The sequence below is a fragment of the Phaeodactylibacter sp. genome, from assembly GCF_040219495.1.
GTDB lineage: Bacteria > Bacteroidota > Bacteroidia > Chitinophagales > Saprospiraceae > Phaeodactylibacter.
In genome coordinates this window covers 1-52,177 of sequence record NZ_JAVJSK010000098.1, presented here as the reverse complement: position 1 = coordinate 52,177, position 52,177 = coordinate 1, and the positions used below count along the sequence as shown (strand labels likewise).

Below are 52,177 nucleotides of genomic sequence, written 5' to 3'. Positions count from 1 at the left end.
AGTCGAAAACTAACAATTTTTTGGTTAGACGAGGCACGAAAACCGGAGTTTAGCCTTAGCTAAATGAGGATTTTCGGGACGAAGTATAAGCAAAAAAGTGTAGTTTGCAGGCCGATTACTAAAGTCCCAACACGCTCTAAGGGCGACAGGAATCCCTGCCGCCCTCATCTTCAATCCAATAATTGAGGTTATGGTTATCGCTGAATCATAAACTGCCCTGTTTTCCGGTCACTACCCGAACGGACTTCGTAAAGGTAGAGTCCATTTGGCCATTGATCTACACGGATGCCCTTTTCTGTTTCCAGGAAAGGATAAACAGCGAGGCGCTGCCCATTAGAATTGTAAATGACAATCAGGGCGGATGAGTTTTGTTCTTCCGTTTTTTCGAATCTGATGACCTGGGAGGCTGGATTGGGAGCTACCTTAACCTTACCCGTATACAAGTGAGTCTGCTCTGTTGCGGCAAGTAGGTTTTCCAGGAAGTCAACATTCACCCGGTGCACGGTCTTATTGGTGATTATCGGTGCATTGAAGTCAAAGAAGATGGCAGCCTGGTTGTGGATAGCTGTGCCAGGTTGCGTATTGGTTTTTAAGTCTATACCAAATTTCACAAATCCATGTGAAGCCGGCTCATTTACGTTGCTGTCGGGCAGCATGATGTGATCGAACTCAAAAAGGAGGGTGCCGTCTTGCCCCAGCCGCCAGGTGTAGGGGTGGCTACTTGCTCCCGGAGTTACGGTAGCAGGGTCCAGCCATGCTGACAACGTATCCCGGATCGCAACATAGAATGCCGTATCCGTACCGGTGTTTTGGAAGCGGATCAGGTACTCTAAGGGTGTAGCCGGTTCAATGAAACGCTCCGGGCCTGCGCCGGTGGGAAAGCCTTGCTTATCATTCGGATCATAGGCGCCGATATTTGCCCGGCATTCCAAATCTGAGAAACCGCCATCGCCATACAAAGGGAAGCTGTTGAAAAAGCCCAGCGAAATGACCTGGTTGTCGCTGACACAGCCTTCCAGCGTAGAGCTAATCAGTTCTCCCGGGGCAAAGCCGGGTCTGCGGGGCGCCTGCAGCCGGTAGGTGGCACCGGTGGCAGGGCGGAGGATTTCGATAGAATCTCCCTCTTCCAGCTCAAAGGGTTGGGTAAGGAACATGACGTCGTCTTCAATGACGATATAGGTAGCACTGTTACCCATGTCCGCGTCGCCAATATTGCGAAGGGTAAAGAGGACGGAGTCGCCATCGCAACGGCTGTCCGCTTCAATGAGCGGGGCAGGGGGCGTGGGCACACAAAGGGTATCAGGAAAAATGAGCGCTTCCACACAATGAGTCTGCCCGAGCTGTGTTTCATCACAATCCAGATGTGCCGTAAACCGGAATTGCCCGCAGGTATTCGGGGGAAGATTGCCTAGCTCAAACCGGTAGGTCTGATCCCCGGTTTCTGAGTATGGAAGCTCAGCCGACTCTAATGTAAGGTGTTCGTCCAGTTGAATTTCCACAGCGGCGTTGTTAGCCACAGCAGTGCCTTCATTGCAATAGCGGACCGAATAGGTGTTGGGGAAACAGCGCCTGAGGAATGGGACTGAAACGTCCACCGACATTAGAGGGCAATCCACCAGGGTTTGCACTGGGAAGTTGACCTCTGTCTCCTCGTAAAAACCTTCCAGGACGGTGTCTACTGTGGCTTGGCAGGGGACCCAAAGGGCATTGGGGGGCGTAATCGAAACCGTATAACTGCCGGTGTCTACAGTCATGGAATAGAAGCCGTTGGAGTCAGTGGTCGCATAGTAATCGGTAAGACCATCAGAAGCAGTGATATTCCAGCCTGACAGCGGCATGGCGGTGGAGTCGAAAGCGCAGTCCGCATCCTCGTCATGTTGTACAGTGCCTTGCAAAGTATGCGAATATATGCTGCCTAAGCTGTCCAGCTTGATGGCGTAGGCTTGCCAGTCCTTTAGACCTACAGCCACATAACCGGCATCCATTCCAGCTGTAATTGCGGAAAGACGGGTTTCAGAAATGCCAACTGGCGAATCTATATAATTCCAGTTTTCAACTCCATTTTCATTAAGACTAAGTACAAACCCTCCAAGAAAGAGCGGATACCAAATAATTTCATCCAGTCCTCCTGTGACGAGATAGTTTCCAGAAGAAGTCTTTTCAATATCAGTAGCAGGTGCATAACAATCCTGCTCCCATATTTCTACACCCTGGGGGGTTACTTTTTTAATAAACCCAGGAGATATATAATCACCGGGCGATCCTCCACAAAATATATAGTTTCCATCCGTAGTTTCTTCTACGGCAAAGGCAAAATATTCCTCCTCTTCTTCATTGCCATAAACGGTCTGCAATACCTCCAAACCGGTTTCGTCGAAACGGGTCAAGTGTGCCACCTGTGGGCCGGACTCCAGATTGAACGTTCCGGTTGCAATATACCCCCCGTCGCTCAATTGCGCGATATCCGCCAGGTAATGATGAAATTCATTGTTGTATTGAATAGGGCGGGGGTACGTTCGTTCCCAAACCACGTTGCCCTGCTGATCGATTTTATGCAAATGCACCAGTAGTGTATCGCCCACCCGGGTCTCACTACCGGTGATGAAGTGCCCATCAGCTGTGGGCGTAAAGGCTGTGGATAGGGTGGACAGCGTATCGTTAACAAAGTAACGTTCCATCCATTGCACCTCCCCCTGCATATTGAGTCGCATCACCCCGTGCTGAGGTGGAAGTTGAGAAGTGCCCAGGAACCGTCCGCTGATGTAAATGGCACTGTCTCCCAGAATGTGCAAATTGCCGGCGATACCATGGGCTTCCGTTTCCGCTCCGAAGGACTTTGACCATTGAGTATTACCGTAGGCATCGATTTTCCAAAGGGCCAGCTGAGCTCCGGAAAAGACCCGCCCGTAGAGCAGATAGCCACCGTCTGCTGTGGTCTGTACATCACGGAGTAGGCTGTAGGAAACGTTGCCGGTAGTGTCTTCCAGACTGAAGGTCTTCCGCCAGCCTTGTGCATATAAAAGTTGAGCAGAGCATATCAGACCAAGAAGAAAAAGTAATATGAAACGCCGCATAGCTTTCTTTTTTTACAAAGATTGGGGTTAACGGACCGGAATACAAATACAAAAAATGCCATTTATCAAAGGCAAATGTTTAAATTTAAGCCTAGTTACCCTTATTTAAGGGGAAGCAATAATTTTTTATCAAATACATATAAATTAATTTAACTTGAAAGGAAGCCGGCTCCTCACGATATTGGAGCAATTAAATAAAAAAGAAGTGACAGCCTTTGATAAGATGGTCCGCTCTCCGTTGTTCAATCAGCGTCAGGATGTGGTTGCATTTTGGGCGTTTTTGGAGGAGCGGCTGTACTGGATAGGAGAAATACCAACCAAAGAAGCTGCTTCCCATCATCTTTTTCCGAGCCAGCCTTATGATGCACAGCGGATCCGCTATCTGATGAGCTGGCTCATGAAGCTGGTGGAACAATACCTGGCTATCGCACCGCACCTTTTCCCATCTGTTCAGCAGCAAATAGAGATTTCTTCCGCCTACCGGGAAAAGCGGTTGCCCAAACACTTTCAGCAAACGATCCGAAAAGCCCGACAGGGCATTGATGCACAACCGCTCCGTCACGTGGAATATTACCAATGGCAATATCAGGTGCAATGGGAGAACTACTTGTTTTCGGCTAACCAAAAGCGGGTGAGCAGCCTTAATCTGCAGGAAGTATCAGATACGACAGACATCGCTTTTATTGCGCAAAAGTTGCGGCAGACCTGCTTTCTGCTGAGCCATCAGGCGGTCTATAAAGCGGAGTACGACTTCGGGCTGCTGCAGGAGGTGTTGGCTTACGCTAAACAGCGGGACTTGCTCAGCCTCCCTGCCATCGGCGTATACTACCACTGCTATTACGCGTTGTCGCCCGATGGTACAGAAAAGGACTTTCAGGCGTTTAAAGATCAGTTGCTTAGGCATTGGGCAAGGTTCCCGGAATCGGAAACTAAAGACTTGCTGTTGCTGGGGCTGAACTATTGCATCCGTAAGTTCAACGCCGGTGGTCTGGAATTTGCCCGGGAAGGGCTGGATCTTTACCGGAAGGGGCTGTCCTCCGGAGTACTGCTTTCTGATGGTTTCCTATCGCGTTTCACCTACCGGAATGCGGTGGCGCTGGCGGTTTCTATTGGAGCCCTGGATTGGGCAGAAGCTTTTATTGAAAATTACAAAAAGCATTTGCCCGGGGAGCATCAGGAAAGTATGTATAGCTTCAGCCGGGCGAGATTGGCTTACGAAAAAGAACATTACGGAGAAGTCCTGCAACTATTGCAGCGTGCCAATTACAAAGATCTGCTGCTCAACCTAGCCGCCAAATCGCTCCTTCAAAAAACGCTGTACGTCACCGGGGCATGGGAAGCACTGGAGTCTCAACTCGATGCGATGACCTCCTTTCTGGCCCGCAAGGATATTTTAACCTACCACCGTAACAACTACCACAACTTTGCTGCCCTTCTAAAGAAAATCCTGGTATTAAACCCGCACGTCCCCTCGGCCAAAAAAGCGCTCAAGGTTAGGATCGAGCAAACCCAGCCGCTTACCGAAAAACAATGGTTGCTGGAGCAATTGGGCAAGGTTTAGAGCATGTTCGAAGGTGATTTGCAACGTAAAGGTGCTCCAAACAAGCTGACCGGTACCTTCAGCACTGCAATACCTGCATAGTCCTTGAATTTCAGCTTCTTGAAAAAGGGATCCAAAGGCTTTATTGCTTAATAAACCGATAAACTGTATTCGGATTAACCACATACCCGATAACAGAGGACGGGAAAGTGACCTCGCCGTTGACCAGGCAACCGCTTTTTTCGGACACGACCGTCCAGGTGTTACCGCCATCCTGTGTCTCCAGTGACTGCACACCACTCAGGTAGTTGATACCGGTCTCCGGCTCCTGATCGATGACACTGCGTAGGAAGAAGCCCTGATTTTCATCTGCAAAATGCATAATACCACCACCGCCTTGAACGGGCAGCGGGATTTGATCCCAGTTTTGACCACCATCAGTGGTTTTGAATGCTGTGGTCTCCCCAATGGCAAAGCCTGTTTCAGGTGTAACAAAATAAAACACTTCTATGCTATTGACAGGGGCAGAACGCTCCGTCCAGGTCTCCCCCCGGTCGTCAGAGAAGTAGAAACGGCGGTTCATAGGGATGAAAATGCGGTTGTTGGCTCGCTGGAAACGCGGGAACCCGAAATCTTCCGGAAGGTCCTCTACAGACCAGGTCGCTCCGCCGTCCTCGGTACGGGCAATGCTGTAATCGCTGTCGGTATCCGCATCATCAGGCAGCACCAGCGCCAGCCCAAGCAGCGGGTTGTAGAACTCCAGGTCCATAAACCGGCGAATGTCTGAATGATATTGCCTGGACCAGGTTACGCCGGCATCCGCAGTAGAAAGGAAGACGGCCCCGGAGTCGCGCTCTTCGCTAAACTGCGGGAGAATATCTGAGCCTCCCGCAAACCCCTGATCTTCTGCGAAGAAGTCGACCGAGAGCAGGGACTGCTCGGTCAGGGGCTCTGACTGCTGCCCGGTCAGTTGCACTTCCCATACGGTACCATTACCGCTTATTCGGATCAGGGTGCCGAGTTCGCCAGCCGCATAACCAATATCGGTAGTGGTAAAGTCTACATTATTAAGCTGTGGCAGGAAGTTGGTTGAAATATTGGGCAGTATGACCTGCAGGGCCCAGTTGTCAAGGAACGCCTCCGGTTTGCACTCCGCAATATCAAAGTTGAACCCGTCATCATCGCAAGCGCTAAACAGCAGGATGGCTGCCAGGCTTAGTAGCAGTATGTTCTTTATCGTATGCCCTTTCATTGCTCTGTTTTTGGAAAGCGAAGTTATTACTTTCTTCCAGATTGAGCAATTTTCTGATAATCTCAACTATTTAGGCTATCTTTGTGTCTTTATTCATCTCCCGAGGGCAATTAAGTGCCCAGAGATGGGGAGCGCGCTCCAACATAAGCCTACTCCCACCTTTATTAACAGACCTATTCTTAGTAGGCATTCAATCAATTCGATGACTTTTCAAGATCTCGGGATTATTGATCCCATTCTCAAAGCACTTCGTGCTCAGGGCTACGAACAGCCCACACCCATCCAACAGCAAGCAATTCCTAAACTTCTTAAAGGCAAAGACCTGCTGGGCTGCGCACAGACCGGCACCGGTAAGACGGCTGCTTTTTCTATTCCTATCCTGCAGCAAATGCACCTGGATCAGGACTGGGACCGCCGCCGCCGTGAAATCAAATGCCTGATTGTCGCACCCACCCGGGAGCTGGCTATCCAAATCGACGAGAGCATTTCCGCCTACGGGCAATTCCTGGACCTGCGTAATACCGTTATTTTTGGCGGGGTAAAGCAAGGGGCCCAAACCCGTGCACTCAAAAAGGGTATTGATATCCTTACCGCAACCCCCGGCCGCCTGCTCGACCTTATGGGGCAGGGCTATATTTCCCTGAAGCATGTACAGTTCGCCGTGTTGGACGAAGCCGATCACATGCTGGACATGGGCTTTATACACGATATCAAGAAAGTGGTCAAGCAGCTTCCCGCTAAACGGCAATCCTTGTTTTTTTCTGCAACGATGTCACCGGAAATCCTTAAGCTTTCCAGTGGAATCCTCGGGCATCCGGAACGCATTACCATCAAACCGGAACAGGCTACTGCCGATCGGGTTGAGCAGAATGTTTATTTCGTGACTAAAAATGACAAGCGGAAGCTTCTCGTCCACCTGCTGAAAGAAAACGAAGTAGACTCCGCATTGGTCTTTTCGCGGACCAAGCACGGTGCCAACCGCATTGCTAAACAACTCGATAAAGCAGGGTTTAATGCCGCTGCCATACATGGCAATAAATCACAGGGGGCCCGCCAAAAATCCTTGCAGCAGTTTAAAGATGGCAGTTTAAAGGTGCTTGTGGCTACAGATATTGCCGCCCGTGGCATTGATGTGGATGAGCTGTCCTATGTCGTCAATTTTGACCTGCCCAATGTGCCGGAAACCTACGTACACCGTATCGGGCGTACGGGCCGGGCGGATGCAAGTGGCATAGCGCTGTCCTTCTGTGATACTGAAGAACGGGCTTACCTTAAGGATATTCAAAAACTGATCGGGCAGCAAATCCCGGTTGTGAAGGAACACCCTTTCCCCGATGATGGGACTACCGAAGCGCCCAGAGAACAGTCCCGCCAAAGGTCGGGCAATGGGGGAAATAACCGCAATAGCCGGAACAACAACAACCGGCGTAGAAGGTCTTAGCGTATGTTGAGATTTCGCCTTTGGAGCGAATGCCACCAAAATTTTGTTTTGATTTTGGCGCGAAGATGGCGCATAGCCTGAGCTACGTGACTGAGAAGCAACGAAGAGCAAGATGAAATTTGGCAAGAGCAGCCCCGAAGTGTGAAGTCCCAACATACTCTTAAAGAGGATACTGCTTTGGCAAATTCCGCAGGAAAGGAGTGAGGATAGGAAATGCGAAAAGCAGAGCTTATCAGGATCTTACTCTCATGGATCACGGAATTTGTCAAAGCCCTGTTTTCAACGGACAGGTTGAAGCGTTCAAGGCCAAAAAGTCCCGAAAGCTGGAATTCTGATATAAATCATTGCCTCTTTCCGTATCTGTGCTTAGCTTGTCTATTCACCAAATGGACTGTCTATGAAAGCCCTCATCTGGTACGACTCCTTTTTTGGTAATACCCAGCAAGTCGCTGAAGCTATAGCGGATGCCGTCCGCCCCTACGTCCGCATCGTGGAATTGCAGCGCGTCCAAAGTGCAAAACCGGAAGATGTAGCCCGCGCTGATGTCCTCATCATCGGTTCGCCTACCCGGGGCTTTCAACCTTCTCCGGATACCAAAGCTTTATTGCGCCAACTCCCCCGGCATGCACTCAGAGGCATGTGGGTCGCCGCGTTTGATACGCGTATTGACCTGCATACCATTGAATCCAGTGTCTTCCGATGGATAGCCAAAACCGGTGGGTATGCTGCCAGTACGATTCACAAAAGCTTACTGCGCCACGACGGGCGGTCTGTGGTTGCACCCGATGGCTTCTGCGTAACAGACAAAGAAGGCCCCTTAATGAAGGGCGAGTTGCAGCGAGCCTGGCAGTGGGGCAATACCATCGGGCAAACGGTCGGCGAAGAAATAGTGGTGGTATAGGTATTATTGCCTGAGCATTCTAAACCGTATCGGTCCGCCATCCAGGGTGAATTTCTCGCTGAGCGTTTGATAGCCTGATTTTCGGGCACTGATGGAGTGGTTCAGCCGCTGCATATCTGACGGGATCATGACTTCAAATTGCCCAAACTCATCTGTGGTATCTCTTTCGGTGAGAATGAGCAGGCTGACGCCCGGCAGGGGCTCTGTACCGTCCTCATTCAGAATCTGTCCGGATACCTTCGCAAGGCTGCCATCGGGAATGGCTTCAAGGGTTGTGCTTTTGCCGTTCAGGGAGACTGCGCCCTCGGTGAGTTTCCAGTACGGTGCATTGAGCCGGACGCGGAGCCTTTTGCCCCGCAGCGTGCCTGGCAGGGATTTGAAATCTGCCAATCCATCAGCGTCAATAGACGTGCTTTCCCACTTGTTTTCTATGAATAATTGTACGGTGCCTTTGTCCAGTTTAGGATAAAGCCCGGCTCCGGTTACTCTGGGCTTCAGGCTAATGGTGAACTCGAAGGGGCCGCAGCCATCATTCATCACCGCTCGGGCAGGGTTGATCAGGTAAATCATTGCAAAAACAGCAGCAGCGCTCCCTGCTTTTACGCCCTGCATGTCAAATTGCAACAGCCCGGGCAGCTTAATGGCGGCTAGGCCGCCTCCTATCGCCATCAGCAACCTGAATACGGTGGATTGGGCAGCGGTAGGGCAGGGGATGAACGCGCCAACCACCACGGCGGTGCCGATGAGTAATACCAACCCGGCTATCCACGGAAGATTGGGCAGCAGGCTTCCCGGGGCTGAAGCGGTTTGAGGTGGGGTATGCGGGGTTGCTCCGGCTATCCCTGAAGCCTTCTGAGGCGCAGTTTTGACCGCGTTCTCTGTAGGCGCTTTGGGTAAATCTTTGATCAGCTCCAGCAGCGATTGTTGGATTTGGTTGAGCTGCAGCTGATAGCTGTCGGCATCAATCACACCTGCATTGTACCGTTTCTTGAGCCCATTGAAGCGGCCCGCCTGATGAATGACATCTTTTTGGTAGTAGGCATCACCAGACTGCTCAGCCAGTTCCGTCAGTTCATCGACTACGCGTTCGAGCTCGCCTTCAATCAGCCATTTGCGGAGTTCTTTTTGTGTTGCCATAGGGGTTCAGTGTTTGGAGCAAGATACTGAAGATTTTTGAACCCCAGGCTACAGCGGCTACCATTCGCCCCCAGCGCCACCGCCGCCGGTCAGGCCGCCTCCGAAACCGCCGAAGCCGCCCCAGTCACCACCACCGCCGCCGCCAGACCAGCCGCCACCGCCACCGCCACCACCTCCTCCAATCCAGGGGAAGGGGAAGATCATCCAGCCGCCGCCGCGCCGGCCACGCCGTCTGCGGTCCATATCGTAACGGCCGCCCCGGTAATAGCCACCGTCATCATCATCATCGTCACCACCGCCCATTCGGCTGAGCACCACAATGAGGATGATAATGAAAAGGATCACCAATACTGCCGGGATGCCACCTTCGGCCTCCTGTTTGCCATTAGAAGCTTGCGGGGTATCATTGGTATATTCGCCCTGCGCCAGTTCCATAATGGCACTTGTTGCCCGGTCCAGGCCCCGGTAGTAGCGCTCCTGCCGGAAGTTAGGGGTGATGATCTGATCAATAATACGCTTAGCCAGTGCATCCGGGAGAAAACCTTCGGCTCCATAGCCCGTCATGATGCGTACCTTGCGGTCATCACGGGCTACGTAAATTAATGCGCCGTTGCTTTTTTCGCGGCTGCCGCCAATGCCCCAGGCTTCGTAGTACTCCAGTGCCCGGTTGAAAGGGTCTCCGCCTTCAAGGGAAGGTTCGGTCACAATGACAATCTGTGTGGAGGTCTGCCGGGCATAAGCTGCCAGCTTTCGGGTCAGCTGATCATCTTCCTGCCGGGACAAGAGGTTGGCGTAGTCGTTAACCACTTCATTGGTAGGGGCCGGAACAGGTTGTTGGGCCCCGAGTGGCAGCACCATTAAAGTAAAAAGTGCAAAAAGCCAGTTGTGTAATCTCAAGGTTTCTTTTTTAACTGTAGGAAATATCATCGGGCAGCTCATTTTCGTCATCGGATTGGTAAGGGAAAAAGGCTTTCAATTTGGCTCCGACCTGTTGTATAGCTGCGCAAACCCCATCGGCATACTGGCCGCTCTTGAAATGTGCGAGCATAATATCCCGTTCTTCTGCCCAGAAATTTTCCGGCACCTTTTCGTTGATGCCTTTGTCGCCCAGAATAGCGAATTTGCGCTGCTCCGGTGCGATGAAAATCAGCACCCCGTTTCGGGCATCCGTTTTGTGCATGCCGAGCTTCACGAAAGTCTTTTGGGCACCCTCAAGGGCTTCCATTTTCAAGTCGTCCTCCAGATGCACCCGGATTTCTCCTGAGGTGTTAAGCTCGGCTTCCTTAATAGCGGCAATAATGCGGTCTTCTTCTTCGGGTTGGAAAAAGCGGATCATGCGGTATAATTGAGCCGGGCAGCTGAGTTGAGCTGCCCGGTTTTAGATGGAATCTAGAATTCTACTTTCGGGGCATTCTGTGCACTCGCCTCGGCCTCAAACTGCGCTCTCTGGTCAAAACCAAAGAGGCCTGCAAAGAGGCTGGCCGGGAAACGGCGCACCTTTTTATTGTACCCCGTAACCACATCATTAAAGCGGTCGCGCTCTACTTTGATGCGGTTTTCGGTACCTTCCAGCTGAGCCTGCAATTCCCGGAAATTTTGGTTGGCTTGCAGCTGAGGATAGCGCTCGGATACCACTAGCAAGCGGCCCAGCGACTGGGACAAAGCACCCTGCGCCTGCTGGAACTCCTGAAGCTTTTCCGCGCTCAGGTTGGAAGGGTCGATATTGACGCTCGTGGCCCGGGAACGCGCCTGCGTAACCTCGGTAAGGGTGCTCTTCTCAAATTCAGCGACGCCTTTCACCGTATTCACGAGGTTAGGGATCAAGTCGGCACGGCGCTGATAAGCACTCTGTACCTTAGACCAGGCATTTTCTACATCCTCATCCATCTCGACGAAGCCATTGTAGCTGTTGCAACCACTTACAAAAAGAACCAGCCCCAGGCCGATCAGGACAATAGGAAGAATTAATGATCTCATTGGTGTTATGAATTTTTATAGCTTAAAGTTGAATGAAAATCTAGCTTGGTTCCAGTCTGTTCGCCCGGTCTGCTTCATTGTTAGACGAACGATTGACCGCAAAGTTATAATGGCCCCTGAAAGGCCCTGAGCAGTGCCTCGGCAGCCTGAAACGAAGACTGCTGTCCGTTCATGACTGCTGCCTCCACATCTTTGAGCTGTTCGCGCACGGCTTCATGATTGAAAAACAACCGCCGGAGCTCCTGGTTTATGGTTTCGTGCAGCCAATAGCGGGCCTGTGCCTGCCGGTTGTGCCCAAAGTACCCATTGGCCTGGGTTTGCTCCTGATAAGCCAAGATATCTTTCCAGATTTCCGGGATGCCCATACCGGTGGTGGCAGAGCAGATTTCCACACGGGTTGCCCACTCACTTTCTTTGGGCGGAAAAAGGTGCATGGCATTGCGGTAGGACTGTTTGGCCTGCCTGGCCAGCGGCAGGCGTTCTCCGTCGGCTTTGTTGACAACAGCCAGGTCGGCCATTTCCACAATACCCCGTTTGATGCCCTGCAGTTCATCGCCGGCGCCCGGTAGCAGCAGCAACAGAAAGAAGTCGGTCATGGAATGTACGGCCGTCTCAGACTGTCCTACGCCGACCGTTTCTATGAGGACGGTATCGTACCCGGCGGCTTCGCAAAGAATAATGGCTTCCCGCGTTTTACGGGCTACGCCTCCCAGTGATTCTCCTGCCGGTGAAGGGCGGATGAAGGCGTGCTCCTTATGCGACAACTGCTCCATGCGGGTTTTGTCGCCCAGGATACTGCCATGCGTCATCTGACTCGTGGGGTCTACCGCCAGCACGGCGAGCTTACGCCCTTCCTGCAGAATATGCTGCCCAAAAGCCTCGATGAAAGTACTTTTTCCGACACCGGGCGTCCCGGTTACCCCAATGCGTACTGACCGCCCGCTTTGCGGCAGGCAGGCTTCAATGATTTGTTGTGCCAGGGCCTGATGCTCCTGCCGGGTGCTTTCAATGAGGGTGATCGCCTTGGCGAGTGCCACCCGGTTGCCTTTTTGAATGCCGGTGGTATAGTCTTCCAGCCCCCAGCGCTTTTTTCGGATGCGCTTGAGGTTGGGGTTGAGGCTGCCAGGGGAAACGATTCCCTTTTGCTTGTGCCGGCCAGTGGGGCTTTGATCATCAGGCATGAATCGAAAGGTATTGGTGATTGGCTAACAAAGGCTAACATAATGAATTGAAGGGGTTCTTGCACACCTTTATCCGGCTAAAATAGCTTCCCAACGTTTCCATCACACTTGTTAAAGTTTTCGAGGGCTTGATATTAAGAAATTAACAATTCTTTCAGTGGTTTGATTATCAGTTGATTATCTGGCTTGATTAACTTAACGGTTTTTCTTCTGTGCTGCGCTTTACGTTAAACTCTCCTAAAGCTGTCGCGGCAGCCGGTTGGGCTATTGCCCCGCCAGATTATTCTCTGCTTCTTTGTGCTGTACCGATTAAAAACAAAAGACTTGATGCTGCGGGGCAGGCTTTGGCTAAAGAAAAAATCGCTAGCCTATCTAAACACGACACTTATTAATCTATTATCGCTTAGCCTGAGCTAAGGGACTAAAAAAAGGCATAGCGTGGAAAGGATCAGTGCCATTTTAACCCTGCAATGATCCCTGACGCATCAAGTCTAAACTACACACCTGAAAACCCAAACCCTGTTTTGTAAAGCTGTGAAAACCATTTTGACCCCAATTGGCAAGAAGGGGAGCCGCTGTGGTTCCCCTTTTATGTTCCAAAAGACGCCGCCCCTGCAGCAACTATCGCACTTATTCCTTAACGGGTAATTGCCGGTAGCGCTCCATTCGCTGTGGGGGCTTTTAATCTACTTCAGCAATCACTTCCACACTCCAGGCTTCCGGCTTTCCGCCAAATAGCACCTTCGTTTGTGCCCATGTCCGCTTAAATAGGTCCGAATGCCGGTAACGGTCGAGTGCAGCCTCGTCTTCCCAGTAGCTATAGGTGAAGAAAACTTCCGGCTGATTTTTGTTGCACCAAAGCTCCAGGTGGTGGCAGCCGGGAAAGGACCGGATCAGTGCCTTGCTATTCTCAAAAATGGCCCGGAAGTCATCGGTCTTTTCAGGTTGGAAAGTCAGTTTGACGATGCGTTTGATCATGAGCGGAATTCGATTTGTACGGTGTCTTCTACATGGATCCCCAACAAACTGCTCGCCTTGCCCATGTTAATGGCAATTTCCAGCAGATTAGAGGAATTGAACAGGCATAGCGGCTCTCCAATGTCTACTTCGTGGTAATACTGGCACAGATTTTTAATCGGGTCATTCCGTTTAAAGTAGAGGGCAAAAGAGCGGCCGCCACCGACCTGCTCGAAAAGCGCCCGGTTGATATTCGTAATGGCGTTGTCGAAGCTGTCGACAAAAATAACAGACCCTCTGATTTGGGACGGCCCAATCACGGGTTGGAGCGTTATGCGCTGCATGACCTCCGTGGCGGTTTCGCCCAGTTCGATGATGGGGCGCCCTTGTGCCAGATGGCCCACCGCCCGGGCATAAACCTGTTCCAGTGAAATGAGCTCCTCTGGCCCGTAAGAGATCAGGTGATACTGATTGGGGGCATCTTCCGGAAAGATGAGCGAAAACAAGCCATTATCCGGTGCAATAAAGTAGTGCCCCCGGTGCGCCGCTGCCAGGAAACGGGGCGTGTTCGAAGGGTAATCGTTCACACTGATGAGGTGGATAGTGCCCTTGGGGAAGCTGGGCCAGGCATTCCGAAACAGGAAAGCGGCTTGCACGATGTTGTAGTTGCCAACCTGATGCGTAAGGTCAATCAGTTGTACCGAGGCGGCCGCAGTCAGCAGCGCGCCCTTCAGTTTGGGAAGGTCGAACCCCTTGTCGCCGAAATCAGTGGTAAGCGTTACAAATGGCATAGGCTTGAAATAGAAGTGAAACGCTAAATTTAAAGGTAATACGCTACTTATCCGAATTTTCCGGCCAGACTCGTGATTTTCTGTGGTGCGGGCAAAAAATTAACGTAAACTTGAAGGCGGAGGCTGCCTAAGGTTGAACTTTTATGGATATATTAGAGTTCTGAAAGCATTAATTCACCAAAAGGGATACCATCATATTGAGTGAGATCATTTTAACTGTGGAAAGCGTCGACCTTGTCGAGCTCTACGGTGAAAATAACAACAAACTGAATCTGCTTCGGGAAGCCTTTCCTGCTGTGACGATTACCTCCCGGGGCAGCAGTGTCAAAATGACGGGCGATAAGAAAGCCACTCAGCAAGCGAAGTCTAAGTTCGAAATGATGGTCCGCCTGTTGCGCGAGCACAAAGAGCTGCCCGTCCAAATGGTTCAGGACCTGATCAACGGCAACAATCCGTTTGAAGCACGCATCAGTAAGATGAACGCGGCCAATAAAGCGATTTTGCACGGTCGCAATGGCCGGCAGATCAAAGCTAAGACGCACAATCAACAGCGGCTCATCGAAGCAAGTGAGTCTAATGATGTAGTGTTTGCCGTCGGGCCGGCTGGTACGGGCAAGACTTATACCGCCGTCGCATTGGCCGTAAAGGCACTGAAGAACCGAATGGTCAAGAAGATCATCTTGACGCGGCCCGCTGTAGAAGCCGGGGAAAGCCTGGGCTTCCTGCCGGGCGACCTCAAGGAAAAAGTGGACCCGTACCTGCGGCCTCTGTACGACGCGCTCGACGATATGCTGCCGGCTGAGAAGTTGCAGCAGTTCATGGCTAACCGCGTTATTGAAATTGCGCCCCTGGCGTTCATGCGCGGGCGTACTCTGGACAACGCTTTTATTATTCTGGATGAAGCTCAAAACTGCTCTACGGCTCAGCTCAAAATGTTCCTGACCCGACTGGGGCCTTCTGCCAAATGCATCATTACCGGAGACTTGTCTCAGGTAGACTTGCCGTTCCATCAGAAATCAGGTCTTCGCCGGTCTATAGAGTTGATTGGTGGGTTGAAAGGCATTGCCACCATCAAACTGGATGCCGAGGACGTGGTGCGCCACCGTTTGGTGAAGGAAATTATCCTCGCTTACGAGCGTTCCGATGAGGAAATGCGCAAGCGCCGGGAAAATGAAGGGAAAAAGAAAGATCACAAAGAAGCACCAAAATCCAAGGCTGCTGCTCAAGATGAATAACTGCATACATCATGAATTACCGAATTCGCATTAATAAAAAGAAGGAGTCGGCATTTCTAAAAATGCTGAGCGCGCTGGAAGCCCTGGGCGTTATCCTGGAATACGAACGCCTGGATAAAGATTCTGGAGGCCATAAGCAAAATAAAGCGGAGGAAGTAGCCGATCAGTACCGGGATTTGGTAGATTGACGGTTCTAAATTCTGAGGTGTTCGGGTTTTTTCTCATTTTGTCGCCCTCATTGATTTATCCTGACTATGACACTAACTTTAAGCAGGCCCGGGGGTAAGCTGACCGGAGAAATAACCCTTGCCGGTTCTAAAAGCATTAGCAACCGGGCATTAATTATTCGAGCGCTGAGCGGCGCGGATTTTCCTATTCACAAACTAGCCAACGCCAAAGACACGGTACTGCTAGAGGCTTTGCTGAAGAGCACAGCCGAAACGCGCAATGCAGGAGCGGCAGGCACGACCTTCCGGTTTCTCACTGCTTACCTCTCCATGCAGCCGGACGAACAACTCCTCACAGGCACAGAACGGATGAAAGAGCGCCCAATCGGCGTTTTGGTTGATGCGCTCCGGCAGTTGGGCGGCAATATCAGCTACCTCGAAAAAGAAGGCTATCCACCCCTGCGTATTGGTCCACCGGATGGTTTTGGGAAAACCGATGCTTTGTCTATCGCTGCTGACACGAGCAGTCAATATATTTCTGCTTTGCTGATGCTGGCCCCGACACTACCCGAAGGGCTGCACCTGCAGCTTGAAGGGCAGATTGTCTCCCGCCCCTACATTGAAATGACGCTTTCCCTCATGGCTTACTTTGGGGTAACGCACCGATGGGAAGGACAAACGATCATTGTGCCGCCGCAGGCTTATCAGGGGAAACCCTTCACCGTTGAGGCTGACTGGTCCGCAGCTTCCTATTATTATGCTATGGCTGCAATTGCCCCCGCTGCGGAGCTTCGCCTGAACGGACTGTTTGAACAAAGCGTGCAGGGCGATGCGGTACTGTCAGAAATGATGACCGATTTTGGGGTGGAAACGCACTTTGATGAGGCAGGCGCCATACTGACCAAGTCAGCGGATACAGAAGTGCCCGCTGAGTTCGCCTGGGATTTTCTGAAATGCCCGGACTTGGCCCAAACCCTGGCGGTTTGCTGTGCGGCTCTCGGTACAAGTGGCACCTTCTGTGGCCTCGAAACCCTGCGCATAAAAGAAACCGACCGGATACTAGCCCTACAGCAAGAGCTGCAAAAAATCAATGCCAATCTGATTGAGCTGCCGCCCACCGGCGAGCGGAAGTACTACCAAACGCAGGGCAAGACACTCTACGCAGATACGCCGACCTTCGACACTTACGAAGACCACCGTATGGCTATGGCTTTTGCGCCCCTGGCACTACAGCATCCCATCAAGATAGAGGAGCCGGATGTGGTCGTCAAATCCTATCCGGATTTCTGGAAAGACCTGGAAAAACTGGGGTTCGAAGTAAAATAAAAACAGCCGGTTGATGTACGCATCAACCGGCTGTTTGCGAAGGGGCAGTAGCGTTTCTGCCGGGAAAATCAGTCTCGTTGATGCTCTGAGCTTGCTCCTATTGCAAACCAAGGACTTATCAACTCAGCAGAAATGCGGGGCAGGTTTAGCCAGAACCACAACTTCTTGATTTTTATAATGAATCCGCTCCAAACATAGCCTAACCCGCTCATCCAAATAGTACGGCTAGTACTTTGTCAAGTTTGAAGACCGGTTTTCAGAGATGAGCAGAAGGAGCATTTTCCTTCTGCTTGGGGGTATACATAAGACTTCTCCGAAGTCGGTCACCCATGGTGTTACGAAGGTTAAAAGGGTGTAACTTCTTTGAAGTCTTGCAGTATATGCGGCCTGTTCTATCCGCGGTTTTGTACTTGACAATCCACTAGCCATCACTACGCATATCAAGGATTGTAATCTCAACCCGCTGATTCCGCCGCCGTCCGTAAGTCGTTTTGTTGGAAGCAATAGGCTTGGTCTTGCCGTAGCCTTTGTACTCAAGTCGTTTGCTGTCGATCCCTTTGTTGATGAGGTACTCTGCCACAGACTTTGCACGGGCTTTGGAAAGGCGCAGGCAGTAGTCGTCCGGTGGCAGGTCATTGGTATGCCCGCCAATCTCGATCGCTACGTCTTTATTGGTCTTCAGGAATTCGAACACCTCATTGAGGACCTTCCGGGAATCATTGCTAATGCTGGAGCTGTCGGCAGGGAAGTAAAGCTTGTCTAGCGTAATGACTTTACCTTTTTCCATTTCAGAACGCTTTACCCCGGCAATAGTGGGCTCGGGTTTAGCAGGTTCTGTTTTTTGAGGCTGTAGCTCTGGCACAGTAGGCTCCGGCTCGGGCTCCGGCTCTGGTGATGTAGTCGGCACGTTGCTGGCGACCGGTTCGGTAGTCAGGTCTTCTTCGGTAGGCTGTTCAACTTCAGGCAGCTCCTGCGGGGCTTCCGGAATATCCTCTGAACAAGGGATAGGCGTGATGGCCGAAGCATTATCTACCAGTACGTTGCCATTGTAAGGGAAGAGGCTTGGCGTATCATAGAAAGCCTCAATCAGAAGATGGGTATAAGCCTGTTTGGGCTCGAACTTAAAATTGTACTGCATCCATTGAGAAGCTTTGACCAGTCCGGTCTCGTCCAGCAGTACAGAGCGGTCACAGTTACTGTTGAAGCCCCCGTAGATACGGAGCTTTACAGGCTGATTGAAATTGGTGCGCTGCTCCGTGGTCCGGCTGATGCTCACGTAGTAAGGCGAGCGGGCCAAATGCATGCTGAATTCGTAGCAGGTACCGGGCTTCATAGGCTGGCTCAGCTTCTGTGTGACAGCTTCATAGGTCTCGTTATCGCGCACCACCATGCCCAGGTAGGTTGAGCCATCTGTAGCCGGATAGGTGACAGCGAAATCGCCGCTTGGTTGCGTATCGGGGGGCGATTCGCCGGCAAACCCACAGTCTTTCCACCCGATTGGCGGGTGGCTGTGGCGGGGAAAGTCTTCAAAGGAAGGGTTGTTGAGATAAATAGCTTCTTGGCTCGTACCCATGACGATAGCACCAAGTAACAGGACTAAGGACAGAAAATGTTGTTTCCTCATGTGATGAATTTTGTCTTAAACTGCCGGGCGAATCCTAAACGTTGCGTGTTTACGGAGTTATTGTAAGCCTGTAAAGGAACTTGTCTAAATGCTATTTTTGATGCCCGAAATCGTTCTTTTGAGCCTGCTTTTCGTTCCGCTTGCCTATCGAGGTATTTGGCACAAAGTGCCGGTACCTTCAAATGATCGTGCCACTGCCAGGTTCAAGTACGTCCCCTTAATTAGGCTCAAAGTACCTGATTTTTGATTATCGCGGCACCACGAAGTAAAGGCGAACCGGATTTTCAGTCAAGTTCAAGGTGAAAATAAGGGAATCTGCTGATTGTTGCACCTAATTTCGAAATATGGCAATATACGCTCTGCCAATAACGCAGAAAAATGGGTTTTTAGCATAAATACCTGTGAAAGTTGCCTGGGTTAGCCGTATCAGGGTGAAAAGGAAACCGGCAGCAATTCCAACAAAGATGCTGCCGGTTGGTAATTTTAGCTAAAAGCATTCAGGCCCGTAACATCATGGCCTGTGATGAGCAGATGGATGTCATGCGTGCCTTCGTAAGTCAGCACGGTCTCCAGGTTCATCATGTGGCGCATTACCGGGTACTCATTGGTGATGCCCATGCCCCCGTGAATCTGACGAGCTTCCCGGGCGACCTCCAGTGCCATATGTACGTTGTTGCGCTTGGCCATGGAAATTTGCGCCGGAGTAACTTTGCCAGCGTTGGCGAGTGTGCCCATGCGCCAAGCCAGTAACTGGGCTTTGGTGATTTCCGTAATCATCTCTGCCAGTTTCTTTTGAGTCAACTGGAACCCACCAATTGGCCGGCCAAATTGCTCCCGCTCCAGGGAGTAGCGCAGGGCGGAGTCGTAGCAGTCCATCGCTGCGCCAATCGCACCCCAGGCAATGCCGAAACGGGCTTTGGACAGGCAGGATAGCGGCCCGCGTAGCCCCCGGATGTCAGGGAATACATTCGCTTTGGGTACGCGCACATCTTCAAATACCAGCTCGCCGGTGATGGACGCCCGCAGCGACCACTTGCCGTGGATTTCCGGGGCAGAAAAGCCAGGCATGCCTTTCTCCACGACCATACCACGGATTTTCCCTTCCTCGTCCTTTGCCCAAACCACAGCGATATCTGCGACCGGTGAATTGGTAATCCACATTTTCGCACCATTAAGGATATAGGCGTCGCCATCGTCCTTGATATTGGTCACCATGCCGCTGGGGTTAGAGCCGTGGTCCGGCTCGGTCAGCCCGAAGCAGCCGATGAACTCGCCACTGCCCAATTTAGGGAGGTATTTGCGCTTTTGTTCCTCGGAGGCGTACTTCCAGATTGGGTACATCACCAGAGAGCCCTGTACAGAAGCCATGGAGCGGATGCCGGAGTCGCCCCGCTCGAGTTCCTGCATGATAAGGCCGTAGGCGATTTCGTCCATACCACCTCCACCGTACTCTGCCGGGATGTTGGGGCCGAACGCGCCTATCTCCGCCAGCCCTTTGTACAAGTGCTGTGGGCATTCTGCCCGTTCAGCATACGCTTCGATGATGGGGCTGACTTCCTGCTTGACCCAGGTGCGTACCGCATCCCGTGCCAGGAGGTGATCCTCTTGAAGCAGCTCATCCAGCATGTAATAATCGTGGCCCTGGAAGCGGTCTTCCCGGGCTTTCTTCTCTATTGTGCCGTTAGGCGCATGTCCATTGCTATGCATAAACTATTTCTTTTATTTGGCTAAGTAGCCTCAAAGGTAATCAATTAGGGGCTTCTGCACCACCATGGTGTACAGTTGCTACGTTTTTTTGACAACTGGGGTTCGCCAGATTGTAAATTAAGGCACCGGCAGCCTATTTTTGACAAAAATGCATCATTATCATGGCAACCATTGCACTTGAAGGAGTACAGTTTTTCGCCCGTCATGGGTACTACGAAGAAGAACAGGTGTTGGGCAATATGTTTGTGCTCGATGTGATCGTTAATGCAGAGATCGGGCTGGCTGCGGAAATGGATGATCTCTATGCAGAGATTGAAGAAGAGGAAATTGAAGAGGACGAGCCTGCCGCAACGACGGTCAACTACGAGTTGCTTTACTTTATTTGCCAGCGGGAGATGAAAACCCCGGTCAGGCTGCTGGAAACGGTGGTCGAACGCATTGCGAACCGTATCGAGGAGTTTGATAATGTCACCGGCTACCTGGTCCGGTTGCGCAAGCTCAGCCCTCCACTGGGCGGCCGGGTCGGTAGTGCATGGGTGATGACCAACAGCGGGGATATGGACCTTTCCTACCTGGAACTGATTGAAAAACTGACCTAAGCAAAACTTAATGTGGGGGTCATGCCGTTACTTTCTGGAATGCAGCATCGTCTCAAACAAAAAAAAAGAACTATGATCCGGACTACTATTGTACGACGCCTTACGGTATTTCTACTTGGCGCCTCTTTGCTTGTAGGGTGTACCACTCAGCAAATTCAGTCTACCCTGGAGACCCTCGCCAACGCTGGTGAAGGCGGGCTGACCAATGAAGAAATCGGCAAGGGCCTGAAGCAAGCCCTGGAGTTTGGCATTTCCGAAGGCGCACAGCGGCTCTCTCAGAAGGATGGCTATTTCAAAAGCCCTTACAAAATATTGCTCCCGGCAGAAGCCCGCGAGGTCACCGACCGGCTTCAAAATATCCCCGGCTTCCGTGAAGTCGAAGCTGTTATTCTGGAAAAGATTAACCGGGGCGCAGAGGATGCTGCCGCTAAAGCGAAGCCCATCTTTGTGGAGGCCATTCGCGGCATGACTTTCCGCGATGCATTGGATATTCTCACCGGTAGCGATAATGCCGCAACGGCTTACCTCAACCGGGTGACCTACTCCAAACTGTACGACGAGTTTAACCCGGTTATCATAAATTCTCTGGACAAGTTCAACGCACGGCAGTATTGGGGTGACGCTATCAATGCCTACAATAAAATCCCGTTTGTGGACAAAGCGGACCCGGATTTGGATGACTATGTGACCCGTCAGGCCCTGTCTGGCTTGTTTGATATGGTGGAAAAGAAAGAGCTGGACATCCGCAAGAACGTCAGTGCCCGTACCACAGACCTGCTCCGCCGGGTATTTGCCCGTCAGGATGGATAAAAAAAACCTGCCACTTCGGGCAGGCTATACTGGTTTGTCAAACCAGTGCTAGATAGATTCGAGTAATGGACATTATGATGTCCCGAAACTAATGGCAGTCCTACCCGTTCGCGGGTAGGCACTGTAAACCAAAACTATTCAAATCTGTAAATCGCGTTGGCACTTGCTGTTGGGACGGGCATCTCTTCAGCATCGAGCCAGTAGACTCGTCCGCCGTTAAGATGCGTCTGCACAGCTGCCAAATCAAGCAAATCACGATTGTCGTTACGCTGGTTTAGCGTTATTTCATTTTTGTCATAGTCAAACTGCCCCATCAGGTGCGCTCCTTTTTTCAGGAAGAGGGTATCCACTTTCTCATAAGCTGCGGCGGGCACGATCTGCTGGGGTGCTGCAGATGCCTGATTGTTGGACATCGCTTCATGGAAGCGCTTGATATCTTCAGCTTGCTGCTGCTCAAAGTGCTGGCTGATAATGCTCCACGCCTTTTCATGCAGCATAGCAGGACCGACTTGTTCGGGGTTGCCACTAATGTTTTCTGAGAACAGGTTGTTGTATTCATTAACCGATTTGTAAATCGGCATCAGATAGTCTACACAGGCAACGACCATGGGTGGCTTTTCGTCGTAGAGCATTTTCATCAGCCCTTTATCGACTTCCCGGAAGTAAGCCTCTATGTCTTTTTTCTTATCATCTTGCCCAATACCTTGACCGTGGTAGATGGCATTTTTACCACCACTGCTGCCCCCACTATGGTGTTGTAAAGCATCAGGAGAATCTGAAAGTACAAAGGCTTCTTCCATACCACCAGTTGGCACAAGGTCTTCTATTTTGACCGGTGTGATACTATATTGGTCACCTTCGAAGAAACGGACTTCATTTTGACTGAGTGCCAGTAAGAAAAACCGGCTGCTACCGCCCAGTACCGGGAGCATAGGGCTGAGGTGGAACTGTTCTCCCCTTGACACATAAGTATCGAAGGTGATGGGCAGGATTTCATAGTGGAAGAAATCATCAGGCCCCACAAAAACAGCTAACCCATCAGAAAGATAAGACCAAAAGCGTTCCTGTTTCAGCAGTTCCCGGGCAGTGTGCAGGTACTTTCCCGCTTCCTGATCGTCCATACCCGCCTTTAGGAGTTGCTCGTGGGCATTTTTTAAGGCATTTTTATACCGGATTTGGTCTTCCTGACTGTGATTTGCCCGATAGGTAGTAATGTAGATAGAAAGCAAATTTGAACCGCTAATATTGGTTAAGTCGTTAAACTGTTTTTCGTCAATCATATGATAGATTTGATGTTGTTGCAATTTCAATGTAGCCTGTAGGTTGAAGCTTGGTATATTAGGTGTACTTTTCCTGTGATTTACGCATTCGTAGAACTATAAGCACGATGAGCATAAGGACCAAAGCGATCCATAGCGAAGGTGTTTCGTACCAGGCAGGATCGTTGGGAGGGGTGAATTTCTGATCGCTGTATGGACTGTCGCTATAGGCAGGAGTCTGTGCGATGAGACTGCTGGCTGAGGACGAGAGTAAGAAAAAAACATACCGCAATCTATAAATTAGTTTTGTCATAAAGTATTTGTAGTGAGTTGTTTATGTATATAACGAGGCTGTGCCGGGCATGTTCGAAACTGAACACCATACTGCAGAATCCGTTGATGAAAGAGAGCAAATAAAACTGATCATGCCCGTTCAATTTCAGGACCTTTCTTCCGAGCATATTAAAGCCTGCTTTTTAAAAGCTTATCAGGCTTACCCGGAGTTGCACGGGCACCGTATAATTGTGCGGCAGCGGAGCATGTCCAAAACGACGATGAATGCCCAACCCCTGCTCAATTGGCGCTTTTTCCGCCGCTCCCGCCGACAGTACATCGTCAACCTTACTGACAATATGCATGTGGAAGACCGGATTTCGATTCACGAGCTCCCGGAAGAGGTATTGGTAGGCTGGTTTGCCCACGAGCTCGGGCATGTGTGCGACTATCTCCACCGGGGGGTATTGAGGATGCTGCAGTTTGGTGTGGGGTACCTGCTGCTACCCAATTATCGGGCAGGAGCCGAGCGCATTGCTGATATCTTTGCAGTAGAGCATGGCTTTGCAGATGCCATTATCGCGACCAAGCAGTATATCCTGAAGCATTCCGGTTTGCCTTCCGCGTACAAACGGCGCATTGAGCTATACTACATGTCCCCCGATGAAGTCGCTATGATTGCCCAGGGGGAGCCTGCAAATGCCTTGACGATTGATCAAATTATCTGACCTTTATTTTCACCTGTTTTCACCCCTTCGCGCCTGTACTGCTGAAGGCGAGCAAGTCGGTCATCTGTTCGGCTTTCAATACACGAGGCATCTTCACTTGGCCGCCTTTTTTCTTGCGTTGTTCCAGCCAGCTGTATACCGTTTTTTCGGGCAAGGCAGTGAGCTTTACCGCTTTAAGCCCTTTGGTCCGGGCTACAGCATAATTCTTGTTCCGTTCCTGAAGGGATTGGTCGAGTATGTCTGCAGCTTCGAGTTCGTCTACGGTGCCGGGTATCGTGACTACCCACTGATGGATAAAATCACCCGTCTCACTTTTCATAGCCGCTACCGCATACTCATTGATGGGGTGGGCGATGGATTCACTTAACTCACCGATTGCCGCATTCATTTTTTCCTCAGAAAGTTGTGAGCCGACTACGTTAAGGAAATACTTGGTCCGGCCTGAAATTCTGAGCTCCAGGCGGTCAAGGTCAGTAAATTTGACGGTGTCGCCGATCATATATCGGTACAGGCCAGCGGGGGTGGAGACGAGCAGCGCATAATCTACCCCTGTTTCCACCTCATGCAAGGTCAGGACTTCGGGCTGCTCCAGAATATTGCCTGTTGCATCGAAGCCGCGTTCGTCAAAGGGGATAAACTCGTAGAAGATGCCTTGCTCGGCAGCGAGGCGCATATCCATAGTACCGGGGCGGGCATTGTAGGCAAAGAAGCCCTCCGAAGCCAGGTAAGTATCCAGGTAAACGAGAGGCCGGGCAAGCAATCGCTCCAGGCTTTTGCGGTAAGGCTCAAAGGCGACTCCACCAGTGGCATAAATGGACAGGCTTGGCCAGATTTCGTGTATGTTTTTCAGGTTGTGGTAGTCGATAATTTCCTGTAGCATCAGTTGTATCCAGGATGGAATGCCTGCTAGCGCACCGACATCCCAGTCCGGCGCAGCTTCTGCGATAGCTCTGACCCGGTCGTCCCAGGTGTCGATTTGTGCAATTTCGAGTCCCGGCCGGTAAAAACCACTGAACCACCCCGGAATATTATTGGTATTGATACCACTGATTTCGCCCTCCAGATGACCGTTGGTGTGGCGTTGGAGTTGGGCAGAACTGCTCAGCATGAGGATTTCTTTCTCAAAAAGCTCGGGTGGCAGATCGAACTGTGCGAGACGTTCAGCCTGCGCTACACCCACGGCTCTGATTGAATCAAGCATGGCTGTGGTGACGGGGATACGCTTGCTTTCTTTGCCGGTGGTGCCCGAGCTCAGCGCAAAGTAGTCGGGCTTACCTGGCCAGGTTATATCTGGTAATTTTTGCTGCTGTTGCCACCACATCTGGTTCATTTGATCGTACTCAAAAACAGGCACAGCTTGCTGATAGGCAGATACAGGATCCTCTGCTTCGAGTATTTGAGAGAAACCATGGTAGAGGCCAAATGCAGTAGACCTGGCAGTTTGAAGCAATTTAAGGAGTTGTTCGCGCTGTTGCGCAGCTGGACTTTCCGAGTTGGAACTGAGGCTGTGTTTAATTGCAATAGCAGATTTGACGATGCTGCCGAGGATAGCCATTCACGTTTGTTTTGGTTCACTGAAGAAACGGCTGTTGGTTGGCTGGTGTTCGTTGCATGAACATTCAGGTAGAAGGCATGATGGGCCAGGAAACTTGGGCAGGGCTTCCTGAACCAAGTAAAAAGAGGATTAGATCCTAACTTACTAAAAGTTCATCTCCCGTTTCTTAAACAACCTTTCTTAAACCGATGTTAAGAAGCTGTTCAGAGATGACTCCTCCGGCTAATTTGATTATTTTTGATGATAAATTCTGATTGCTGTAAATAAAGTGCTGCCCTGCAGTTCTTTTTATTATTGCTTCTTTCCATCGTCATCTCATACAACCATCGTAAAAGCGTAAAAAGTTACCGGCCTGATGAAACAGTACTTTCTCGACCGACAGTTAAAAAAAATAGAGCGGGAAGCCAATGATGAATTCCTGCAAATTCTCTCTTTTGGGGCTCAGTGCTATTCTACCCCTGAACTACAGAATTTGTTAAGGCAGTTGGAGAATAAGGTGCAGTTGCATGCTTACTACAGGCGGATTGTCTTTATCATCGGGGCATCTACTACACTTTGGATTGCCTTTTGCTTTTTATTCCAAAGTTTGGATTACTCCATCGGGGTCTACGCTACGCTGACTATGGTGCCTTTATCAATTATTGGCTTTACAGCTGGCAATATTATCCTGAACAAGCGATACAGAGCAGTCAGAAATGCTAACCTTATCGAAAAAATTATCGTTGAAGAGCTCGATCGCCGCAGGAAAGACGCATCAATTTACTAATGGTTGTCCCGGAAATGCCTGAGCGTTAGTTTTCTGTTTTCTCTGATCTCGCCCAAGACGTGCAAATCAAGTCTTTTCAATCTGATGCCTGAAGTTGACTTTCCTACCTCTGGCAGGCTGCTCGTTGCTCAATATATGCTTTTGTCCTTTACTCGGTTATAGCGAAGTACAGGAAGTGACGATTCATACCAGGTACACATTCACGAAGTCATACTTTTTGACTTACCTGAATACGTGATTTTTTCCAAAAAAGCCGTTATTCTTATCGTGAAAGTCAGGGTTTGTATATCAACTATGGATTAGAAATGAGTATTTGTTTCTACCGCAGAAGCCAAAACGCAAAAGCCTGATGTAAAGTCTACCCAGCCAGAATTCAGAACTTTTGAGTTGGTAGACTATGAAACGACAAAATGGTGCCTGCTCACGCCCCCTCAGGGGTAATGGGGCTTCAAATGCTGTTGTGCTCATACGTGCGCAAGACAGCTTCACCTACTGTAAAAAATACTCATGCTGAAAACAGACAATCCTGACAAGACGGACCGTTCGCGCTCCATGCCGGATGGTTCTGACATTGGAGCCTCAAATCATTTGATTAACTATCAACAAGTTCTGGAGTACTTCGGCTTTGGGACGCTAATTGTCCGGAAAGATGGGAGCATTCATCTGGCTTCCAGCCGTGTGTCAGAGGAATTAGGCTATGAACCCACGCTACTGACCAAGAAGCGGATTTTTGAAATCAACCCTCACCTTAGCCTTATCCAATGGCGCAAGAAATGGAAAGCGCTAAAAGAAGCCAGGCACCTGGAAATGGAGACGGAGTTCATGAACGCTTCCGAGATGCTCTTTCCGGTAAAGCTGCGGTTGTCTTTGATTGAATACAAAGCAGAGTCCTTCTGCCTGATGAGCGTCAAAAACCTCCTGCATGCCAACCGCTACAAAAAACTCCTGCGCCTAACCACCGAAGTCAGTCAGGTGGGAGGATGGGAGTGGGACCTGATAACAGACCGCATCATACTTACCGAGGAAGTGTATACTCTGTTAAGGCTCCCCAGCCAGCAAATGAAAAAAGCAGACTGGCAAACGCTACTGCAAGACCGGCTATCTCCGGAGGGGTATCAGTCTTTTGAACTGAATCTCCGTAGTACTATTCAATCCGGCGATCCGAGTCAGTTTGACCTGCACGTGCAACAGCCCGATAGTACTTTTAGGAAAATGGCAGTCACTATAGTCCCTGAAAAGTCCGAATTTCAGACCATAAAGCTGTACGGGACTTTACAGGATATCACCAAACTAAAGCCCAGTCAGGAAGGGCTGGAACTGACTCAATACACGCTGGACCACGCCCGGGAAATGATTTTCTGGGAAACAGCTGAAGGAGAATTTCTGTATGGCAATCTGGCGACCCGAGAAAAACTGGGCTACACCAGTTCTGAGCTAAAGGACATGCAGGTGCAAGATCTCGTCAACGGCTTCTCCACCGAAGCGCGCGCCGAGGCCTGGGCACAACTTCGGGAACACCGCGTACTCGACTGGGAAGGAGAGCTGAAGGCTAAAGATGGGACGGTGATCCCGGTCTACTGCTCCATGAACCTTATCCGTTACAAAGACCAGGAAATTAACTGCATTTTTGCCAAAGACTGGCGCCGCAAGAAAGCCCGGGATGAGCGGCTCCGTTTGTCTCAGTTTACACTGGATGAAGCCGTAGACATGATCTTCTGGGTAGACGACACGGGTGCCTTCAAATTTGTCAACCAAACCGCCTACAACAATTTAGGGCATGAATCCTTCGAATGCTGGGACGAACTGTTCCCTGAAGAAGCTGAGCTGGCTTTCAAAGACCTTTGGGAGGCTTCCGGTGCACAGGAGGTGATCTACAAAGAAACAGCAGTGCGTAAGTCAAACGGGGAACGGATGCCCGTGGAAGTCTACGTCAATTTTATAAGTTTTGAAGGCAAAGACTATGCTTGTGCCTTTCTCCGGGACATTACCGCCCGGAAAGCCAAAAGCGAAGAACTATCCGCAGCATTAAATAAAGTAAAGGAACTTTCAGACCGGCTGAAGACGGAGAACTCCCTGCTTAAAGAAGAAATCAAAGTCAATTACAACTTTGAGAATATCATTAGCGAAAGCAAGGCCTACAAAACTGTTTTGCATCAGGTGGAGCAGGTAGCAGGCACCGAAGCGACGGTGCTCATCATCGGAGAAACGGGCACAGGAAAGGAGCTGCTCGCCCGGTCGATCCACGCTTTGAGCAAACGCAAGGACGACCCCATGATCAAGGTCAATTGTGCGGCTTTGCCTGCCAATCTTATTGAGAGCGAACTGTTTGGGCACGAAAAAGGCGCATTCACTAATGCTTATCAACGTAAAAAAGGGCGCTTTGAGCTGGCTGATGGCGGCACGATCTTCCTCGATGAAGTAGGCGAACTGCCCATTGAGCTACAGTCTAAGTTTTTGCGCGTCCTGCAGGAGGGAGAATTCGAAAGGGTAGGCGGTACGGAGACTTTGATTACAGATGTCCGCGTTGTTGCGGCTACCAATCGCAACCTCGTAGACCTTGTAAATGCAGGAGCGTTCAGGGAAGACCTCTACTACCGCCTTAATGTATTTCCCATTCAGAACCTGCCTCTGCGGGAGAGAAGGGAGGATATCCCGCTGTTGGTGCGGCATTTTGTCAAAAAATATGCCGACAGGCAGAGCAAACAAATTGAGCACGTTAGTCAACGCGATCTAGAGGAGCTGATGCGGTACGAGTTTCCGGGCAATATCCGGGAACTGGAAAATATGATAGAGCGGGCTGTGATCATCTCAAAAGGCAAATCACTATCCTTATCAGACGCTTACCACAAATCCTCCAATCAACAGGTTGATAAACATTCAGACACCAAAATTTTCAAGTCCTTTGAACAGGTGCAAAGAGACTACATCATCGAAGCTTTGCGCCGTTGCAACTGGCGTATCAGCGGGCCTAAAGGAGCTGCGGCACTGCTAAAACTCAATTCGAGAACGCTGGCTTCTAAAATGCGCCGTTTGGATATCAACCGCAAAGATTTTATGGAATAACCAGAGGTAATCTGCGTTACTTCAGAAGTTTCGAACATGGTGAAGGCCTAGCCGTTCAATAGATGAAAATAAAATTCGAAACAACTGAATATGAATTACTTAGGTTTAGATCGTAAAGAAGTAGCAAAGACAGTAGACCGCTTAAATGACTTACTGTCCAATTATCATATCTATTACCAGAACCTGCGGAATTTCCATTGGAACGTAGATGGCGAAAACTTCTTTGACTTACACGAAAAGTTCGAAGAGCTATATGACGATGCACGTGAGAAAATCGATGAGGTAGCAGAGCGTGTCCTGACACTCCGGTTGCGCCCGGTCAGCAAACTGTCTACCTACCTCGACCGTGCAACAATCGAGGAATCTGAAATCCTTGAAGATGAGTTCGAAATGGTAGAAACCGTACTCGAAAACCACCGGATCCTGATTAAAAACATGCGCGACATTATTCGCAGTGCAGACAAAGTGGAAGATGAAGGTACGATCGATATGATAGGCGGATTCTTAGCTGACCTTGAAAAGTCTACTTGGATGTTGGATGCCTGGAAAGCGAAGAAAGAAGTTAATGTTACAGCCTAACGATCTTATTAACAGGGTGGGAGATTCTCAGCTCCCACCCTGTTTTTAATAACTTCAACAAACAAAAAACATTCGATAGTCAGGTAAAAATAGCTTTTCATTTAAGTTCTGCTTTTATCTGGTTAAACAGAAATGCATATGTGATGAAACTTAATCAATACACCTCTGTGGCACATGCCACCCGCGCCCTCCGAAAGCGTGGATTTAAAGACGACTTCAAGCTGGAAGGCAAAAAATGGATGCGTAATCTCAATAATAAAAAGAAATATAAAGCTGGTGACATGTCCATCGTCGAATACCACCGTTTTGAAGGCATGTCAAATCCGAGTGATTTATCCATTGTTTTTGCTGTGGAGACACACAGCGGAGACAAAGGGACTATCGTATCTTCTTATGGGATGTACGCGGACATGAATCTTGTAGAATTTATGGACAAGGTTCGGGTAAAGGAGCGGGCTAATGCTAGTGGGTTGTCTCGGTAGCCATTGAGCGTAAAAGTTTAGCAAGCCAAGGCTTTCGGGCATGAAATACGATGCACTATTTCGGACTAGCCACATGCCTGATTTTGCTACAAAGAGCCCTCAGGGATTCATTTTTTAAAGTGCTTCCCTGAGGGCTCTTTGCTTTTTTGTAGTATTCGGAATACCTTACTAAAGAATTTCAGTCACTCAACTATTTTAATCTAAACCTACATGCAAAACGACACCCTCAACTTGCACCGGTTGTCCTCCCTGTTGATCATCCTCTTTATAGGAGGGTACATTACGATCATCGGGCGGAGTATTTTATCGCCCATTGCTTTTGCTGCTTTGTTTTCTTTTTTGTTGCTGCCGATCTCAAGAAGGCTGGAGCGGGTGGTTTCCTACATTCCGTTGGCTATTGTTCTATCAATGCTGATCGCGGTTTTACCACTTATCGGGCTTTTGGTCCTGTTTTCGGTACAGTTTGCCACCGTGGTAAATGACATACCGGCTATTGGCAGAAAGCTGCTCACCGGCCTGGAGAAGGTCATCGCTTTTATACAGCAATACGTCAATCTGGATACATTTAGCATCGAAGAGTCACTGAAGTCTAATTTCAGTAAGCTGATTGAGGCGCCCATTCAGATTCTTGGCCAAAGCTTAAGTTCCGGCTCTAATGTGTTAATCAGTATTTTACTGACGGTGCTGTTTACTTTCTTTATCATGCTGTACCGGACTTCCTTCAAGAATTTCTTCCTGATGCAATTCAGCCATTCCAAGCGGGACGAAGCGGTATCTATCATGGAGGAGGTGGAGCGTGTACTTAAAGAATATCTTTTCGGGTTGATGGGGGTGATCTTGATCTTGGGGGTTTTAAACAGCCTGGGCTTGTGGATAATCGGTATTAAGTATGCTGCATTTTGGGGCTTTTTGGCGGCTTGCCTTGCTATTATACCCTACATTGGAACGACGCTGGGCGGTATGTTCCCCTTTGTTTATGCTTTGGCAACTACCGGTACACTGTGGCAGCCTGCTGCAGTCGTTTTGCTTTACATGAGTGTTCAGACGCTGGAGGGCAATTTTATTACGCCGAAAGTAGTGGGGAGCAGTGTAAGTATCAACCCTTTTGCGGCGATTGTTTTTCTTTTTGTCGGCGGCATGATCTGGGGGGTTTCCGGTCTGATTCTGGCCCTCCCGTTTGTAGCAGTCCTGAAAGTCGTCATGGAGCACATTACGCCCCTAAAGCCAGTGAGCGAATTGCTGAGCAGTGATGTTTACAGCGATGCCGATAAGTTCCTCAACGAATATGATCACGCCCGTTTCCGGATTTCCAACTACTTCAGCCGTAAGTACAAGTCCTGAAAAAAGCCTTCCGGAAAACGATCCGGAAGGCTTTTTTGGTGCATGTAGCAATGCCTGTTTCTTATCATTGTGATTATCGAATGTTTGATGGGTTTATTTTGTCTTTATCGGTTCGTAGGTGGTGTTCGTAAAAATCAAACGTTGTGATCAGGGCGTACGCCATAGCGATTATTGATCATGGTTTTTAACTTCTTACGCGCCAGGAAGATTCGGCTTTTAACCGTGCCAATCGGAATTTCCAGGTGATTAGCAATTTCCTTGTATTCATAACCCTTGTAGAACATTAAGAAAGGCACGCTGTAGATTTTACCAATCTCGCCAAAGATCGTTTTGTACTCTTTCATCCGGATGTTCATCTCACCACGGTTGGGAATGACGTTTTTGTTCTCTACTGCGAAGAGGAAACTCTCGATAGGCTCATTGACGTTGCGGCGCAGTTTCTTTTTACGATACTGATTGATGAAGGTGTTGCGCATGATGGTAGAACACCAACTCTTAAAATTCGTACCGACCGTAAATTTTTCGCGGTGGCGGTAAGCACGCATGGCGGTCTCCTGCATGAGATCTTTTGCGTCTTCCCGGTTGCGGGTAAGCTTCATCGCGAAAGAGAATAGGATGCTTTCCAATCCATTAAATGCTTTACTGAATTCTAAGGTGGACATATATATAGTTTGGTTAATGATCAATTGTTGATTAAATACACAAACTATAGAGCAAATTCCGTGCCAAAGCCTGAATTAAAGGGTTTGAAAGGGTTTTGGTTAAAATAAAGCACTTGATGTGACTAAATAGGATTAAAGTGATTAAATATAATCATTTTTTGTGAATGAGATGGGTCATTCTTCGCCCTCGTTTTGACGAAGCAGATCAATTAAAGACTCATTGAGGCTGATCATGTGCCCGATAAGGTCAAGGAAATTATCAATATCAACGGCACTGCCTGAATCTTCAGAGGAGCTGTTGGCTTCCTTTTTATACTCGTAGAAAATTTTGAACCCTTCCAGCATTTTGCGCACACTCAGCGACTGCTCTACGAATTTGTCGAGCGCTTCCGCAGATACCTGACCGCTAAGGGCAGCGGAGAACAGAGGAGGCGTATTGTCGGGCTCCGGTTGCTGGAAAGCCTGCTGTACTCCACCGTTGTTGGTGATATCGGTATGTATCAGCTCCGCCATATTGACATCAAAAAGTTTTGCTATCCTTAATATAAGGCTTAGACGGGGCTCCACATTCTTACTCTCATAGGCTGCGATATTGCTGCGCTTGATCTGCAACTGATTGGCTAATTCTTCCTGGCTCCAGTGCCGCGCTTTGCGAAGGAACCGGATGTTCCTGGATAGGTAGTTTTCTATCTCCATTGACCAAAATTTCTTTTTCTAAAGGCTAAGTAAATCAAAAATGGAAAAATAATACGCAAAATGTGTTTTTTTTTCTCATTAGTCCGGTAGAGAGTGAACGTGTGCCCGGTTTTTATTGTTCTAAGTGAAGAAAGAGAATTGAAACTAATTGCAAACCAAAAAAACTGTTAACATGGAAAAGTCAACTAAAGAAAAGATAGCATTAGGATTAGGGTTATTTGCCGGAGGTGCCCTGGGGTACTGGCTGAACAGTGACAAAGGTCGGGAAGTGCGTACAGATGCTGCCGATAAAGCTTCAGAGTATGGGCATAAGGCAAAAGAACAAGCCGAGCATCTTTCCGAGAACCTGAACCGTCATGCAAGTGATTTATCAAATAAGCTTTCCGATCAGGCTAACCGTCTGTCTTCTAACCTGAATCAGGCTTATGAGCAGAGCCGCGACTACATCAACAAAACCAGCGAGAACCTGAAGAGCCAATTTCAGGAAACTGCCGGTAATGTGGAAGGCGCGAGCGAAGACTTTCAGGCAGGTATTAATTATGCCATTGATAATATACAGCGCAAGGCGCGCGAGCTGAGCAAGCAAAACGGAAGCCGATAAAGAAAACGTTGAGCAGTAGTACTGTTCGTTTGTGAACGTACCTCTGTCTAAACAGTACTCGCAAATAAGATGGGCAACTGGAAGCGCTCCAATTGCCCATTTTTTTTGTAAATTGGATGTCCACATGATAGCACCTCATTAGCACCAAAGCAACATGAAACCAACGGATTCCATTTCTGAGGCTGTAGGTGAAGTCTACGGTTACAGTAAAGCCTACTTCCAGCAGCAGCTCGAATACTTCAAGTTAGATATGGCTGAACGGGTCTCCCGCAGTCTGTCGCTAGGCATCACCATTTTTGTGCTCGCACAACTGTTCCTCATGATTATGCTGTTCGCTTCTCTCGCGCTCGGTATCTATCTGGGAGAGCGTTTTGGTTCCTATACACAGGCGTTTCTGGTCATCAGTGGAGGGTATGCGGTGCTTACGCTTTTCATGCTGATTTTCCGCCGCCTCATCATTACCAACCCGATATTAAGCCGTATCATCAAAGTATTCTTTCAAAACGACTAGCTTATGGAGCCTGAGAAACCCAATATTGAAATTAAGAGCTTGTCTGATTTGCACCGCCGCAAGGAATTGCTAAAGCTTGAGATGAAAGTGACCCGGCAGGCTTTAGGAGCCGGGTTCAAGAATACAGAAGCTACGATCAAGAGCAATATCATCCGTAAAATCCTTATTCCGCTGGGCGCCGGAGGGCTGGCCTCCATGCTCTACAACGAAAGTGCAGGGAGTGCGGATAAACCCTCCTGGCTGCTGTTTCTGGATCAGATGCTCAGTAAAATTAACGAACACTATACTCCCCCTTCCGATGATGGGGAGGCTTCAGAAGAGGAACAACAACCGCCACCGTCATGAGTTTGGACGACCTGAAATCAGGAGGTCAATTTTATTTTCAAGTGTTAAAGGCATCCGTACAACGCTTTGCGGAGCGGGAAGCTTTCACATACGCTGCCAGCCTTTCTTACTACACCATCTTCTCGCTCCCGCCAATGCTGATGGTCATTATCTATTCCACAACCTTGTTCTACGACAGGGATGCCATTCGCAGCACCATCTTCGGTGAAATTGCGGATATGTTAGGTCAGGATAGCGCTACACAACTGGCGAATACCCTGGACCAGATAGGTTTGTTTGAGGGCAACTGGGTGACTTCGGCAGTGAGCATCGGCGCGCTGCTTTTCACTTCGACTACAGTATTTGCCACCATTCAGCGCGCCCTCAACAGAATGTATGGCGTGCAGGCTAAGCCAGATAAGTCCGGGCTGCTGAAGATGCTGTTCGACCGCCTCACTTCTTTTGCGCTCTTGCTTAGCATTGGTTTTATCCTGTTGGTTTCTTTGGTCATCGATACCATACTTGATGTAATCAGCAATTTCTTCGGGCAGTTTATCCCCGAGCTTTCTCTGATTATCACCAAGTCTGCATCAGTAATCTTGCCTATTGTTGTGGTGAGTGTCTTATTCACACTGCTGTTCCGCTACCTGCCTGATGCCCGTCTGAGGTGGCACGATACGATCGTTGGTGCTTTGCTCACGACTGTGCTGTTTGGCATTGGCCGTTATGGTATCAGCTTTTACATTGAGCAGTCTCAAACTACGGATCTCTACGATGCGGCCAGCTCCGTCATGGTGATCATGCTCTGGGTCTTTTATGCTTCCTTAATTTTATTGTTTGGTGGGGTTTTTACCGCCGTCTATGCCGAAAAGAAAAGAGGGAAGCTTGAGACTACAGCGTATTCCGTCCGGGTCCGCTACGAAACGGTGGAAGAACAGGGCTAAACCACTTCGGCGACTACAAAAATACTGCCACCTACGTAAATCAAGTCATTGGGAGCTGCGCTGTCTCTGGCAGACTGCAGTGCTGCATGGATACTCGGGTACGTTGCGCCTTGCAGCCCTATTGCTTCTGCAGCTTGTTGCAGTGTTTCTGCATCAAGCCCGCGGGGAATGTCGGGGCGTGCAAAGTAGTACTTAGCTGATGTCGGCAAAAACTGCAAAACCTTACCGGGGTCTTTATCATTCACCATGCCATAGACTAGGTGTAACTGTTCATATTTCAACCTCCCGAGCTCTTCCATTGCCAACTGAATACCGGCCTCGTTGTGTGCGCTGTCGCAAAGGGTCAATGGGGCTTGCCCCAGCACTTGCCAGCGCCCCAGGAAGCGGGTACGTTTTCGTAATGTCCGCAGCCCGTTGCGCAGTTGCGCTTCAGAAATTGGCAGAATAGGCTGTAGCCACTCCACTGCTTGCAGTACCGCCTGCAGGTTTTTCCGCTGATAATCACCGTAGGCGTTTAGCTCCAGCCCTTCAAGGAACGGTTTACCTATTTTGAAAACATCATAGCTGCTCAGTTCAAAACCACGCTTTACCAGCCGTGCTTCATACCGTTGGTCGGCAAATATTATGGGCGCGCTTTCCTGTGCCGCCTTTTGTACAAAGACCTCCCGGGTTTCCTCCTGTGTTTCACTGATCACCACGGGTACTTTGAGCTTGATGATGCCTGCTTTTTCGCCTGCAATTTCCGGTAGGGTATCCCCCAGGAATTGCATATGGTCATAACTGATATTCGTGATGACACAAAGCTCCGGCTGCAGAATATTCGTGGAGTCAAGCCGGCCGCCCATACCGACTTCCACCACTGCCCAGTCTACTTTTTCCCGGGCAAAGTAGTCGAAGGCCATAGCTACGGTGATCTCAAAAAAGGAAGGTTTGATTTCCGAAAACAACCCTTCGTATTGCTCGACAAAGCTGATCACAGCTTCTTCGCTCATCAGTTCGCCATTGACCTTAATGCGCTCCCGGAAGTCCCGGTAATGAGGAGAGGTATAAAGCCCCACCTTCAAACCAGCCGCCTGAAGTACGGCTGCCAGCATATGAGCCGTAGAGCCCTTGCCATTGGTGCCTGCAATATGAATGGTGCGCAGCTGTTCTTGGGGCTGTCCCAACGCTCCACAAAGTGCCCTTATATTGGTCAGGTCTTTTTTGAAAGCCATAGGGCCTACCCGCTGGAACATGGGCAGCTGTTCGAAAAGAAACGCTAAAGTCTCAGCATAGGTACGCTTTGCCATATCAATTCAGATTAGGCAGCAAAGCTACAAAGGAAAAGCAGGATTAGGCCGTCTCCGGACTGTAGGATTCTACGGTTTCTTTAGGTGAGGGGGGCGTTTGCTCGTTTGAGCTTTGCTCTGAGAGGAAATACATTGGCAGCATGGAAAGAAATACCAGAAAGAGCTGCCCGGCAATACCTCGGATTTCACGATTGGTCATAACAAAGCGTGGTTTGATGATGCTTTATTATAACGCCGAATTCTTGCAAAAGACACCCCCCGGAAGTCATATTGACAAATATTTAACGGTCAGGTTAACTCAATAAAAACAGCCCTGAAAATCTCAAATCAAAGATTTTCAGGGCTGTTTTTATTAAGCAAGCTCTAAACCCTACTGTGCCTTAAAGTTATACGTAATCGTACCACACTGTTTGTCTACCTGCCCGGATGCAAATTTCCAGCGCTTGGCAGAGCTGATGGCGAGGTTTTTAAGGCGCGAGCTGGTTGCCGTAGACCCTTTTTGGGTAAAGTCTGCTGAGATCACATTGCCACTGCGGTCCACACAAACCTTCACCACCACAACGCCTTGCTCCTGAGAGTTGTCCTTGGGTTTGTGAGTCGCAGCTACGCCCCGGCTGCCCAGTCCACCGCCTACAGTACCCGACCCGGTGCTAATCCCGGTAAGGATATCGGAGTTGGGGTCTCCGTTGGGGTCGCCCTGATTACCGGGAGTACCAGTATTGCCTTTGCCATCACCATCACCGAACAAACCACCCAGTGACTCTTTCAGGTTGGCGGCTTCGGCTTCTTTCTTGCGCTGTGCTTCTTCGGCTTTACGCTTGGCCTCGGCTTCGGCCCGCTTTTTGGCATCTTCACGTTCCTGCTGTTCCCGTTTTAGTGCATCTGCTTCTTTGCGCTTGCGCTCCTTTTCTTTCCTGATGGCCACCTCACTGTCGTCAGCGGTAATCACTTCCCGTTCGGGCTCAGGCTCAGGCTTTGACTCCGAAGGTGGGGGAGGAGCGGTTTCCTCTTCCGGTACCTCAACCGGGTCTTCTTCTGCGGCTGTCGCGGGGCCGGCGTTTTCACTGCCCTCCCCTACATCCGGCAGGCCCAGGTTAACCAGGATACCTTCCTGTCCCGGGGGCGGGTCCGGGAAGGTCAGTAAAGGCAGAACGGCCAGCATTAGGAGCACAACGTGCACCGCAACACTGATGATCATACCACGTTTCTTATTCTGCTCGTCTTCTTGGGTTACTCGGGTATCTACAGCCATGATTGTTAATTTAAGGTTGGCATCTTTTCAATCTAACGCCTTTTTCGCACAAATCCTCTTTCTGCGCAACAAGTTCACATAAACTTAACGCTTGTTGTCAATCCTTTTCGGTGGCCAACACCCCATTTACCCGGTACCGCATAGCGAGGTCCATGATAGCAACGACGTACTCAGTAGGAGTACCTTGCTCCGGCGAAATGGTAATGCTGGGCTTACTGCTTCTGGAAATCCGTGAAATTTCCCGCTCCATGTCACTCAGGGAACGGCGCCGGTTGTCCAGAAAGTAATTGCCAGACTGGGTAATGCGCACATCCTCCACCTGACTGCTGCTGGGCGCGCTGCTCCGGGAGCTGCTCGGCAGCTTCAGGTTGAGGGCATTGGGGGCCACAAGGGAGGAAGTCAACATGAAAAAGATCAACAACAGAAAAATAATGTCTGTCAATGAAGACATACTGAACTCTGCCGAGACTTTACTACGTTTTTTGATGCCCATGCTTCGTTTTTTGAGTTAAGAGTAGGTTTGGAGGTGATTTACAACGCAAAGGTGCTCCAAACCTACTTTAAGATCGTGGCTCTGTTGCGATAATCGCATTCACCTTCAGGCGGTTGGCAATTTCCATCACCTCTACCACCCGGTCAAATGGGGTCCCTATTTCAGCTACGATGGTAATGGCTGCATTATCCCGGTTATCGGAGGTGCGTACTTCCATACGCAGTGCCCGTTCCAGGTTGCGACTGCTTGTCTCGTTGCTGTTGACCGTGGTACGGCCGTTTTTTTCCAGGGTGACCACAATAGAGGTAGAGGCCACGGTCTTGGAATCTGACTTCGGCAGCTCAAAGGGCTGAATCCGTACCAGCGTGGAAGTCAGCATAAAAAAGATCAGCAGTAGGAAAATAATGTCTGTTAGTGAGGACATACTGAATTCCGCACTAACCTTACTCCGCTTTTTCAATCCCATTGGTTGTTCAGTTTAGGCGGACGGCTCCTGCAGCAGGTCCATGAACTCTACTGTAGTGCGCTCCATTTTAAAGACTACTTTTTCTACGCTGGCCACCAGCAGGTTGTAGCCTACAAAAGCCAGGATGCCAATGAATAGGCCAAAGGCTGTGGTGATCAGGGCCTGATAGATACCGCCCGCGAGTACATCCGGTGTGACGTTTTGCTCCGTTGCCATCTTGTAGAAAGCCAGAATCATACCCGTTACCGTACCGAAGAACCCGATCATCGGGGCCGCACCGGCAATACTGGCCAGGGTAGAGAGGTTCTTCTCGAGTTTGAAAATCTCGAGGTTGCCTACATTCTCAATCGCAGCATCAATATCACGCAGGGGCTTGCCGATACGCTGCAGGCCTTTTTCTACCATACGCGCAACGGGAGAATCTGTAGTCTGGCACAAAGCTTTGGCCCCGTTAATATTGCCGGACTGTACGTTGGCGCGGATGTTATTCATAAAGTTCTCGTCTATCTTCCCGGCTCGCTTAATCGTAAGATAGCGCTCGGCAAAGATGTAAATGGCCATGACGGAAAGTACGAGTAGCACGAGTACGATAATGATTCCGAGCGGGCCACCCTGGGTAATAATATCAAAGAAACTTTGAGTGCCAACGCCTTCCCGGTCAAGGCCTTCCGCCTCCTGAAACAACAATAAGGTGTGTTGCAGCATGATGTCTGTTATGGTTTTTAGTTTTGAGTGGGTGCGACTGCTCCCGGTAAGGGAGGACAGCAGACTTGTTCTGTAATGAAAGCACAACGCTTTCTAAGTACGCCAAATTATCAAACAAATGGAAATTATCAGAATGTAGCGCCCTCTGATGTGATTATTTTGCCTTTCTAGCGAAAATTCGCTAATATTGGAGCACCAAAATATTTCCGGGTTGTTGGATACACGACACGACAACCGCTTCCAAACTATCAAACCAAACCAATCTATCACTCAATGAGCAGAAGAATCACTAAAGTAGCCGTACTGGGTTCTGGTGTTATGGGCTCTGGCATTGCCTGCCATTTCGCCAATATCGGACTTGAGGTACTGATGCTGGATATTGTTCCCCGCGATTTGCCGGAAGGCCAACAGCAAGACCCCGCAGCACGCAACAGCATCGTCAATGGTGCCCTGAAGAAAGCCATCAAAAGTAAACCGGCAGCACTGTACAACAGTGATTTCGCCAGCCGTATCACAACCGGCAACTTCGATGACGACTTTTCTAAAATTAAAGATTGCGACTGGGTCATTGAGGTGGTCGTAGAGCGCCTGGATATCAAAAAGAAGGTGTTTGATCAGGTGGAAGAGCACCGCAAACCGGGCTCCCTCATTACGTCCAATACTTCTGGCATTCCTATACATATGATGCTGGAAGGCCGCAGTGATGACTTCAAAAAGCATTTCTGCGGTACGCACTTCTTCAACCCGCCCCGCTACATGCGCCTCCTGGAGGTTATCCCTACCCCGGAAACTGATCCGGCAGTAGTAGACTTCTTCATGCACTATGGCGATGTCTATCTGGGCAAACAAACCGTGCTCTGCAAGGACACCCCTGCCTTCATCGCCAACCGCGTAGGCGTATACGCTATGGCGAAAATCTATCAGCTCACTACCCAACTGGGACTGCGCATCGAGGAGGTCGACAAGCTCACCGGGCCAATTATTGGCCGGCCTAAAACCGGGACCTTCCGCCTGGGCGACCTCGTGGGCCACGATACAGCCGCCAACGTCATCAACGGCCTGAAGCAAAATTGCCCGGATGACGAGCAGGCGGCCACCTTTGAGGTACCCAAGTACCTGCAGTTCCTGCTCGATAATAAATTTTTGGGCAACAAAACCGGGCAGGGCTTCTACAAAAGAACTAAAGAAAAAGACGAAAATGGCCGCCGGGTTATCCTTGCCCTCAATCTGGACACTCTGGAATACGAGCCCAGCCAAAAGCCGGACTTGCCGAGCTTGAAAATGGCCAAGCAGGTTGACGATCAGGATAAGCGCATCGCTGCCATGTTTGATGCTGAAGACAAAGGCGGCGAGCTGGTCCGCCGGTCCCTGCTCGGCCTCTTCGCTTATGTTTCCAACCGCGTACCTGAAATTTCGGACAACCTCTACAGCATCGATGATGCCATGAAGGCGGGGTACGCCTGGAATGTCGGCCCCTTTGAATACTGGGACATCATCGGTATCGAAAAAGGGATCAAACTGGCAGAGGAGCAGGGCGAAAAAATCGCGCCCTGGGTAAAAGAAATGGCAGTAGCCGGTCACACGGAGTTTTATAAGCGCGAAGGTGGCCTTAAGAAGTACTACGATCAGGAGTCTAAGAGCTATAAAGTCGTACCGGGGGCTGAAGCGTTTATCATCCTCGATAACTACCGCGACCGGGCGCCGGTGATGAAGAACAACGAGGTGGTCCTGCACGACATCGGCGATGGCGTACTCTGCCTGGAATTCGTCAGCCCGCACAACTCTATCGGTGAGGGCGTACTCCGCGGTATGAATGAAGCCATCCAAATTGCCGAAGAAGGTGACTGGAAAGGCCTGGTAATTGGCAACAACGCTCAGCACTTCTCCGTAGGTGCCAACCTGATGATGATCGCTATGCTGGCCTATCAGCAGGAGTTTGATGAGCTGAATATGGCGGTCAACCTGTTCCAGCAAACAACGATGCGCTGCCGGTACTCTTCCGTACCAGTGGTCGCTGCTACACAAGGCTACGTTTTCGGCGGCGGGTGCGAAACCATCATGCACTGTGATGCCACCCTGGCGGCTGCTGAATCCTATATCGGACTTGTGGAAGTAGGCGTGGGGCTCATCCCCGGCGGCGGCGGTACCAAGGAGTTCGCGCTTCGGGCTTCCGACCGTTTCTTCGAGGGGGACGTGCAAATCCCAACCCTCATCGAACAGTTCAAAACCATCGCGCTGGCGAATGTGGCGACTTCTGCCCACCAAGCCTATGATTATGGCTACCTGCTGGCAGAGAAGGATCAGGTGGTACTCAACACTGACCGCAATATTGCCCAAGCGAAAGCTAAAGTACTGGAGCTTGCCGACGGCTACACCATGCCGATTCAGCGGGAAGACATCACCGTGCTGGGCCGTACCGGTTTGGCAGCGCTTTATGCAGCCGCCAACGAACTGCGCCTGGGCCGATATGCTTCCGAGCACGACATCAAGATTGCCCATAAGGTAGCCTGGGTGCTCTGCGGTGGCGACCTCACCGGGCAGCAGAAGGTGTCCGAGCAGTACCTCCTCGATGTGGAACGGGAAGCCTTCCTAAGCCTCTGCGGTGAGCAGAAGACCCTGGAGCGCATTCAGCACATGCTGCAGACGAATAAGCCGCTGAGGAACTAGACGAAAATCAGATTCTTGAATTAAAGTCTATCGCTAACTTCGAAAGCGATAGCTCAAAATGAATAAATCATGGATGCATATATCGTAAAAGCATACCGCTCCGCCGTTGGCAAAGCCAAAAAAGGCGGCTTCAAAAACTACCGCTCGGACGACCTGGCAGTGGACATCATCACTCATCTTTTGGAACAAACCCCGGAGCTCGACCCCAAGCTGGTCGATGATGTCTTCGTGGGCTGTGCCAACCCCGAGGGCGAGCAGGGCCTGCAGATCGGCCGGCAAATTTCCATGCGCGCGCTGGGCAAGGAAGTGCCCGGCGTGACCGTCAACCGCTACTGTGCTTCCGGTTTGGAAACCATTTCCATCGCGGTAGCGAAGATCCGGGCCGGCATGGGCGAGATCTACATCGCCGGGGGAACGGAGAGCATGAGCGCGATCCCAATGACGGGCTACAAGCTGGCACCGAGTTATAAGGTGGCTTCTTCTACGCCCAATTACCTGGCAAGTATGGGCCTGACCGCCGAGGCGGTAGCCAATAAATATGGTATCAGCCGGGATCAGGCGGATGAGTTCGCTTACCACTCCCACGTTAAGGCAGCTCAAGCGATTGATGCGGGAAAATTCAATGACGAAATCGTCCCGGTTAAAGTGGAAGATGTCTACGTAAAGGATGGCAAGCGGGTCAGCACCGAGCATACTGTAAGCATGGATGAAGGCGTGCGGCGGTCCACCACAGTGGAAGGCTTAAGCAAGTTGCGGGCGGTCTTTGCACAGGGTGGCGTAGTCACTGCCGGCAACGCTTCTCAAACCTCCGATGGAGCAGCCTTCACCCTGGTGATGAGTGAAGACATGGTCAAAAAGCTTAACCTGCAGCCGATCGCCCGCATGGTTTCCTGCTCGGTAGCGGGTGTAGAGCCCCTCTACATGGGCATTGGCCCCTGCGTAGCCATCCCCAAAGCGTTGAAGTACGCTGGCCTCAAGCTGAATGACATCGACCTGATCGAACTGAATGAAGCCTTTGCCGCACAAGCTTTGGCTGTTATTGGAGAAGCGGGCCTCAACCCGGACATCGTGAATGTCAATGGGGGCGCGATTGCACTGGGCCACCCACTGGGTTGTACCGGCGCCAAGCTTTCCACCCAACTCTTTAGCGAGATGCGCCGCCGTGGCAACAAATATGGCATGGTGACAGCCTGTGTGGGCGGTGGGCAAGGCATTGCCGGTATTTACGAGCTGCTTAACTAAGAGCGTGTTGGGATTTTGGTCTTCTAGTCGAAAACTAGTAATTTTTTGGTTAGACGAGACCCGAAAACCGGAGTTTAGCCTAAGCTAAATGAGGATTTTCGCTCTAAGTGTCTCTAACTCGGGTATAGGAGTAGCAAAACCCTCACTTCGCCTGCGTGGCGGGGTGGGGTTTTTTATACCCTTGACGAGTCGCCCTGTTTTTTCCGCTCCAGCTTAATCTGGCCGAGCTTCCGCTCTACAGAAAGCGGCGTGGGCGTGACTTCCTGCCAGAACCCATTGAGCGAAGACTCCCAGATGCTGCGCTTAAACTCAAACTGGTATTTGCGCACATACTTGCCGCCCTCCAGTATCTCAGGGTTGAGGTTGTCGATGCTGTACTCCCTGTCGGTCACTTCCCGCATGTAGATGGAGCGATCCTGGTACATCTTGCCAACCAGCTCCTGTGTTATCACACTATCCTTAGTAACGTGGATGTAAGACATGCCTTTGATGTAGCCTTTTTCAAGAGTAAGGTAGAGTTCAACCGGCAGCGCTTCGCCAGTGCTCTTTTCAATAATGGAGCCTACCCAGAGCCCTTCCAGTCCATTTTGGGCAGAGAGCGCCCCCGCTGTGAGGAGCAGGCAGATTAAGATTTTGAATTTCATAGCTTGGTGTTCAGATCAATCAATTGGTTAAATATCGGTATAAATGTGCAGAGGTGCAAATGGCACGGTGAAGCCCTCTACAGGGTACCAAAAGCTATGTATATATCATTCAAGCCTGCTAACCTGCCTGCTTTTCCGGGCGGATAGCCGCTGCATTCCGTGCAATCAAATACTGCCCCAGCAAGTACGTGCTCATGATCAGCACCCGCGCGTAGGGCACCGGCTGACCAAATTTATTAGCTGCAATCAGGCTGTCGGAAAGCACAAAAAGCAGAACGCCCGCCATGAGCCCCAGAAAATGCTCCCGGCTCAGCAGCCCCCGCAGGTTGAAGGCGCCCATAGCCATGGTGACGATCGCGGTGGCATAGACCGCAACCGGCACTTTCATACTTTCCGGGATGCCTGCCCAGAGCATGCCTAATATACCCAGGAGGTAGAGCAGGAAGGGCAGGGCAAGCCAGGGCTTCTGCCGTATGTCTCCGGATTTTGCACCCGGATAAGTCCAGAAAGCGACTGCATAACTTACCTGTGCGACGAGAAAGCTGCCGAGCCCAAACAGGAAAAACTGCTCAGCCCGGGGCCCGTACTCCACAAACATCAGCAGGGTATCCCCACCTATGGAAAAGATCAGCCCGGCCAGTACCAACCCAGTGAAGCGGCTGCCCATTGGCCGGCATTCCAGGTAGAACCAAAGCGACAAAACCGTCAGCAAAAGCGGTTTCACAGTCAAAATAACTGGTTCGGTAAGCGTATACTCCCCGTAGATTTCTAATAGTGCAAGGGTCCAATAGAGGGGGATCAGGTAGCGTGGCATCATCGGCAAATTGAATTTGAAGGTAATTAAATGTAATTTTGGGGCTTCCGTTCGTTTCGATCCTGTATTGCATCGGTACCAACGCTCCAAAATATTGGAACAAATTACCAAAAACTGAACTATGAAACTCAAGAGCTCCATCCTCCTCCTTTTTTTTGGTCTCCTTTCTATTGGTGCTACGGCGCAGATAACCCTCACTGCCGATGATATACCCGACTTTGGTGAAGTTTACGCCAATGCCGTGGATACCCTCTTGACAAGCGTTGATGTAGGCCCGGCCAGCGCTGATGCTCAAACCTGGTCGTTCCTCAATTTTGATGCCGATGAAGTATTCACCAATACGGTCGTCATGCCTTCCGAAACACCGGCTGCTGATCTTTTTCCCACAGCCACTTTCGCCTTTGAAGGCAGCAATGACCTGTACAGCTTTGCTGAAGTCACCCCTAATGCCTTGTTTGCTGCAGGTGGGTCGGCACCCGGCCCGGACGGCACTATTTTTACGGTAGCTTTCGAAAATCAACAGCAACTACTTACCCTGCCCGCTACTTACGGGTCGGTATTTGAAGATGAATTTAGCTATCAGCTGGAAATAGACGGGAGCACTTTCGGAGCTGACTCGGTTCGCCTGATTGGAGGGGGTACGGTGGAAGCTGAGGTGGATGCCTTTGGTGAAATTACGGTTCCTGCGGGTACCTTTGAAGTACTGAGACAACGTAGTGTCATTACTACAGCCGACTCTATTTACGTGAAAATCTTCGGCAGTTTTATCCTGATCGATGTAATTGAAAACACGACTGTCTCCTACGAATGGTGGGGTGCTGATGGGGTAGGCACCGTATGCAGCGTCGACTTTGACGTAGATGGCAACCCCATCTCTGCCACTTACCTTGCCGCTATTAATCCAAGTGACCAACCCCCGGTCGCTGATTTTTCTGCGGAGCTGCTCAGCGATGGGCAGGTACAGTTTACCGATGCTTCCACCAATATACCCCTCAGCTGGTCCTGGGACTTTGGCGATGGCAACACGGGTACGGAGCAAAACCTACTGCATACCTACAGCGCCCCCGGCACCTATACCGTTTGCCTTACTGCCACTAATCTGGGAGGCAGTGATATTAGTTGCCAGGAAGTTGTGGTCATACTGCCACCCACCGCTAGTTTTACTTTTGAAGACCAGGGAGAAGGTACGCTTGTGTTCACCGATGCTTCCGCCAATAACCCCACTGAGTGGTTCTGGGATTTTAGTGATGGCAATAGCAGCACCCTGCAAAACCCAACCCACACCTACACGGCAAATAACACCTACAACGTCTGCCTGACCGCCATGAACAGTGCAGGCAGCGATATAAGCTGTACCGAGATATCCGTAGTGGTAGTCAGCGCCGACGGCTTTGCAACCGTAGCTTTCGCGAATGCCTTCCCGTCCCCGGCAGCAGACTGGCTCCGGATTGACTTCGGAGCATGGCAGGGCCGGCCTATAACCCTGACTGCCTTCGGAGTAAACGGCCAGCAAATTTTCAGCCGTAGCCTAAAGCAAGCACCCACTTCCTTTGAGGTGAATGTCACCGAATGGGCGGCGGGAACTTACTACCTCCGCCTGCAGGGCGAGGAGCAAGTACAGACCCTGCCGGTTACGGTGCAATAACTCTAAGAGCGTGTTGGGACTTTGAGTTCGCCGGGGCGGATTTATACCAGGGCTTACACTAGTGCTCTGTCAAGTATGAAATAAAAAGTGGAGCCATGCCAGTAAGCACTGCAAAACTTCGGAGAAGTCACACCTTTTTAACCTTGGCAGCAACAAAGGAGGTCGACTTCGGAGAAGTCGCATGTTATCCATAGCCAGGGGGGGCTCCTTCTGCTCATCTCTGGAAACCCAGCTTTTCAAACTTTACAAAGCACTAGGACTTACCAGATATACTGGCGCCTTCTACCTCATGCGGCGCTCTCCGCTTCAATTCATACCTTAAGTACCCATAAGTCACGGCCACCGCCAGTACATCGGAGATAGGGAAAGCGTACCACACCCCATCTAGCCCAAAGAACGGAGGCAATATCAGCACAAAAGGGATGAGAAAAAAACCTTGCTTCGTGAGGGTCAGCATGAGCGCCGGCCAGGCTTTACCTATCGCCTGGAAGTAGGCAGAACTGACCAGCTGCGCTGTGATCAATGGCACTGCCAGAAAGCTTAGAATGAGTGCCCTCGGGGTTTGCTCGATCAGGGCCGGGTCATTGGTGAAAATAGTTACGATAGGCTCGGCAAAGAACAGGATCCCTGCAAACAGAACCAGTGAAATCAGCGTCCCGCTCCTGATCGAATAATTGATAATGCGGCGCACCCGCTTCTGTTTGCCCGCGCCGTAGTTGTACCCCACAATCGGCATAAACCCCTGTGTGATGCCCAATACTGGAAAATTAGCAAACATCATCACGCGGTTGATGATGCCGTACGTAGCTACTGCCACTTCATTCCCATACTGGAATAGCGTACGGTTGAGTACAATGGTCAGTAAACTAATCGTGCCCTGCCGGGCTAGTGTCACAATGCCGATACTGAAGATCTCCCGCACAAGCCCAAGTTCAAGCGCCATGCTACTACGGTAGAGCTTGAGCTCTGATCTTCCTGAAAGAAAAAACCAAAGTGTAAAGCCGCCACTTGCGTAGTAGGCGAGGGTAGTGGCCCAGGCTGCTCCCTCTATGCCCCAGCCTAACCACACAATGAAAATGGGGTCCAGAATCAGGTTGGCCACAGCCGGTACCATCATCGTGAACATCGCCATATTGGGCTCGCCTTCTGCCCGCATGACGTTGTTGCCCATCATGGCAAAAGCCAGCCCGGGAACGCTAAGCAGCACGATCGTAAAATAGGATTTAGCCGGCTCCATAATATCGCCCTGCGCACCAAAAAGCTGCAACACCGGGGTGAGAAAAAACGAAAGCCCTATACCTAAAATGACCACAAGCAGGATGGTCAGCGTGGCCATGTTGCCAAATACCTTGCAGGCTTTGTCGTGGTCATCCCTGCCGAGTGCCCGGGAGATAATCGAACTGCCACCCACGCCAATCGCCATCCCCATACTGGAAATGAGGAACATAATAGGCATCACTACCGTAATAGCCGCAATGCCCAGCGTGCCTACCCACAACCCGACGAAGATCGTATCCACAATCGAGTAAATGGACATCACGAGCATACCCACGGAAGCAGGGATTGCCATTTTCCGCAACAGCGGACCGATGGGCTTCTCGCCCAGTTCCTTAGACTGGCTCATAGGGTGCAACCATTTTTATTATCGCAATGTACCTATATTTACACCACAATCACAAAACCCAATGCCCATAGCTCCTAAACCTCAAGACTTGCTTCAGCAATTGCAAGCCTTCGACACCTTCTCCGATATTAAAGCTGATGCCCTGCAATGGATGATCGATACTGCCGATTACCAATTCTATGATACCGGGCAGGCCATCTTCTGTAACGGAGACGCCGTAGACCACATGCAAATTATCGTGCAGGGCAAATTCATCGTCCGGGTCCACCGCAACGGGCAGTCTCAGGAGTTGGGCGTTTACGAAACGGGCTACATCACCGGGGTGCTCCCCTTTTCGCGGATGACCGAAGCCCGGGCTGAGGGCATCGCCCTTGAGCCTACCTACGTGCTGGAGCTTCATCGCCAACACTTTACCGAAATGGTCAACCGGAGCTATGCGCTTACACAAGCGCTCGTGGCCCGTATGAGCGACCGGGTGCGGGACTTCGCCTCTCTGCGCTTCCAGAATGAAAAGCTCATGGCACTCGGCAAACTCTCTGCCGGGCTCGCGCACGAACTCAACAACCCAGCTTCCGCTATGGTCCGTAATGCACAGGAACTCTACCAAAAGGTGCATTCCACACCGGAAAAGTTCAAAGCCATCATGACCATGCGCATTACGCCCGAACAAACCGACCAGATCAATGCGATCCTCTTTTCCAAAATAGGAGCTGGGCCGGGGCTTTCCCTTAGCCTGATGGAGCGGGAAGCACGCAGCGATGATATGCTCGACTGGCTGGAAGACCATGACATTCAAGGGGCCGAGGACATTGTCGAAACTTTCGTCGACTTTGGTATGACGGTGGAAGAACTGGAACAGGTTGAAGCAATAGTGGGTGCCCGGCCCCTGCCTTCCATTTTGTGGTGGCTGGAGAGTACCCTCAGCATGGAACGCCTCGTGGAAGAAATCAATGAAGCGTCCAGCCGTATTTCCAGCCTGGTTGGTTCCGTTAAAAACTACTCCCACATGGACCGGGGTGTTGCACTGGAACCGGTGGATGTCCACGAGGGCATTAAGAACACCCTCATCATGCTTAAGCATCAGCTGAAAGGCAAACAAATCGAACTGGTGAAGGCATTTTGCGAAGACGCGCCGGCAGTTTTAGGTTTTGCCGGAGAGCTCAATCAAATCTGGACGAACCTTATCGTAAACGCTATTGATGCTATGCAGCCCGGCGGGCGTTTGACGATCCGGACCTATCCCGACCGGCAGTACGTATGCGTGGAAATTGAAGACAACGGCAGTGGCATATCCGAAGAAGACCAGACCCGGATTTTTGAGCCCTTTTTCACGACCAAGCCGATGGGCGAAGGTACGGGCATGGGGCTGGATATTGTCCAGAAAATTGTAGAACGGCATAAAGGAAGTATCAAATTGGACTCCCAGGCGGGGCGTACCGTATTTACCCTCTGTTTCCCCAGTGCATAAAATCAAACACTAATGGCCAGCAAGACCAAACCTATTATCTTTTCCGTTGATGATGACCCTCAGGTACTCCGAGCACTAAAACGAGACCTGCGTAATGCCTACAAGGAAGAGTACCGCATTATCAGTACCGAAAGTGCTAACGAAGGGCTGCAGGCGCTGGAAGAACTAAAGAAAAAGGGCGAAGCTGTCGCGCTTTTTATCTCGGACCAACGTATGCCGGAAATGCTTGGGGTGGAGTTCCTCGAGCGCGCCCGCCCGTTTTTTCCGGACGCCAAGCGCGTTCTCCTGACCGCCTACTCTGATACCGATGCAGCGATCAAAGCGATCAACGACGTACAGCTGGATTACTATTTCCTCAAACCCTGGGACCCGCCACAGGAACGCCTGTACCCTGTCCTCAATGACCTGCTTGATGAGTGGCAGCAGGGCTTTAAGCCTAAATTCCGGGGCATTCGTGTGGTGGGCTACAACTATTCGCCCAAGTCGCACCAGGTCAAGGACTTTCTGGCGGGCAACCTTCTGCCGTATCAATGGCTCGATATAGAGACGAGCCCGGAGGCGAAGGAACTGCTCGACTTGCATGGTATCCCTGCCAAAACATTGCCCGCTGTTTTCTTCGAAGATGGCAGTGCGATTGCAGACCCTACGGTACAAGCGATTGCTGCCAAAATCGGGCTGCACCCTAATGCCCAATCTGATCTTTATGATGTGGTGATCGTTGGTGCCGGGCCTTCCGGGCTGGCAGCTGCCGTTTACGGAGGCTCAGAAGGCCTGAAGACCCTGCTCATCGAACGCCGGGCACCGGGCGGGCAGGCAGGGACAAGCTCGCGGATAGAAAACTATCTCGGTTTCCCGAAAGGGCTGAGCGGCTCTGAACTTGCCCGCCGTGCCATCACACAGGCCACTCGTTTTGGCGTGGAATTCTTATCTCCCCAAGAGGTCAGCAGTATTGCCACCGATGGACAGTATAAAACCATCCATCTGGCAGACGGCTCCACCATCAATACCCGGGCAGTTGTCATTACCACAGGCGTCGACTACCGTAAGCTCCCGGCTGAAGGGGCAGCGGATCTCACCGGCGCGGGTATCTACTACGGTGCCGCAATGACGGAGGCTAATGCTTGCCGCGAGAAAGATGTCTACATCGTTGGAGGGGGCAACTCCGCCGGACAAGGCGCTGTCTACTTGTCGCAGTTTGCCAAATCGGTGCACATCCTCATTCGTAAGCCGGACCTGAGCGCTACGATGTCCTCTTACCTGATCGATCAGATTGATGCCATTCCCAATATTGAGGTACAGGGTCGCCGGCAGGTCGTGCAGGCCCGTGGCGATGGCCATCTGCAGCAACTGGTCCTGGAAAATATGGAAACCGCATCTTCTTACGAAGTTCCAGCTGATGCTTTGTTTATTTTCATCGGTGCCCGCCCCTATACCGATTGGCTGGAAGGACAGGTCATCCGCAATGAAAAGGGATACCTCAAAACGGGCAATGACCTTATGGTGGATCCGGCTTTCGCCAAAATCTGGAAACGAGACCGGGAGCCCTATTTGCTGGAAACCTGTGTGCCGGGCATCTTCGCAGCCGGTGATGTCCGTGCCGGCGCTATGAACCGTGTAGCCTCTGCCGTAGGAGAGGGGGCGATGGCCATCAAGTTTGTCCATGAATACCTGGCGGAGGTGTAAGAGATGCTATAGTTTGCCAGAATAGAGTTCATAAACCTTGAGTTGGTGGGCTATTACGCTCCCGGAATTGATCCATTTTAGGGTTGTACTATATACTATGGAGTAATTGGGAATAGCAGAAAAAAAATTTACGCCGCTACGGTTCCCCCTTCTCCAAACGCCATGAGGTCTTAGGCTCATGACCGTATTTAATTTTCCGGAAAACCGGTTCAGCGCCAAACAAAGTCAGTTCATCATACTTTTACCCTTTCAGAAAAAAGCGGAAGTCACTTGCGAGAAATAAAAAAACGCCCTACATTTGCATTCGCTTCGCAAGAGAGGCAGCGTTCTGAGGAGCGGTTGAAAAAAGGAGCAAAATAAATTTGGTAATTTCAATATCAGGTTTTATCTTTGCACTCGCTTTTAAAGAGGAGCGGCTAACTTTCGGGATAGGGTTCTTTAGAACAAGGTGCACACGGCACTAAGTTGGAATAAAAAGCCTCAGAAAGTTTGCAGAAATGAAAAGTCAGCGTATCTTTGCAGTCCGCCTTGAGAAAAAGGTTGGGCAGCGCAGATGAGCGCTGGTTTTCAGGTAAGATTTTAGAGCGGCTGAAGAGCTGCTTAAAGATACGCCCAATTGAGGGCAGAAAGTTCATTGACACTGTTTTGTTAGAAGGTAAGCATGAGAATGCGGAACTTCGAA

The 52,177-nt window shown here is 50.4% G+C and carries 49 protein-coding genes; 23 read left to right on the top strand and 26 right to left on the bottom strand.

Translation table 11 applies throughout. The features are described from left to right. Positions 1 to 194: 194 nt before the first annotated feature. Positions 195 to 3,074 carry a DUF7619 domain-containing protein gene (locus tag RIC19_RS15230; RefSeq protein WP_350179195.1) on the bottom strand — a complete coding sequence of 960 codons (2,880 nt, stop codon included), beginning with the start codon at positions 3,072 to 3,074 and terminating at the stop codon, positions 195 to 197. Positions 3,075 to 3,228: 154 nt separating this feature from the next. On the opposite strand from RIC19_RS15230, the gene RIC19_RS15225 reads away from it, so the two are divergent. Next, positions 3,229 to 4,635 (top strand): hypothetical protein, encoded by a 1,407-nt coding sequence (locus RIC19_RS15225; RefSeq protein ID WP_350179194.1) that lies wholly within the window; start codon positions 3,229 to 3,231, stop codon positions 4,633 to 4,635. 121 nt (positions 4,636 to 4,756) lie between these two features. On the opposite strand, the gene RIC19_RS15220 is transcribed toward RIC19_RS15225, so the two are convergent. Then, positions 4,757 to 5,866 carry a WD40/YVTN/BNR-like repeat-containing protein gene (locus RIC19_RS15220; protein WP_350179193.1) on the bottom strand — a complete coding sequence of 370 codons (1,110 nt, stop codon included), beginning with the start codon at positions 5,864 to 5,866 and terminating at the stop codon, positions 4,757 to 4,759. 202 nt (positions 5,867 to 6,068) lie between these two features. Between RIC19_RS15220 and RIC19_RS15215 the strand changes: the two genes are divergently transcribed. Together RIC19_RS15215 and RIC19_RS15210 are read left to right on the top strand one after the other, a co-directional pair. Then, positions 6,069 to 7,307, top strand: coding sequence for a DEAD/DEAH box helicase (locus RIC19_RS15215; RefSeq protein WP_350179192.1), 1,239 nt, complete (start codon positions 6,069 to 6,071; stop codon positions 7,305 to 7,307). A gap of 397 nt (positions 7,308 to 7,704) precedes the next feature. Beyond that, the gene (locus tag RIC19_RS15210; RefSeq protein WP_350179191.1) at positions 7,705 to 8,208 is read left to right on the top strand and encodes a flavodoxin family protein; all 504 of its coding nucleotides are present in this window, start codon (positions 7,705 to 7,707) and stop codon (positions 8,206 to 8,208) included. Between the two features lie 3 nt (positions 8,209 to 8,211). Here the strand turns inward: RIC19_RS15210 and RIC19_RS15205 are convergent, their stop codons facing one another. The 7 genes from RIC19_RS15205 to RIC19_RS15175 all read right to left on the bottom strand — a co-directional run bounded on the left by RIC19_RS15205 (position 8,212) and on the right by RIC19_RS15175 (position 14,251). Continuing rightward, on the bottom strand, positions 8,212 to 9,345 hold the full coding sequence (locus tag RIC19_RS15205; RefSeq protein WP_350179190.1) for a hypothetical protein: 1,134 nt from the start codon (positions 9,343 to 9,345) through the stop codon (positions 8,212 to 8,214). A 57-nt stretch (positions 9,346 to 9,402) separates the two neighbouring features. Beyond that, positions 9,403 to 10,242: a TPM domain-containing protein gene (locus RIC19_RS15200; RefSeq protein WP_350179189.1), complete on the bottom strand. Its 840-nt coding sequence runs from the start codon at positions 10,240 to 10,242 to the stop codon at positions 9,403 to 9,405. A 10-nt stretch (positions 10,243 to 10,252) separates the two neighbouring features. Continuing rightward, entirely contained in the window at positions 10,253 to 10,681 is a 429-nt protein-coding gene (locus RIC19_RS15195; RefSeq protein WP_350179188.1) for a TPM domain-containing protein, read from the bottom strand. A gap of 53 nt (positions 10,682 to 10,734) precedes the next feature. Then, positions 10,735 to 11,322, bottom strand: a complete 588-nt coding sequence (locus RIC19_RS15190; protein WP_350179187.1) for a LemA family protein — start codon at positions 11,320 to 11,322, stop codon at positions 10,735 to 10,737. 104 nt (positions 11,323 to 11,426) lie between these two features. After that, positions 11,427 to 12,503 (bottom strand): methylmalonyl Co-A mutase-associated GTPase MeaB, encoded by a 1,077-nt coding sequence (meaB, locus tag RIC19_RS15185; protein ID WP_350179186.1) that lies wholly within the window; start codon positions 12,501 to 12,503, stop codon positions 11,427 to 11,429. A 681-nt stretch (positions 12,504 to 13,184) separates the two neighbouring features. After that, positions 13,185 to 13,481 carry a putative quinol monooxygenase gene (locus RIC19_RS15180; RefSeq protein WP_350179185.1) on the bottom strand — a complete coding sequence of 99 codons (297 nt, stop codon included), beginning with the start codon at positions 13,479 to 13,481 and terminating at the stop codon, positions 13,185 to 13,187. Then, a complete protein-coding gene (locus RIC19_RS15175) occupies positions 13,478 to 14,251 on the bottom strand; it encodes an SAM hydrolase/SAM-dependent halogenase family protein (protein WP_350179184.1) in 774 nt (257 codons plus the stop codon). Before RIC19_RS15175 ends, RIC19_RS15180 begins: the two co-directional genes overlap by 4 nt. A 197-nt stretch (positions 14,252 to 14,448) precedes the next feature. Between RIC19_RS15175 and RIC19_RS15170 the strand changes: the two genes are divergently transcribed. The 3 genes from RIC19_RS15170 (at position 14,449) to RIC19_RS15160 (ending at position 16,979) form a co-directional block, all read left to right on the top strand. Beyond that, positions 14,449 to 15,486 carry a PhoH family protein gene (locus RIC19_RS15170; protein ID WP_350179183.1) on the top strand — a complete coding sequence of 346 codons (1,038 nt, stop codon included), beginning with the start codon at positions 14,449 to 14,451 and terminating at the stop codon, positions 15,484 to 15,486. An 11-nt stretch (positions 15,487 to 15,497) separates the two neighbouring features. Continuing rightward, positions 15,498 to 15,674, top strand: a complete 177-nt coding sequence (locus RIC19_RS15165; protein ID WP_350179182.1) for a hypothetical protein — start codon at positions 15,498 to 15,500, stop codon at positions 15,672 to 15,674. A gap of 66 nt (positions 15,675 to 15,740) precedes the next feature. After that, positions 15,741 to 16,979: a 3-phosphoshikimate 1-carboxyvinyltransferase gene (locus tag RIC19_RS15160; protein WP_350179181.1), complete on the top strand. Its 1,239-nt coding sequence runs from the start codon at positions 15,741 to 15,743 to the stop codon at positions 16,977 to 16,979. A 421-nt stretch (positions 16,980 to 17,400) separates the two neighbouring features. On the opposite strand, the gene RIC19_RS15155 is transcribed toward RIC19_RS15160, so the two are convergent. Both RIC19_RS15155 and RIC19_RS15150 read right to left on the bottom strand, forming a co-directional pair. After that, positions 17,401 to 18,603 carry an OmpA family protein gene (locus RIC19_RS15155; protein WP_350179180.1) on the bottom strand — a complete coding sequence of 401 codons (1,203 nt, stop codon included), beginning with the start codon at positions 18,601 to 18,603 and terminating at the stop codon, positions 17,401 to 17,403. A gap of 483 nt (positions 18,604 to 19,086) precedes the next feature. Next, positions 19,087 to 20,310 carry an acyl-CoA dehydrogenase family protein gene (locus RIC19_RS15150; protein ID WP_350179179.1) on the bottom strand — a complete coding sequence of 408 codons (1,224 nt, stop codon included), beginning with the start codon at positions 20,308 to 20,310 and terminating at the stop codon, positions 19,087 to 19,089. 161 nt (positions 20,311 to 20,471) lie between these two features. Here RIC19_RS15150 and RIC19_RS15145 point away from each other — a divergent pair, with 161 nt between their 5' ends. Then, entirely contained in the window at positions 20,472 to 20,909 is a 438-nt protein-coding gene (locus RIC19_RS15145; protein ID WP_350179178.1) for a dihydroneopterin aldolase, read from the top strand. A 72-nt stretch (positions 20,910 to 20,981) separates the two neighbouring features. Continuing rightward, complete coding sequence (locus RIC19_RS15140) at positions 20,982 to 21,719, top strand: DUF4197 domain-containing protein (protein WP_350179177.1); 738 nt, start codon at positions 20,982 to 20,984, stop codon at positions 21,717 to 21,719. A gap of 134 nt (positions 21,720 to 21,853) precedes the next feature. On the opposite strand, the gene RIC19_RS15135 is transcribed toward RIC19_RS15140, so the two are convergent. Then, positions 21,854 to 22,999, bottom strand: a complete 1,146-nt coding sequence (locus tag RIC19_RS15135; RefSeq protein ID WP_350179176.1) for a baeRF7 domain-containing protein — start codon at positions 22,997 to 22,999, stop codon at positions 21,854 to 21,856. 58 nt (positions 23,000 to 23,057) lie between these two features. Then, a complete protein-coding gene (locus tag RIC19_RS15130) occupies positions 23,058 to 23,291 on the bottom strand; it encodes a hypothetical protein (RefSeq protein ID WP_350179175.1) in 234 nt (77 codons plus the stop codon). A 112-nt stretch (positions 23,292 to 23,403) separates the two neighbouring features. Between RIC19_RS15130 and RIC19_RS15125 the strand changes: the two genes are divergently transcribed. Continuing rightward, positions 23,404 to 23,979: a hypothetical protein gene (locus RIC19_RS15125; protein ID WP_350179174.1), complete on the top strand. Its 576-nt coding sequence runs from the start codon at positions 23,404 to 23,406 to the stop codon at positions 23,977 to 23,979. A 19-nt stretch (positions 23,980 to 23,998) separates the two neighbouring features. Here RIC19_RS15125 and RIC19_RS15120 read toward each other — a convergent pair whose 3' ends face one another. Then, positions 23,999 to 25,534, bottom strand: coding sequence for a GH3 family acyl-acid amido synthetase (locus RIC19_RS15120; protein WP_350179173.1), 1,536 nt, complete (start codon positions 25,532 to 25,534; stop codon positions 23,999 to 24,001). 355 nt (positions 25,535 to 25,889) lie between these two features. Between RIC19_RS15120 and RIC19_RS15115 the strand changes: the two genes are divergently transcribed. From RIC19_RS15115 to RIC19_RS15095, 5 genes are all read left to right on the top strand, one after another. Continuing rightward, positions 25,890 to 26,300 (top strand): hypothetical protein, encoded by a 411-nt coding sequence (locus RIC19_RS15115; protein WP_350179172.1) that lies wholly within the window; start codon positions 25,890 to 25,892, stop codon positions 26,298 to 26,300. A gap of 507 nt (positions 26,301 to 26,807) precedes the next feature. Next, on the top strand, positions 26,808 to 29,363 hold the full coding sequence (locus RIC19_RS15110) for a sigma 54-interacting transcriptional regulator (protein ID WP_350179171.1): 2,556 nt from the start codon (positions 26,808 to 26,810) through the stop codon (positions 29,361 to 29,363). A 90-nt stretch (positions 29,364 to 29,453) separates the two neighbouring features. After that, positions 29,454 to 29,942, top strand: a complete 489-nt coding sequence (locus RIC19_RS15105) for a Dps family protein (RefSeq protein WP_350179170.1) — start codon at positions 29,454 to 29,456, stop codon at positions 29,940 to 29,942. A gap of 143 nt (positions 29,943 to 30,085) precedes the next feature. Further along, positions 30,086 to 30,424, top strand: coding sequence for a phosphoribosylpyrophosphate synthetase (locus tag RIC19_RS15100; RefSeq protein ID WP_350179169.1), 339 nt, complete (start codon positions 30,086 to 30,088; stop codon positions 30,422 to 30,424). 210 nt (positions 30,425 to 30,634) lie between these two features. Next, entirely contained in the window at positions 30,635 to 31,765 is a 1,131-nt protein-coding gene (locus RIC19_RS15095; protein ID WP_350179168.1) for an AI-2E family transporter, read from the top strand. A gap of 134 nt (positions 31,766 to 31,899) precedes the next feature. Here RIC19_RS15095 and RIC19_RS15090 read toward each other — a convergent pair whose 3' ends face one another. Both RIC19_RS15090 and RIC19_RS15085 read right to left on the bottom strand, forming a co-directional pair. Then, a complete protein-coding gene (locus RIC19_RS15090) occupies positions 31,900 to 32,427 on the bottom strand; it encodes an RNA polymerase sigma factor (protein ID WP_350179167.1) in 528 nt (175 codons plus the stop codon). Between the two features lie 174 nt (positions 32,428 to 32,601). Beyond that, on the bottom strand, positions 32,602 to 33,123 hold the full coding sequence (locus RIC19_RS15085; RefSeq protein ID WP_350179166.1) for a helix-turn-helix domain-containing protein: 522 nt from the start codon (positions 33,121 to 33,123) through the stop codon (positions 32,602 to 32,604). Between the two features lie 172 nt (positions 33,124 to 33,295). Here RIC19_RS15085 and RIC19_RS15080 point away from each other — a divergent pair, with 172 nt between their 5' ends. From RIC19_RS15080 to RIC19_RS15065, 4 genes are all read left to right on the top strand, one after another. After that, positions 33,296 to 33,724 (top strand): YtxH domain-containing protein, encoded by a 429-nt coding sequence (locus RIC19_RS15080; protein ID WP_350179165.1) that lies wholly within the window; start codon positions 33,296 to 33,298, stop codon positions 33,722 to 33,724. Between the two features lie 154 nt (positions 33,725 to 33,878). Continuing rightward, on the top strand, positions 33,879 to 34,235 hold the full coding sequence (locus RIC19_RS15075; RefSeq protein ID WP_350179164.1) for a phage holin family protein: 357 nt from the start codon (positions 33,879 to 33,881) through the stop codon (positions 34,233 to 34,235). A gap of 3 nt (positions 34,236 to 34,238) precedes the next feature. Then, positions 34,239 to 34,580 (top strand): hypothetical protein, encoded by a 342-nt coding sequence (locus RIC19_RS15070; protein ID WP_350179163.1) that lies wholly within the window; start codon positions 34,239 to 34,241, stop codon positions 34,578 to 34,580. Next, positions 34,577 to 35,503 (top strand): YihY/virulence factor BrkB family protein, encoded by a 927-nt coding sequence (locus RIC19_RS15065; protein WP_350179162.1) that lies wholly within the window; start codon positions 34,577 to 34,579, stop codon positions 35,501 to 35,503. The genes RIC19_RS15070 and RIC19_RS15065 overlap by 4 nt, the downstream gene beginning before the upstream one ends. Here the strand turns inward: RIC19_RS15065 and RIC19_RS15060 are convergent. The 6 genes from RIC19_RS15060 to RIC19_RS15035 form a co-directional block, all read right to left on the bottom strand. Next, positions 35,500 to 36,792 carry a bifunctional folylpolyglutamate synthase/dihydrofolate synthase gene (locus tag RIC19_RS15060; protein WP_350179161.1) on the bottom strand — a complete coding sequence of 431 codons (1,293 nt, stop codon included), beginning with the start codon at positions 36,790 to 36,792 and terminating at the stop codon, positions 35,500 to 35,502. The two genes, RIC19_RS15065 and RIC19_RS15060, sit on opposite strands and share 4 nt — an antisense overlap. Positions 36,793 to 36,835: 43 nt before the next feature. Continuing rightward, positions 36,836 to 36,991, bottom strand: a complete 156-nt coding sequence (locus RIC19_RS15055) for a hypothetical protein (RefSeq protein ID WP_350179160.1) — start codon at positions 36,989 to 36,991, stop codon at positions 36,836 to 36,838. Positions 36,992 to 37,162: 171 nt separating this feature from the next. After that, the gene (locus tag RIC19_RS15050; RefSeq protein ID WP_350179159.1) at positions 37,163 to 38,044 is read right to left on the bottom strand and encodes a hypothetical protein; all 882 of its coding nucleotides are present in this window, start codon (positions 38,042 to 38,044) and stop codon (positions 37,163 to 37,165) included. Positions 38,045 to 38,141: 97 nt separating this feature from the next. Continuing rightward, complete coding sequence (locus RIC19_RS15045) at positions 38,142 to 38,537, bottom strand: ExbD/TolR family protein (RefSeq protein WP_350179158.1); 396 nt, start codon at positions 38,535 to 38,537, stop codon at positions 38,142 to 38,144. Between the two features lie 67 nt (positions 38,538 to 38,604). Continuing rightward, entirely contained in the window at positions 38,605 to 39,003 is a 399-nt protein-coding gene (locus RIC19_RS15040; RefSeq protein ID WP_350179157.1) for an ExbD/TolR family protein, read from the bottom strand. 12 nt (positions 39,004 to 39,015) lie between these two features. Further along, a complete protein-coding gene (locus RIC19_RS15035) occupies positions 39,016 to 39,708 on the bottom strand; it encodes a MotA/TolQ/ExbB proton channel family protein (RefSeq protein WP_350179156.1) in 693 nt (230 codons plus the stop codon). A gap of 273 nt (positions 39,709 to 39,981) precedes the next feature. Here RIC19_RS15035 and RIC19_RS15030 point away from each other — a divergent pair, with 273 nt between their 5' ends. Then, positions 39,982 to 42,375, top strand: a complete 2,394-nt coding sequence (locus RIC19_RS15030; protein ID WP_350179155.1) for a 3-hydroxyacyl-CoA dehydrogenase/enoyl-CoA hydratase family protein — start codon at positions 39,982 to 39,984, stop codon at positions 42,373 to 42,375. Positions 42,376 to 42,444: 69 nt separating this feature from the next. Beyond that, complete coding sequence (locus RIC19_RS15025) at positions 42,445 to 43,617, top strand: thiolase family protein (protein WP_350179154.1); 1,173 nt, start codon at positions 42,445 to 42,447, stop codon at positions 43,615 to 43,617. A gap of 173 nt (positions 43,618 to 43,790) precedes the next feature. Here the strand turns inward: RIC19_RS15025 and RIC19_RS15020 are convergent, their stop codons facing one another. Both RIC19_RS15020 and RIC19_RS15015 read right to left on the bottom strand, forming a co-directional pair. After that, positions 43,791 to 44,261 (bottom strand): hypothetical protein, encoded by a 471-nt coding sequence (locus tag RIC19_RS15020; protein ID WP_350179153.1) that lies wholly within the window; start codon positions 44,259 to 44,261, stop codon positions 43,791 to 43,793. 118 nt (positions 44,262 to 44,379) lie between these two features. After that, complete coding sequence (locus tag RIC19_RS15015; RefSeq protein ID WP_350179152.1) at positions 44,380 to 45,078, bottom strand: lysoplasmalogenase; 699 nt, start codon at positions 45,076 to 45,078, stop codon at positions 44,380 to 44,382. A gap of 118 nt (positions 45,079 to 45,196) precedes the next feature. On the opposite strand from RIC19_RS15015, the gene RIC19_RS15010 reads away from it, so the two are divergent. Further along, positions 45,197 to 46,720: a PKD domain-containing protein gene (locus tag RIC19_RS15010; RefSeq protein WP_350179151.1), complete on the top strand. Its 1,524-nt coding sequence runs from the start codon at positions 45,197 to 45,199 to the stop codon at positions 46,718 to 46,720. 253 nt (positions 46,721 to 46,973) lie between these two features. Here the strand turns inward: RIC19_RS15010 and RIC19_RS15005 are convergent, their stop codons facing one another. After that, the gene (locus RIC19_RS15005; protein ID WP_350179150.1) at positions 46,974 to 48,344 is read right to left on the bottom strand and encodes an MATE family efflux transporter; all 1,371 of its coding nucleotides are present in this window, start codon (positions 48,342 to 48,344) and stop codon (positions 46,974 to 46,976) included. A 61-nt stretch (positions 48,345 to 48,405) separates the two neighbouring features. Here RIC19_RS15005 and RIC19_RS15000 point away from each other — a divergent pair, with 61 nt between their 5' ends. Together RIC19_RS15000 and RIC19_RS14995 are read left to right on the top strand one after the other, a co-directional pair. After that, positions 48,406 to 49,812, top strand: a complete 1,407-nt coding sequence (locus tag RIC19_RS15000) for an ATP-binding protein (RefSeq protein WP_350179149.1) — start codon at positions 48,406 to 48,408, stop codon at positions 49,810 to 49,812. 12 nt (positions 49,813 to 49,824) lie between these two features. Then, on the top strand, positions 49,825 to 51,495 hold the full coding sequence (locus tag RIC19_RS14995) for an FAD-dependent oxidoreductase (protein ID WP_350179148.1): 1,671 nt from the start codon (positions 49,825 to 49,827) through the stop codon (positions 51,493 to 51,495). Between the two features lie 416 nt (positions 51,496 to 51,911). Here the strand turns inward: RIC19_RS14995 and RIC19_RS14990 are convergent. Next, a partial coding sequence (locus RIC19_RS14990) for a hypothetical protein (RefSeq protein WP_350179147.1) occupies positions 51,912 to 52,177 on the bottom strand: 266 nt, incomplete at its 5' end.

Bases quoted from the DNA above. Each gene is read 5' to 3' on its own strand.
- RIC19_RS15230 (WP_350179195.1), bottom strand. From the start codon at position 3,074: ATGCGGCGTTTCATATTACTTTTTCTTCTTGGTCTGATATGCTCTGCT.
- RIC19_RS15220 (WP_350179193.1), bottom strand. From the start codon at position 5,866: ATGAAAGGGCATACGATAAAGAACATACTGCTACTAAGCCTGGCAGCC.
- RIC19_RS15215 (WP_350179192.1), top strand. From the start codon at position 6,069: ATGACTTTTCAAGATCTCGGGATTATTGATCCCATTCTCAAAGCACTT.
- RIC19_RS15210 (WP_350179191.1), top strand. From the start codon at position 7,705: ATGAAAGCCCTCATCTGGTACGACTCCTTTTTTGGTAATACCCAGCAA.
- RIC19_RS15205 (WP_350179190.1), bottom strand. From the start codon at position 9,345: ATGGCAACACAAAAAGAACTCCGCAAATGGCTGATTGAAGGCGAGCTC.
- RIC19_RS15195 (WP_350179188.1), bottom strand. From the start codon at position 10,681: ATGATCCGCTTTTTCCAACCCGAAGAAGAAGACCGCATTATTGCCGCT.
- RIC19_RS15190 (WP_350179187.1), bottom strand. From the start codon at position 11,322: ATGAGATCATTAATTCTTCCTATTGTCCTGATCGGCCTGGGGCTGGTT.
- meaB (WP_350179186.1), bottom strand. From the start codon at position 12,503: ATGCCTGATGATCAAAGCCCCACTGGCCGGCACAAGCAAAAGGGAATC.
- RIC19_RS15180 (WP_350179185.1), bottom strand. From the start codon at position 13,481: ATGATCAAACGCATCGTCAAACTGACTTTCCAACCTGAAAAGACCGAT.
- RIC19_RS15175 (WP_350179184.1), bottom strand. From the start codon at position 14,251: ATGCCATTTGTAACGCTTACCACTGATTTCGGCGACAAGGGGTTCGAC.
- RIC19_RS15165 (WP_350179182.1), top strand. From the start codon at position 15,498: ATGAATTACCGAATTCGCATTAATAAAAAGAAGGAGTCGGCATTTCTA.
- RIC19_RS15160 (WP_350179181.1), top strand. From the start codon at position 15,741: ATGACACTAACTTTAAGCAGGCCCGGGGGTAAGCTGACCGGAGAAATA.
- RIC19_RS15155 (WP_350179180.1), bottom strand. From the start codon at position 18,603: ATGAGGAAACAACATTTTCTGTCCTTAGTCCTGTTACTTGGTGCTATC.
- RIC19_RS15150 (WP_350179179.1), bottom strand. From the start codon at position 20,310: ATGCATAGCAATGGACATGCGCCTAACGGCACAATAGAGAAGAAAGCC.
- RIC19_RS15145 (WP_350179178.1), top strand. From the start codon at position 20,472: ATGGCAACCATTGCACTTGAAGGAGTACAGTTTTTCGCCCGTCATGGG.
- RIC19_RS15140 (WP_350179177.1), top strand. From the start codon at position 20,982: ATGATCCGGACTACTATTGTACGACGCCTTACGGTATTTCTACTTGGC.
- RIC19_RS15135 (WP_350179176.1), bottom strand. From the start codon at position 22,999: ATGATTGACGAAAAACAGTTTAACGACTTAACCAATATTAGCGGTTCA.
- RIC19_RS15130 (WP_350179175.1), bottom strand. From the start codon at position 23,291: ATGACAAAACTAATTTATAGATTGCGGTATGTTTTTTTCTTACTCTCG.
- RIC19_RS15125 (WP_350179174.1), top strand. From the start codon at position 23,404: ATGCCCGTTCAATTTCAGGACCTTTCTTCCGAGCATATTAAAGCCTGC.
- RIC19_RS15120 (WP_350179173.1), bottom strand. From the start codon at position 25,534: ATGGCTATCCTCGGCAGCATCGTCAAATCTGCTATTGCAATTAAACAC.
- RIC19_RS15115 (WP_350179172.1), top strand. From the start codon at position 25,890: ATGAAACAGTACTTTCTCGACCGACAGTTAAAAAAAATAGAGCGGGAA.
- RIC19_RS15110 (WP_350179171.1), top strand. From the start codon at position 26,808: ATGCTGAAAACAGACAATCCTGACAAGACGGACCGTTCGCGCTCCATG.
- RIC19_RS15105 (WP_350179170.1), top strand. From the start codon at position 29,454: ATGAATTACTTAGGTTTAGATCGTAAAGAAGTAGCAAAGACAGTAGAC.
- RIC19_RS15100 (WP_350179169.1), top strand. From the start codon at position 30,086: ATGAAACTTAATCAATACACCTCTGTGGCACATGCCACCCGCGCCCTC.
- RIC19_RS15095 (WP_350179168.1), top strand. From the start codon at position 30,635: ATGCAAAACGACACCCTCAACTTGCACCGGTTGTCCTCCCTGTTGATC.
- RIC19_RS15090 (WP_350179167.1), bottom strand. From the start codon at position 32,427: ATGTCCACCTTAGAATTCAGTAAAGCATTTAATGGATTGGAAAGCATC.
- RIC19_RS15085 (WP_350179166.1), bottom strand. From the start codon at position 33,123: ATGGAGATAGAAAACTACCTATCCAGGAACATCCGGTTCCTTCGCAAA.
- RIC19_RS15080 (WP_350179165.1), top strand. From the start codon at position 33,296: ATGGAAAAGTCAACTAAAGAAAAGATAGCATTAGGATTAGGGTTATTT.
- RIC19_RS15075 (WP_350179164.1), top strand. From the start codon at position 33,879: ATGAAACCAACGGATTCCATTTCTGAGGCTGTAGGTGAAGTCTACGGT.
- RIC19_RS15070 (WP_350179163.1), top strand. From the start codon at position 34,239: ATGGAGCCTGAGAAACCCAATATTGAAATTAAGAGCTTGTCTGATTTG.
- RIC19_RS15065 (WP_350179162.1), top strand. From the start codon at position 34,577: ATGAGTTTGGACGACCTGAAATCAGGAGGTCAATTTTATTTTCAAGTG.
- RIC19_RS15060 (WP_350179161.1), bottom strand. From the start codon at position 36,792: ATGGCAAAGCGTACCTATGCTGAGACTTTAGCGTTTCTTTTCGAACAG.
- RIC19_RS15055 (WP_350179160.1), bottom strand. From the start codon at position 36,991: ATGACCAATCGTGAAATCCGAGGTATTGCCGGGCAGCTCTTTCTGGTA.
- RIC19_RS15050 (WP_350179159.1), bottom strand. From the start codon at position 38,044: ATGGCTGTAGATACCCGAGTAACCCAAGAAGACGAGCAGAATAAGAAA.
- RIC19_RS15045 (WP_350179158.1), bottom strand. From the start codon at position 38,537: ATGGGCATCAAAAAACGTAGTAAAGTCTCGGCAGAGTTCAGTATGTCT.
- RIC19_RS15040 (WP_350179157.1), bottom strand. From the start codon at position 39,003: ATGGGATTGAAAAAGCGGAGTAAGGTTAGTGCGGAATTCAGTATGTCC.
- RIC19_RS15035 (WP_350179156.1), bottom strand. From the start codon at position 39,708: ATGCTGCAACACACCTTATTGTTGTTTCAGGAGGCGGAAGGCCTTGAC.
- RIC19_RS15030 (WP_350179155.1), top strand. From the start codon at position 39,982: ATGAGCAGAAGAATCACTAAAGTAGCCGTACTGGGTTCTGGTGTTATG.
- RIC19_RS15025 (WP_350179154.1), top strand. From the start codon at position 42,445: ATGGATGCATATATCGTAAAAGCATACCGCTCCGCCGTTGGCAAAGCC.
- RIC19_RS15020 (WP_350179153.1), bottom strand. From the start codon at position 44,261: ATGAAATTCAAAATCTTAATCTGCCTGCTCCTCACAGCGGGGGCGCTC.
- RIC19_RS15015 (WP_350179152.1), bottom strand. From the start codon at position 45,078: ATGATGCCACGCTACCTGATCCCCCTCTATTGGACCCTTGCACTATTA.
- RIC19_RS15010 (WP_350179151.1), top strand. From the start codon at position 45,197: ATGAAACTCAAGAGCTCCATCCTCCTCCTTTTTTTTGGTCTCCTTTCT.
- RIC19_RS15005 (WP_350179150.1), bottom strand. From the start codon at position 48,344: ATGAGCCAGTCTAAGGAACTGGGCGAGAAGCCCATCGGTCCGCTGTTG.
- RIC19_RS15000 (WP_350179149.1), top strand. From the start codon at position 48,406: ATGCCCATAGCTCCTAAACCTCAAGACTTGCTTCAGCAATTGCAAGCC.
- RIC19_RS14995 (WP_350179148.1), top strand. From the start codon at position 49,825: ATGGCCAGCAAGACCAAACCTATTATCTTTTCCGTTGATGATGACCCT.